This window comes from Caldisphaera sp. (genome assembly GCF_049974385.1).
Taxonomy (GTDB): Archaea; Thermoproteota; Thermoprotei_A; order Sulfolobales; family Acidilobaceae; genus Caldisphaera.
Genome location: NZ_JBMFIW010000005.1, coordinates 1 through 57,671, shown reverse-complemented (window position 1 = coordinate 57,671; position 57,671 = coordinate 1). Strand labels below are relative to the sequence as shown.

The following is a 57,671-nucleotide window of genomic DNA, read 5'->3' as shown; positions in this document are numbered from 1 at the left end:
CTTTATATTGAATAAAGAATTAGGTATTCCATATGAAAAGCTTAACGTTCATGGAGGTGCAATAGCTATAGGTCATCCATTAGGAATGAGCGGTGCCAGAATTACTTTGGAATTAATTAATGTGCTTAAGAAGCATGGAGGAAAAAGAGGGGTTGCATCAATTTGTCATGGATTAGGAGGGGCATCAGCTTTAGCTATTGAAATTGTTTAAATATTAAACAGCTAATCAATTTCTTGGGCCTTGTTTTTGATAAAATTACCGTTTCTTAAATCTAACAATGCTTCATTTATCTGATCCCATGTGTTCATAACTATAGGTCCATACCATGCTATTTGCTCTTTTAGAGGCCTGCCGGAAAGCAAGATAAACCTTATACCGTTTTCTGAATAAACTTTTAAGAAATCACCATCGCTGAAAATAGCAAGCTCTCCCGGTTTTATAATATTTCCATTGGGTTCAAAAATACCCTTTCCTTCCAAAACCAAAGCTAATACGTTGTATCCTCTCTTAGTTTTGTATTCAAATTCTCCCTCTTCCTCTAGTTTAACATCAAAATACGACGGATCTACATAATTGTTGGCATTTACCGGGCCCTGAACTCCATTATAAATCCCAGAAACTACCTTTACTTTGCCTTTATCTATTTCAACTGTTGGAGATCTATTTCCTTTAATATTTCTGTATAAAGGCATTGACATCTTTAAATGGCTTGGTAAGTTTATCCATAACTGAAATCCTTTAACTTCAGTTAAGGAAAATTTTTTGTCTAATTGATCCTTATATTCTAATGGTTTTGGCATTTCCTGGTGGAAAATTCCACTACCAGCTGTCATCCATTGTATATCATTAGGATATAAGACTCCTTTATTCCCTTCACTATCTTCATGCTCTACTTTTCCATTAATTAGATAAGTTATAGTTTCAATACCTCTATGAGGATGCCAGGGAAATCCTGCTATATAATCTTCTATTTTATTAGAACCAAAGAAATCTAATAGAAGAAATGGATCTGTTAAAGGAGCTGTATATTGAGAACCAAAGACTCTATATAGCTTAACTCCAGCACCATCAATAGCATATCTTCCTTTAATTATCTTAAAAATTCTCCTTTGCATTATTCCACCATTTAATTAACTCATATAAAATTATTAAGCAAAAGCATATATTTCTAAATAATTTTATATTTTAAAATATAAAATGATTTGTAGTTAAATAAAATTAGAATTTTTAAATGTTAAATTATAAAGTAACCTTTAAATTAGTTTTATAAACTTTTAATTTATATGAGCTTTAAATATTTTAAAGCTTTACTTTATAGATATAAAATATAGAGAAAGTGGGGTAGCCTCTTTGGAAATAAACAACAAAGAAGAAAGCAAAAAAATTAATGTGTTAGAAGAATATGGTGTTATAGGCTACCCCAAAGTATTTATAAGGATTTATGAAGATCAGGAAAAAAGAAGGCTTTACGATATAAAAGAACCGATATTAGATGATATTTCCATAAAAGTTTATAAAGAATTAATGGATATAGTGTCAAAAGATATAGATTTATCTAAAAAACTAGCAGAAAAAAAGATTTTGGAAGAGGGTATAGATATTTTAATTCCAATAGCAAAAAATTTAGCATCTAAAAAATTAATAAAAGGTTTTCATATAAGAAGAGATGGAAAATTTAAGGAGCTGCAAAAAAGAATAGATGATATTGCTCTTGTTTCTTCTTATTATGTTTCAAGAGATTTAATAGGCTATGGAAAGATTGAGCCGCTAATAAGAGATCCATATATAGAAGACATATCATGCAACGGTCTTCACATACCAGTATTTGTTTATCACACAAAATACGAATGGCTTACTACGAACGTTGTCTTTAATACCCAAGAAGAGCTTGATTCTATTATAGCTAAGCTAGGGGTTAGAAGTAGCAGGGAGCCTTCTATTGCTACCCCAATAATAGAAGGCCTATTAAAGCCTGAAGGGTATAGGGTAAACATTGTTTTGGATACAGTATCTAGAAGAGGACATAGCTTTACTATAAGGAAGTTTAGGGCAGAACCATTTACATTAATAGAACTTATGAGGTCTAAGACTTTAGATCCACTTGTTGCAGCATTTATTTGGCTTTCTGTAGAGAACAAACAAGGAATAATATTTTATGGTCCTACTGGAAGCGGTAAAACAACTCTATTAAATGCATCTACAACTCTTTTGCCAACCGAATATAAAATAGTAACTGTAGAAGATACTCCTGAAGTTTATTTACCATTTCATGAAAACTGGAGCGCAATGATGACTAGATTATCAACGGATCCAAGAGTTGAAAATGTAACAATGCAGTCCCAAATAGAGGCTGCATTGAGGCAGAGACCTGATGTTATAATAGTTGGAGAAATAAGATCTAGAGAGGCATATGCATTTTTCCAAGCATTAGCAACTGGTCATGGAGGTTTAACAACAGTTCACGCAGAGTCTGCTGATGTTTTAATCAAGAGGCTTGTTTCACCTCCAATGAACGTGCCTGCTAGCCTTATATCGGCGGCCAGGCTGTTTGTTAATATTTTGAGAATAGAAGAAGGAGGCAATGTATTTAGAAAAGTTATGAGAATAGATGAGTCTTGGGGATATGATGTTGAAACTAATAGTGTGTTGTTAAAAGAAAAAATATTATGGGATAGATATAAAAATTCTTGGTATATGAAAGGGAAGGAAAGCTATTTGTTAAAATCAGTTGCTTCTCTCAATTTAATAAGCTATGAGGAAGCATTTAATGATTTAAAAAGGAGAGCAACAATATTAAATTGGCTTATGAATAAAAATGCTGATAATGCTATGCTAAATGAGGTTCTTAGATTATATAGAAGAAATCCTAAAGATTTATATAATAAGGCTAAAGCAGAAACAGGGGAATTTAACATAGATATAAGGGGTGATTAAGATTAAATCATATAAAAATATTTTTTACAAAATTTTAATAAATTTGAACCATTTTTTCTATAATTTATTTTATAATTTAAAACCATGCAATCTCATAAAAAAACTAAGCCCTGAGATAGATTACATGATTTTGGGTTCCGGAATAAGTAAAGGATTTTATAATTATTGTAAAAGAGAAGTTACCTTAATTTTTCTTTTTTTACCTACATTATTATGGGAAGTTGTTTATATTTATTCAGGCCTATCGGGAAAATATGGCATTGAAAAAATTATAATAATTTCAATTCTAGCAGTTGTTTTAGGTTATTTATTATCTCTTGGCTTAAGTATTTTAATTCCATCTTTCAAATACTCATCAAGAAAAGATGACTTAGAGGCAAAGTTTCATATATTTGCCTCAACTCTAACTTCTTTGCTTGCAGGTGGAGAAGGTCTTTCTCAAGCTCTTTTAACATTTGTTAATAAATATTCTGATGAATTAAAAGAATTTAACGTAGAAATGAACTATATAAAGACATATGTAACCCTAAATGAAGATCCTGCTAAAATATTAGAAGGGTTATCTAAAATAACCCCTTCCCCAAGCCTTAAGCTTTTGGCTCAATCCCTTGCAAGAGGAGCTGTTGCTGGAGCTGATTTGGTTCAAATAGCTCAAGATTCTATATCTTCATATCTGAATTATTATTATTCTTTGGTTGAAAGAATATCCTCGTCTATTGGAACTCTATTGGAATCTTTTTTAGTTGTTGGTATTGTGGGTCCGGTCTTAATAGGAGTCATGGGAATGTTATTTACTGTTTATCCGGTTAGCACGATAAGCTTTACATCATTAATTATATTAGTTATATTTATACTAATACCTATAGTGTCTCTGATAACAGCTGTTCTAGCTGATAATCAAACATCAAAATTAAAGCTTTAGGTGAGGAAGATGAGAACTGTTGGCCCCCCAAGACCTTTAAGATATTTAATTTTTATTCCCGTATCTGGAATTTTATCTTTGTTTATTTTCTATTATATATTTAAAAAATTATTTCCAACTCAATTCCCTGTGTTTACAAGTTTTTCTAATATACCTGTTCCATCTACCATGATAACAATAATATATGTGGATTTATTTTTTGTTTTTTTATTGTTACCATATGCAATATATTCAAGGAAGTATAGCAATTATATGCTAGAGTTAAAAAGGCAGGCAAGATCATTTTTAGAAATTTATCCAAGCGTAGCTGCTTCATTACCTTCAGTTTCCCAAGCTATACTAGCTTCTGTAGAGCTGGTTGAGCCACCTTTAAAAGATTATTTAGCTGCTTTTGGCTCTCTGTATAAAATGACAGGTGATCTTGAAGGATCTTTTTTGAAAATCTTTTCTTCTTCACCAAGAGATGTAAGGTTATTGCTAACGTCTATATTAACAACTGCGAGAAGTGGAGGTAGAGCTAGTGATATTTTAAATGTCACAAGCAGGTATGCTGCAGAGCTTCAAAGGATGGAATTTTATTTGAAAAACAGATTGCAATCGTATTCTTCAGTAATAATTTTAGGCATAGCTGTTTATGGCTTCGCAGTAGGTATGACCATAGTTATGCTTGAGGTATTGAAGAAAAATGCAACATTTGGATTAACAGGAGTTATGACAGCAACCATAAATATACCAGGTATTTTAGGAATATTTTTCTATTCACTTTTAATAGTTTCTGCTACATCAGGTTATATTATAGCGAAGGTTATATCAGACTTTGCACCAAGAACAAGCGAATACTTCATTTATTTAATATTAATAGGCACATTCACTATGATAGTTGCTTTAAGTTTAGCATCACAAGTTGTGATTTGAATTAGGTTATACGTTAATAAACTTTAAATAAAAATAAAAAATATCGGGTCAGACATTGAGAAATAAAAGGTCTGTTAGCAATATAGTTGCAGAAATAATGATGATACTAATAACTTTGGCTGTTGGATTTACATTGATAGTTTATTTATCATCTGCTGCTGGAGGATTCGTTAGCTTAACCAATAGCAATAATAATCAAGCCCAGCTTGCATTACAGCAATACATTGTCCCCATGGGTTCCTATATAAGTAATGGAAACTTATACTTTATATTTAATAGTGGTCCCATGGGGGCCCAGATTAATAGTGTTTATATTAATAGCACATTGATCAATACCTGTTCCATTTTATTTAATAAAACTTCATATAGTTTATCTCATTACATACCTCCAGACGCAGTTGCTGTTATCAAATGTACAAACGTTAAATCAGTGACTTCATTAGTTACGGTATCATATAGCGGAGGAGAGGTATATGCCATGGCAAATCCATCGTAAAAAATCTCAGTCTGCAATAGTTGGAACTATAATATTTATTATAGCAGCATTTATTATAGCAGGAGTTATGTTTAGTCTTATAAATTACAATCAAAATGTTTTAACTACTCAAAAGAATTCTATACAGGTACAACAAATGGCAAGCTTAATGGAAAAGGATATATTTGCTTATTATAATTATACAAATAACAATATTTATATAAATGTTTCAGGTATGGTATATCCTTATAGCTATTACATATCAGGTATTTCAGTTATATTAAAAAATGGTAGTTATATAACTTTTGATTCATATTCTGGTGGTAGTAATTCTTTACAAATAATAGTTAAAGGAACTAATAATAAGATAACAACGTATAATTCGTTACCAGTTTCTCTTGCTCCAAATTCATCGGCTTTAATAATTATAAACAATGTTAAAAGTGATCCTATAGGTATTTCTGTAAGCGTTGCTAATGGGAAAGCCATAGCTTCGATACCTGTTGAGAATGTACAGCAAATTATTTCAGCACTAAGAGGAACAGGTGTTATATATGTTGTTCCACCAGTAAGTAAAATAATAACCAATAAATACTTTAATGTAAGCTTCAATATTATTTACGTTAATAATTTTAATCCAGGCCAAATTAAAAAATATTATAATTATAATTGGAGTGTTTCTTTTGATGAACAAACTAAAATTAATATGGGATATATATCTCCTTCTACAAATGAAAATTACATTAATTTTTCTAACAATACAAATATTACATTTATTTTTGTTCCTTCAGGTTACTATTATTATTATAATATATCTAACCTTTATTTTTATTATCAATATCAAACTAATAAAGGTGTTACAACAATTGTAGATTACATATGTTCACCTGATCCCTCTAGTGGGATTTTACTTGTTAATCAGAATATAAATGTAAGCATAATTTACAACTGCAATAGAGTTTCTTGAACTATTATAATAATGTCATAATTAGAATCGAATTATCTAATATCTAATTTTTTACCGCTTAAAAATTATTTTAAGTTATGTGAGATTTCTAGTTATCAAAAAGCAGGTTTTAGATTTACTAATAATCATTGTCTAATAATAAAATTCATTTTGAATTATTAGTAGTTTGAATAGAAATAAAACATAACAATGGGAACTTATCTTTATATATGATTAAATTAAGACTATATAAGTATTATTTTTATTAAACTATTTATTGCTCCTTAGCTCCCATCTCAATAAGTTTTTTCCTCAATTCTTGAGGTATTTCCATTGATTTGTTATTTATTTCATCATATACCACAGCAACAATTTTACATATTGCCGATAATTGATTGCTGCTTTCATTATATATCTCATATGTATACCTTATACTACTTTTTCCTAACAAAATTTCAGTTATATTAACGCTATATAAGTCTCCTGGCCTTAATGGGTTTTTGTAATCACATTCAGCATGAACTCTCGGCATTAGTAATCTTTTACCAACTTCTCCTTTCTGAGAAATATTTAATGATGCAAAGAAGTCTTCTTCAGTTCTTTCACATACTCTAAAGAAATTAGAAAAGTGCATCATTATAGCTGCATCCGTCTCACTCCAATAAACTCTGTATTTCGCTGAAAATATAGGCTCCAAACTTATCACCAATTTTGAAAAAAATTAAGGGAATTAAAAGTTTTCTATTAGATAGAAAAACCTAATATTTAGAGAAATATAGAAAAAGATAGGTGCAAGAAATGTCAGCGTCGCCAGAGCCAGCAAGGAGATTCGTTTCACGTTTAAATTCATTGCTAGACAGGAGCGTTACAATAAAGCTAACCAATGGTAGATATTATGTAGGAAAGTTAACAGGTTATGATCCTGCAACTTACAGCGTTATGCTAGAATCAGCTAAAGATAATGAAGGAAATTTATGGCCTGTTTCTATAATTTATGGGGGAAGTATAAGCGAGATTTTAATTGGGGAAAGCGAGATTTTTAATGCAAAGGAGTTTTCAGAGTTTTTAACTAGGTTTGGTAATATTGAAAAGCATTTAATAAAAGTTTATGATGATATAAATGTGGTTGAAATTGGTAAAAACATAAAGGTTTCTAAAGATGGTGTTGAAGGTTCAGGTCCTTTGGCCCAAAAGATATACAGCATATTTAGAGAATATTTGAGGACGAAAGGAATTAATCAATAACAACGGTGTTTTAATTAATGTTTATTATAAAGGATTTTGAATTAGCTGGTAGAATAGGAATTTTAAAAACAAATAGGGGGATTATAGAAACTCCTGCATTTTTCCCAGTTATAGATCCTTTGAAGCAAGATGTTGGAATAAAGGAAATCGAAGAGATGGGATTTAATCAAATTATAACAAATGCTTATTTATCATATAAGAGATTTGGGGAAAAAGTAATTAGTGAAGGAATTCATGAGGTATTAGGATTTGATAAAGTAATAATGACTGATTCGGGGGCATATCAGGTATTAAAATATGGGAGTATTGATGTCAACCAGGAAACAGTTATGAACTTTGAAAAAGCTATTGGAAGTGATATTGCTGTTATTTTAGATAAGCCAACAGGAGATACTGATTTAAAGGAAGCCGAAAAGAGTGTTGAAGAAACATTAAAAAATGCTTATGATGCAGTTAAATTAAAAGATGATAAAACTATTTGGGTCCTTCCTATACAAGGAGGAAAATATTTAAATTTAGTTGAAAAAAGTGCCAGAGAATCATCAAATCTCCCATTTGAGATGTTTGCTATTGGTAGTCCAACAGTTTTTCTTGAAAAGTATGGTTATAATCTTATAATAGATATGATAGCGACAGCAAAGAAATACTTACCTCCAGAAAAACCTTTACACCTTTTTGGAGGAGGTCATCCATTAATTTTTCCATTTGCTATAGCAATGGGTGTAGATACATTTGATTCTGCTTCATATGAATTATATGCAAAAGATGATAGATATATAACGGATTATGGAACTGAAAAGTTAGAGGATTTAGAGTATTTTCCTTGCAATTGCCCAGTTTGTTCTAAATATACCCCTAAGGATTTAATGGAAATGGATGTAAAAGAGAGAAGGAAGCTTTTATCAATACATAACTTATATGCAATTAAAAAATCAATAAATAGAACTAAACAAGCAATAAGAGAAGGGAGGCTTTGGGAATTTTTAGTTGAGATCTCTAGGTATAGGCCAGAAGCGCAAAGCGCCTTAAGATCATTAAGCAAACATATAAAGTATATGGATAGATTTAATCCTAAGTATAAAGGAAATCCTAGAGGGCTTAAGTTTTATGGAATAGAAAACACTTGGAATCCAAGAATTATTAACTATAAATCATGGGTTTTAACAAAATATGAAATAAAAGGAAAAGACGGAATTATAATGAAACCTTATAGAGGTTGCAAAAAAGAAGATATAAAAAATATGAATTTAATATACTATGCTCCTTACTTAGGTTTAATACCTTATGAAATTTGTGGTCTATATCCAACGGCTCAATTTCATTACGTTAATCCAATTCCAAAAGAAGTTGAAAATGAACTAGTTAATACTATTAGAGCGTTTATTATAAAGAATAGGCAAAATAAAATAATAAAGGTATTTGCAGATAAGAATATTTTATTTAGTTATAGTGTAGGAATTGAAGCTGAAAAATTAGGTGTAGAGGTTTTATGGAGTTAGATTTTTTGCATGAGCTGTCTAAACTTTTCTGCATTAGATTTGAATGATGATAGCATTTCAAGCCTTTCATTTCTTCTTTTTTCAGACTCAGCAATAATTTCTTTCTGCCAATCCTCTGTAACTTTAAATTCTGGTATTGGTTCGCTCCTACCCGTTGGTCCTACATGAACTAATGTGAAATAACTTGTTGTTGTGTGTTTTTCTTCTCCAGTAATTTCATCTCTTTTAACCACTTTTGCAATAACTTCCATGCTGCTCTTCCCTATGTTTGTTAATGTGCTATAAATGATTAAAGTCTCTCCAACCATTACTGGAGAATAAAAATCTGTTGTGTCTACAGATGCTGTAACAACAGGGCCTCTAGCGTACCTTGTTCCAACTAAAGCAGTTGATTCATCCAATAATCTCATAAGCTTGCCAGCAAATAAAGTGTTTAATGCCATAGCGTCTTCTGGCATAACAACTTTATAGTTCGTTATAGTAAACCTATCATCTAGACCTCTTGGAGGAGAAGAGTCTAAAGCCCTTTCTTTTCTATCCTTTATCCTGTTTTCCCTGTTTTTTCTCCTCTTTAAAGCATCTTGATATATTTCTTCCTCTTCCTTTGTTTTTGCTTCAATGCAAGCATCTAGCATTACAGGCCTTAAATCTTTACCTACAGCTACATACGTCATGTGGGCTAAAGTAGTTAGCCTCTTTTCATTAAGTATAGGATTTTCCGCTTCAACCAATAAGCTAACATCTATACTTGTATTTCCTATATAATCAACCCAAGCAGTTATGTTTGCATTTTCTCCAACTAATACGGGAGATATGAAAAATATGCTATCCATACCAGCTAATAAGGTTGGTCTCTTAGCTATCCTAGTTGCTTCCATGTTTGATACTTGTATCATCCAATCTTCTATAACTCCTCCAAATAACATGCCTAATGGGTTTGCATGCATAGGCATTACTTGAAATAATGTAGTTAACTTAGTTTCAAATGGACTTAATTTTCTTTTACATGGCATTACTTTCCCCATAGGAATAGTTGCAATAAAAATTAAATATATTTATTGCTAATAATTGTTGCATTTACCATCTATTAATATCTTTTTTACATCAACATTAATTCCATATTTGGATAAAACCTGTTTAATTTCTTCAATAGCTTGACCATCAACATCTATAATGCTATCTTTATTCCTGCAATAAATATTTATATGGGGGAATGTTTGGTCTATCCTCATTTTCCCGTCTATATCAAATGTATCTATTATTTTTAAAGACTCCAACATCTTTATTGTATTATAAACTGTTGATATACCCACCCTAGGTAAAACTTTTTGTGTTTCATCATATATTTCCTTTAATGATGAATGATTTTTAACCATAGCTAATATAGTTTTTGATATAAGTATTCTTTGAGGTGTCATTCTAAGTTCTTTTTCGCTAAGTTTTTCTAGCACGTCTTTCATTCGGTCGTCTATATCTTGTTCTTTCATTTTAATCATCCATAAGTATTATGCATAGAAAGTTTTTAACTTTTTCTTATAAAAAATAGTTTCTTTATAATAAAAAATAGTAGTTATTATTGTGTTTTACTTATATTCAGGAGGCAAAGCGCTTAACAAGTTTTTAACAGCTTCAATACTCTTCATAAATCCTTGGCGTTCTTCGTTATTGAGTGGGACTTCTAATACTTTCTCAACTCCATTCTTCCCTAATATAACTGGGACTTCTGCAACAACATCGTTAACTCCATATTCTCCTTGTAAAATAACGCTTGCAATTATTGCTCTCTTCTGATCGTTTTTAATTGCTTCTGCCATTAGTGTTAACCCAGCTGCTGGAGCCCAGTTGCTGCTATAGCCTCTTAATTTAATTACTTCAGCACCTGCTCCAACTGTCTTCTTAACTATTTCATCAATTTGATCCTTTGTCATTAGTTCGCTTAATGGAACTCCTCCAACCATAGATAGTCTTGGTACTGGGAACATGTTTTCTCCATGCATACCTAAAACAATTGGCAAAATTGAAGCTGGACTAATACCTAATTTTTGGGATGCATAATAAGATAATCTTGGAGCATCTAATAATCCACTAAAACCAATAACTTGGTTTCTTGGGGCTTTTAGCCTCTTATAAACTACGTATGTCATTGCATCGCTTGGGTTTGTTAAAACTAAAACCTTTGCTTTCGGCGAATATTCTTTAATAGCATCAGATACTTCTGCCATTACTTTTGCATTTATTGCTAACAGCTCTTCTCTCGTCTGTCCAGCTTTTCTTGGGAAGCCTGCTGTAATTATAACAATATCTGAACCTGCCATGTCTTTATAATCATTTGATCCTATAACTTTCCTGCTAGACCCTATGGCTGCAGCCATATGGCCTAAATCCAATGCTTCGCCTTGAGGCTTATCCTTTAAAATATCAATTAATACTACATCATCAACATCTCTCATTAAAAGAAAAGCACCAGTTGTTGCCCCAACCTTTCCTGCTCCACCTACTACTGTAATCAATTCTCCCAACCTCTACTAATTTTATAATTGTTAGAACCTGTAATTAGGTTTATATAAATGAGACGTATTGAATTTTTACTAAATCCCTTTTTAAACTTTAACGTAGTGTATTGGTCTATTCAATGCGAGTTCTGCAACTTCTTTTAATGCTTCAGACATAGTAGGGTGAGGAGGCATGCTAAATGACAGATCCTCAAGAGTTGCTTTTAACTTAACTGCAAGAGTTGCTGAAAGAGCTAGCTCAGATGCAAATGTTGATATTGCATGGACACCTATTATTCTATTAGAAGAATCATAGACTATTTTTATTAAACCTATCTCTTCTTTTTCTATAACAGACCTTGCAAGCCCACCTAATGGTAATTTAGTTTCTTTAGCTTGAATCCCTAAAGAATTAGCTTGAGTTAATGTGTAGCCAACTGAAAATATTTCAGGCTTTGAGAAAATAACGCTAGGTATAATGCTATAGTCTATTTCTTTAAGGTTTCCTGAAACGCCCTCTGCGGCAGCAACTCCTTGAGCAAATGCTTTGTGGGCAAGCATTGGATTCCCAGTTACATCTCCTGAAGAGAAAATATTTGGGTTAGAAGTTCTCAAATATTTATCAACTTTTACAAAACCCTTTTCATCAGTTTCAACTTTTATGTTTGGTAGTAAAGTTTTCCTTCCTACTGATATGAAAACAGAATCGAATTCCATGTTTTCATTATTTATATTTACTATAACATATTTTTCTCTTTTTTCTTTAATTTCTTTTATTGTTGTGTTTTTTAATATCTTAACCCCTTTACTCTTTAAAGCCCTTTCAGCAAGTCTTGATATATCAGCATCTATATTAGGAAGTATTTTAGGCATAACTTCTATTAGAGTTACTTGAGAGCCTAGAGAAGAAAAAGCATTTGCATACTCTACTCCAACATAGCCTGCTCCAACTATTAAAATGCGGGAAGGTAATTCTTTTAGGCTAAGAATTGTTCTATTATTATGAATTATTTGGCCATCAGCTTTTATATTAGGTAGATCTGAAGGCTCTGAGCCCGTTGCTATTATTAATTTTTTCGATCTTAATCCGTTGTTTTCCTCAATAAAGTTATCATAATTTTCTTTAATGTTCGCATGCGAATAAAAAACATCTATTTTATTGTTTTTTAAAAGATATGAAATGCCTTCTCTTACCTTATCAGAGGCATTTATAGCTTCTTCAATAGCTGATGAAAAGCTCTTACCTTCAAGAGATGATTTTATTAATGCCTTTGTAGGTATACATCCATAATTTGTGCATTCCCCTCCAAGCTTGTTCTTTTCTATTAAGGCTACCCTTAAGCCTAATTGTGAGGCCCTTATAGCTGCAGGATAACCTCCGGGACCTCCTCCAACAACTATTAAATCGTAGAGCTCCATTTACTTCACCTAAATCCCTATTAATTCTTATCCATGTAGAAATAGCTTGTTAGTATTTTATATTGTCTAATGAATTCGGGTGATCTTTAGCAATGAGTTTATCTTGTTAACAAATATAGCTTTTCTCCAATTTTTTCTCCTTCTGGATTTTTATTTATAATAAAATCTGTTTTGTGTAATGCCTTTAAATCGTTTATGAAATCTGATAAGCTTTCATCAAAAATAATTAATTTACCTTCAATTGGCTTGTTAAGGCTTATATTATGGGATTTCTTATAGGTCCAAACTTCCTTGTTTATTTCTATTATATCTAAAGCTTTTTTCATTAATTTTTCTTTTTCTTCTTTATTAAACATAGGTTCAGGAACTCTTTCTTCCATTATATCTTTATTATAAAGCATTTTGTAAGAGTAATACGTAACAAATGGCATTATAGGGGATAGCATAATTAATGATGATCTAAAGATTTCATGTAAGCCTTTCCAAGATGATTTCTGCTCTTCTTCATTAAATTCTTTCTCTCTATTATATGCTCTGTTCTTAACTAATTCAACATAATTTGATGCAAACACATCCCAAATTAATTCATACAATAGGCTAATAGGTTCGAACGTGTCTAAGGATTGGTAACCTTTATCAATTCTTTCTATATAATCTTGGGTTAGAGCAAAGAAAGCTCTTTCAGTTTCTGTATAATTAGTATAATTAGAATCTTCATATGGGAATGAAGAAATAAATCTAGATAAATTCCATATTTTCGTTGCAAAATTTCTCCCGGTTATAACTTTTTTCTCATCAAATCTATAGTCATAGCCAAGTCTTGCAGATATTGCAGCCCAATACCTAAAAGCATCAGCTCCATATTTGCTTACTATGGGATCGGGATCAATGACGTTGCCTAATGATTTATGCATCGGTCTTCCTTTAGGATCTAATCCCATTCCAGTTATCCTTATGTACTTGAAGGCAGGCCTATTGGTTAGTTGATAAACTCTTAATAATGAATAGTATAACCAAGATCTTATTATATCTTCTCCTTGTGGTCTTAGTGTGTTTTCTATGGCCTTTTCAAAAAATTCTTTGTTTTCATCCCATTTTGTTACATATAATACTGATATGCTTGAGTCAAACCAAGTGTCAAAAACTCTTTTTTCTCCAACTATTTTTTCTTTGGGAGCATTACAAACTGGGCATCTATCAAATGGAACATCATCTAACCATGGCCTATAGTATTTACCTGGCTCAGGTGTTAGAATTGAGTTACAATTCGTGCATCTCCAAGCAGGTATTTCTGTTCCATAATATCTATCCCTTGATATGGGCCAGTCCATAGATATGCTGTCTATCCAATCAAAAAGCTTTTTCTTATGCATTTCAGGTCTTATATCAATTTTGTTTATAATTTCTTTAAGTTCTCCTTTAAATGGAAGTTGTTTTAAGAAGAATTCTTTTCTGTTTATTATCTGCAATGGTGTTTTACATCTCCAACAAACCGGTATAGTATGTTTGATTTTTTCCTTTTTAACTAAAACTTTTTTCTTTTCAAGTTCTTCTACTATTTTCTTTCTTGCATCCATAACGGTTAGACCTGATAAGAAAGCTGAATTTTCTAGCATAGTTCCTATAGGGCTTATTAATACCTTAGGCTTTAAGTTAAGCTCTTTGAAAAGCCTTATATCATTTTCATCGCCATAAGAACAGACCATCATTAATCCAGTTCCAAAATCCATATCAACGCTCGGATGCTCAATTATTTCCATTTCTACATCATATAATGGCGATATAGCTTTCTTTCCTCTTAACTCTTTATACCTTTCATCCTTTGGGTTATAAATTAATGCAGCGCAAGATGCTAAAAGTTCAGGCCTTGTTGTTGCAACTGTAACATATTTTTCTTCTCCCTTTATTTTAAAGTTTATATAATAAAGGTAACCTTCTTCTTCCTGATATTCAATTTCAGCCTCAGCTAATGTAGTCCCACATCTAGGGCACCATCTTACAGGTCTTTCATCTTCATAAATTAAACCTTTTTTAAACAATTCTATAAAGGTCTTTTGGGTCATCTTTCTATATTTTTCGCTATCAGTTCCATCTTTCCAATAGTCGAAACTGCATCCAAGCCTCTTCCAAACGTTAACTATGTCTTTTTCTGCATTATCTAAATAGCCTTTACATAAATCCAAAAATTTTTTTCTCCCTTCAGGAGTAGATGCCATATCTCTTGCTCTTATGTTATAAATTTTTTCCACTTGAACTTCAACAGGTAAACCATTTCTATCAGCATAAAAAGGAGAAATTACTTGGAACCCTTTTAACCTATAATATCTTGAAATCATGTCTATTTGAGAGTAATGAGCAGCTCCTCCAACATGCCATTTTCCACTTGCATATGGAGGAGGTGTATCTATAACTATTATTTTGTTTGATGCTTCATCAATTTTATTATCTTTTTTCTTTTTCTCCCACTCATTTAATATTAATAGTTCTAAAGACGGATCCCACTTTGTTTCATTAATTTTAGCCTTATTCTCTTCCATCTCAGTTACCTGGATTACTAGGAAATCATTAAATTAAAAATTTATTTAAGTCAGAGTTCAACCTAAATTAAAAATTAATATAAAAATGTAAAAAGTCAAAGAACAGTATTGTTTAGAAAAAATAATAAGATTATAAAACACTTATAGGTATTTTAATTTATTAGTAATTGCTATAGCAATCTATTATTTTCTTGCCTAAAATTCAATTTTAAAACTTCTTAACAATTATTAAGTTGTTCTCATATTTTTTGTATTATTACGGAGTTAAGTTTAAATATATTATAGAAAAAATTAAAGAATAGAGAATAAAAGAGGTGTGTAAAAGAGGTGTTCGTATATCATGAAATATACGATTAAAGGTTTAAGTATGAAAAGAAGTAATAAGGCAATATCTGATATAGTAGCAGTTGTTATGCTTATTTTAATTGCTATAGCTGCTGCAGTATTGATTTATTTGTGGCTAAGCGGATTAGTTGGTTCAGTACATTCATCAAATCCTGCCTTAACTGAAAGAATTAGCATAGCATCTGTCGCATTTAATGTAGCACCAAAAATATCTAGTAATATAAAAGAAATTCCTAATATAACGGCATATGTACAAAATACAGGTTCTACGAGTGTTACAATATCATCTATTTATATTATAAATGCTACTAGTGGCTCAACATTAAATAATGGTACAGTTTTTTATTATAATAGCGGTATTCTATCGAAAGGTTCAGTAACTATACCACCCAATAGTATTGCTAATGTAACGGCAGTATTATTTGGGTTATCACAGAGTAGTCTACATGGTACTCCTATTATTGTTGAAGTCGTAACATCAAATGGAGTTCAGGCGACATATCAGACAACATGGCCGTAAAAACTTAAAATATCAATCCATTATTTTTATTTTGATTAATATCTTTTTATATTAAATAACTTAAATCACCAGGTATTTTAGGTATATTACCAGATATATTTAATACATCTTTTTCCAAATCATTAACAATCTTATCAATATTTTCATCTATTTTATCAATTTCAACTTTCTTTTCAACCCTTTTCCCATCATAAACAGATACAGTTATCTTTTTGCTTTCAACTTCTTTTTTACCAACATAAATTATTATTGGAGGCTTTGCAGTAGTCTCTATTTGTCTAACATCTCCTGATAAGCTAGTTCTGCTAGTCTCTTTATATCCAGATCTAAAGCCGTTTTTAATAAGCTCTTTATGTATACCTTTAGCTATATCTTCAACTTTTTCATCACTTTCATCTCCAGCCTTAATTGCTAATACTGCGAATTGTAGAGGTGATATGGAAAATGGCAACCTACCTTTATAGTTATCTAAATAAACTCCTAAGAATCTCTCAATAGATCCAAGCAAAGCTCTATGTATAACATAAACGTTTATATCTCCAAATACTTCTTTTACCATATCATAAATCTTAAATCTCCTAGCTAAGTTAAAATCAAACTGTATAGTTCCTAGTTGCCATTCCTTGTTATCTTCCATTTTTACTATAACATCAATTTTAGGTCCATAAAATGCTGCTTCCCCAATACCTTTTATAAATGAGATTCCATAATCTTTACCAATTTTTTCTGCAGCCTTTTCCAAAAATTCCTCAGCCTTTTCCCATTCATCTAGACTTCCCATAAATTCGGTTCCTATTTTGCTTCTATCAGATACGCTCAATCTTATTTTTATGGTCTCTGGTGAAACTTTTATCTTAAAAAGTTTGGAATATATGGTTATCATTTCATCAAACACATCAGTAACAACTTTTACAGCATCTTTTTCAGGGGTTATTATATGGGCATCATCTTGGGTAAAAGCCCTTGCCCTTAAAAGTCCAAAAACGCTCCCACTTGGCTCTAACCTATGAACCCTTCCTAACTCAAATACCTTAAAAGGTAGCTGTATTTTACCCCTATATTTGCCAAGTTCATTCAAGAATATCATTAAATGGAAAGGACAATTCATTGGTTTGACAGCATAATCTTTATCTTCTAGGTGAAAGACATACATGTTTTGCTTGTAATACCCCATGTGGCCTGATACTTCAAAAAGTGAAGTGCTGCTTATTAACGGGGTTTCAGCAATATAATAACCCCTCCTTGCATGGAAATTAGTTAGTATTTGATATAATGAAGACCTTAAATAACCGCCCCCTAAACTAAACAGAGGTATGCCAATGCCTATATAATAGCCAAATTCTCTCTCCAATTTGGGCACATTGGTTTCAGGCTTTATTGCTATGTCTAGGTCATATGCATAATCCATGTGGTTTTTTTCAACTTTTTCGCTCATAATTTTACACCTCTTAAATTTTTATTAGATTAAAATTTAAATCTTACATTATATTATGAGCTTTTATTTTGAAACGATTTTTTATATTTGGGAGAAGAAATGGAGGTAAAAATAATTCCGGTAATTCATAATATTAGCAGTGTACAAAAACTTATAGACATGGCTAGGCTTAGCTTTGGTTTTGGTTACAAAAACATAATCATAACAAAAGCATATGGAGGTGCAGCTCAAAACGGTGTTGCTGAGGTATTTAAGATATCCTTAAAGGAAAACAAAGGAGTTGTTGTTTTACCTGATTTAAAAGATGTAATAGATCTCTACAATCCAAAAAAGGTAATATTAATAGATAAAGAGAATTCAAAAGATGAGATAGATATTGTTAACCCCCCGGTTAACAATGATCTAATGCTTGTATTTAATGGATCAGACTCATCATTTTCTCCTTCTGAAATTTCTCTTGGAGAGCCGTATTATATAAAAGGGGTTAAAGGTAAGATCGGTAGTGTTGCCGAAGCTGCCCTCTTGCTTTATGCATATTCAAAATTCTTAGCTTAAATAGAAATAACATAAATTTTCCTTAAAGATTTCATTTAATAACAGTAGAGACCCTGCTTGCAAGGGCAGGGTAATTTACTATTTACGGCCAATTTGTTTGGTAAGTTGCTTTAACTCCGTTAGTAGTTATAACCTCTATAATCACAGGAGTGCCTGGATTAACATAAATTTTAGTATTGTTTGATGCATATACAAGCCCAACGCTTTTAGGGTTTATATTTAAGTCCCCAGATGGTGTATTATTAAAGAATATTAATGAGTTATTATAGTATAAAACTGCAACGCTGCTTATAGACGTTTGAGATCCTAGATTTTGCACATAAGCGTAAGCTATATAATTATTGTTTCTATGTGTTATGTTAGCTGAACTAATTTCAATTTTTACATATAGTGCTGGATCATTATAGTGCATTGACCCTATTAAGCCATTCAGCCAAACATATAACAGTAAAGAGGCTGATATAGCTACAATTATTAACATAACGACAGCAACTATTTCTGATATTGATCTCTTTTTGCTCATTTTTCCACCATATTTATTATTTAAATTTAAATTTAAAAACTTAAGCAATTTATTCCCTACGCATTCCCTACGCTTCCCAGAGGTTCCCTAATATAGCTTAAATTACATAATCTAAGATGGGTGATAAAAAGTGAAAGGATTTGGCATAAAGATTGCCTCTTTGCTATTGACTTTGATGGTAATAGGGGCTATAATCTTTCCCTTTGTAAATGCTCAGCCTTCAAGTAATAATGGAAATGCAGAAAACCAAAACTCAACATTAATTCTATTAAATATAACTAGTAAAGCAATTAACTTTGCTAAAAACAATGGTATAAATGTTACATTGGCTCAAAAATACTATCAATTAGCTCTATCATCATATAATGAAGGCAACTATACACAAGCACAAATATATTTACATTTAGCTATGAAGGTATTGGCAAAGCAAATGGAAAGTAAAAAAGAAACAGTAACGCCTGTTTTACAGGCTGAAGGTATTAAGGTACAATTAAAGCTAATAGAGAACTTTGTTAGCAAGAGCAAATTATTTAATGAAACATATAAAAACATGATATTATCTCAAATAAATCAATCTTTATTATATTTAAATGAAGGAAATGTAAGCCAAGCGGCTAAAACTCTTTCAGAGATAAAGCAAGAACTTATGCAGGCATCAGTAAAGATTTCAGATGTAGCCAAACAAAGAGTTTCCCACTTTATAAAGAACAAAATTAAAAACGAAATTAATAATATGAATAAAATGTTTGAGTCAGAGATGGGGAATGTTACATCAGAGTTCAGTTATAACGTTAATGTAACACCAGTTTTAAGTCTTGTTGAAAAAGAAATTAATTCAACTAATATAAGCGTTAACACATACGCCCACATACTAATTGCTTTAAACAATTTGGAAAACTTCATAGCAAATCAAAAGATTTCATTTGTTTTCAATTTATCTGGCAGAAATAAAGAGCTATGGGGAATTTTAATCAATCTAGAGGCTATAAACAGGTCTTTAAATATGGTGTCTGCTAGGACAAACAACCAAAACATAAATAATGCAATAAGTCTTATGGAAGAGTCAATAAATGAGACCAAATTCTCCATTAAGGAATGGTATATAGGTAATGATACTGGGGCATTAAAACTCATAAACGAATCAATTCAAAATGATATACAGGCTCAACAATACTTATCTAATACATCAGGTATGGCAAACATGCTCATACCAATTTCAAATAGAATATATAAACTGGACTATATGGTGCTTAAATTAATAAATAACACTATAATAATTGGTAAAAGCGTTGAAATAGAAGGCTTTGTTATTTGGAACCTATCATCAAACAGCTATTTAATAGTTGGTCATATAATATCAATAGGAAATAATATGATGTTTATGCCTGTAACCGAGCACATGTGGCAATTGATGATAATAAATGTTTCCAAGTCAACGCAAATAAATGGAACCATATATCCAAATGAAGTCGTAAAAATAAACGGTATTATAACTGGAAAATACTATGCTATATATGAGGTAAATGCAACCCAAATAACTGTTTTAAGCAATTCAACAAATACGGTTAATTCATAACGGTGTTAATAATGAATATTAAAGTACCAATACTTCTTTCATTAATTTTTATTATCTTTTTAATGCCTTTAGTTGGACATGCTTATCAATCATACCAATATAGCCAACTGTACATTGATGAGTATGGTGATCTAAGCGGCTATTTTATAGTAAATGTTACTAATGCCCCAACAGTTGTGACTATAAACATACCTGGAAATATATCTGCATATGAAGCTGTTAGCGGCAATACAAGCTTACCAGTTACAATTAATAGAAATAATGTTAGCGTTTTGGTTGAAAATAATAGTATAGTTAACTTGTCATTTATTTCTTTTAACGCTGCAATGCAAAAAGGTGAAACATTTTTCCTAGACATAGACTTGCCTTCATACACAAATCTGATTTTACCTAGCAACGCTGTTATAATTTACACAAATGCAACAATACAGGGCATTAATGGAAATACAATAAGTCTATATCCTGGAAACATTGAAATAGAATATTCAATTCAAAATATCACAACTACTTCTACTACAACTATTACCTCAACATCTACTATTACCTCAAATTCTTCTACATCGACCCCCTCTACAACGCCTCCCTCAACCTCAATATCGCCTACAACAAAAGGCATAATATTATATGGATTTATTGGCATTGTAGTAGTTATAATAGCAATAGCAGTTTTATTATTATTGAGAAGATCTAAATAAATATTATAAATATTTACAAAAGTTTTTATTTTCTATATATAAATTATTTATAGGTGGTTTAGGTGTACTCATGGAGAGAAGAATTTTGGGGAAGACATAATTTATTTGATAGCGATGAAATAGTTAAAGAAGTCTTAAATAAAATAAACTTAGCAAAAGGATTTTATGTTGCGGATTTAGGCTCAGGCACAGGTAGGTTTACTATACCCTTAGCAAAAGAAATAGGGGAAAATGGAAAGGTTTTTGCGGTTGATATATCAAAGGAATCATTAACGATATTGAAAGAAAATGCTGATAGAGAAAAATTAAATAATATTGAAATTGTATATGGAGATATTTCAAAAAAGATACCTCTTGACGATAATTCTATCGATGTTGCTTTTATGGCAAACGTTTTTCATGATATCCTTTATGAGGGTAATGAATCAATTGTATTAAGTGAAATAAAGAGGATTTTAAAAAATAATGGTAGGTTAATAATTTTAGAGTTTAAAAAGATAAGAGGTCCTCCAGGTCCACCAATTTTTATGAGAATTTCGCATGATGAGTTAATTAATATTTTAAATAAAAATGGTTTTTCAGCAAAATATTTGGGAGAAATAGGCAAATATCATTATTTAATTGAGGCAAGGATATAAATGCCTAAAAGAATTTAATTTAATAGGTGGTAGAGATTTTTAAAATTAGTAAAGGAGAGTTAATGAAAAGGATAAATTCTGTATTAGATAAAATAAAGGAAAGTAATTATGATGCTATCTATCTAACTAACCCAACTAACATTTTTTATTTAACAAATATTTCAATAATATCAACAGAAAGGCCATTCGCTCTAATAATTCCGGTTGATGGATCTCCAATAGCTTTTTCTCCATCTGTAGAAAAAAATCATTTAGAATACAGGAATTCAATTGCAGGAAATATAATAAATCAAATTTATTATTATTTTGATTATCCTGGTGAAGTTCATCCATTGAATAAAGTAGTTGATATAATAAAGGAATTCAAAATAAAAAGCCTTGCAACTGATAATTTAATAGGAGCAAATCCGATATGGGGCTATAAAGGACCAAAGCTTTCTGATTTGTTGCAGAAAGAAGGTATTAAAGTAGACAATTTAGGGGAAATAATAAATGAAATGAGACTAATTAAATCAAATGAAGAGATAGAACTAATAAAAGAAAGTGGAAAATGGGCCGCAAGATCAATAAAGATTGCTATGGATTTAATAGAAGAAAATAAATGGGATTGGGAAATAGCTCTAGATGCCAGTATGAAGGTACTTCATGAAATGAATAAACAATATTCCCCTTATTTACCTTTAAGAGAATCTGTTGGAATGGTTGTTGGTTTTAGAGGGCAAGTAGGAGAGTTCTCCTCTTATCCTCACGCATTAGTAAGTGAAAGACCTATAAGAAAAGGTGATATTCTGGGAATAGGTGCAGGACCGGAAATAGGAGGGTATTACTCTGAGCTTGAAAGAACCTTAATATTTGGAAAACCAAATGAAAGAATTCTAAATTATTTTGATAAAATGCTTGAGTTAAGAGAGGAAGCCTTTAACACATTGAGACCTAATATAAGTGCGTCTGAAGTTGATAAAGCAGTTATGGAAAAAGCTAAAAAGCTAAAAGTAGAAGAATTCTTAAGACATCATACAGGTCATGGTTTGGGTTTAGAAGGTCATGAACCTCCATTTTTAGATATCGGATATAATGTAGAATTAAAGCCAGGTATGGTGGTAAGCATAGAGCCTGGGATATACAATAATTACGGAGGATTTAGGCACAGCGATACAGTTTTAGTAACAAAAAATGGCAATGAATTGCTAACTAACTTCCCTGATGAGGAAGAGTTAATATTATAAATAAAATGGTATTTTTAGTATATAATCTATTGAATATATTCCGGGACCTGTTATTATTAGCACTAATGATATAATTAAATATATAACATCAATTTCCGATGCAGCCGGGTTATTTATCATTAGATATGGAGATTTCATTTTTATTCCTTTAACATATAAAACTATAGATAAAAACTGTAATAAAAACAATATAGCAGCTATCCTAGTTAGAAAACCGAATATTAATGCTATTCCTCCCACCAATTCAAGCAAAGCTGTTGCATAGGTTAAACCTTCAGGAACTCCAGCACCTTTCATGAACTTTGCTACTCCTTTCAGATCTTTAAGCTTGGGAAGTGAGTGTCCAATCATATTTATACCCATGAGTAATCTAATGATAAATATTCCAAGGGATGCGTCAAATAAGTAATTCATTTCTATCACCTAGCTCTTTTTATTATTTTATATTCAAAATACTAAATATATACTAGCAACTATTACTGTATGTAGTAGCTTTTCTGAAGCGAAGTGATAAAAATGGGGCAAGAGAAATGCGAGCTAACACAGAATTTATGGGAAAGACTTGCTAAGAAGTGGACTCTAGCAGTTGTTTACAATTTAGGTGTTTCTAAAGGTAGCGGTTTTAATGAACTAAGAAATAGAATAGGGAGTATTAGCCCTTCTAGCCTAGTTGAAAGGCTTACAGAGCTTGAAGGAATGGGCATAATAAAAAGGGAAGTAATCCCTAGTAAACCTCCAAAGGTACTATATAGATTAACCCAAAAAGGAGAAGAACTATATAAAATATTAGATCAATTGGCATCATGGTATCTGTCCAATGAGGAAACATTAGAAAAATCCCTTAAAGTATAAATTTTTATTTTCATCTAGTTCTGAACTCCTTGGAGCTAGAGTTGCAAAAAGAATTAAGGATGATGATGATAATATTAGTTGCGTTGGGTTTAATTACAGGGTTAATTTTAGGAATATCAGGTATACCTATGATAATTGGATTAACAATAACAATAGGCTTCCTTCTTTATATCATCTCAGCTTTAATATACTCCAATTCAAGGTTTATTTTCTTAGGATTAATGGTAGGAGGAGATATAGGGTCTATAATAACTTTATTTTCTCATCCCTTAGTTTTACCTTTTTTAATAATAGAAAGAGGTAATGGACATATCTCAATAGATATAGATTTTGTCCAAATCATAGTTTTTGCTGAAATAATATATCAAATAATAAAATATTTAAAAAGAAGGTGATAAATTGAGACAAGAGCTATCAATATATTTTTCTAGGACTATCTATGCTGCTCAATGGTACATATTAGCTCCTGCAACATTAGCCATAGCAGAAGCTGAAAATGTAAGCAAGGGATTAATAGGCTTCCTGCCATTTGCATTTATAATAGGTGCAGCAATAACCCAAATACCTGCTGCATATCTTTCATCTAAAATTTCACCTAAAAAGACATTTTTAATAGGTTTATTTATATTGTCATTATCTGACATTTTAGTGCCGTTTACAAACAAGTTTATTTATGCAATATTATTAAGAATCTTAGCAGGTCTTGGAGCAGGCCTATATTTTTCCCCTGCAGCAGCTGTTTTAGTATATTCAAATAAAGAAAGGTCAGCAACCTTAATGGGCTTATATAATGCAGCCTTTAGTATAGGAGGTCTAATAGGGTTATCCTGGGGTTTGGTAGATGCTCTTTTAGGTTGGAGGGAGGCAACATTTATAGGAGGTCTAATAGGGTTAGTAGCCTTTTTAGAAAACTTGTTTTTTGTTAAAGATATTAAGCTTTCATCTAAAAGCAAAATGGTTTTTGATAAAAAGCTAATAATTTTAGGAATAGCCACATCAGGGATTTGGGGAAGTAGCTATGCTGTTGGTACATTAATTCCTTCTTTTGCGTCAGAATTATATAAGATTAGCTCATATAGAGTAAGCCCATTAGTTTCCTTATATTTCCTTGGGAACATTATAGGAGGTTCTTTAACTTCATTATTTGAGAAGAGGAATAAGTTTAATTCAATTTTATTAATGGCGGCTTTAACAGGTATTACTTATCCTCTATATGGCATACTAGGAATATATTTTATGGCTTTTGCATCACTTTTAAATGGCATTTTTGTTAATGTTACGACAAGCATTTATTATGCGTTAGCAATTGATGAATTAAATTCAATAAACGAATCATTATCATTATCAATAATAAACTTGATAAACATGGTTATAGGGGTATGGGTTTCTCCAATATTTTCATTAGCCATGTCTATAAATCTAAAGTTATCTTTATATATATTGCTTGCCTCAACTATTATACCGGTAGTGTTAATTAAAAAATTATAAATTCAAAAAAAGGTTGTGGAAGTAATGGAAGGAAACGAAAAGATAGCAGTAATAGCAGACTGGGATGCTGATGGAGTAATAGCTGCTGCTGCCATAGTATATTCTCAAGAAAAACTTGGTATTTTTCCAGTTAAAGGAAAAAGGAAGGTAGAGTTAATACCATCAGGGCCTAGAGAGCTAGAGCATGCCTTTAAGGAAAAGTGTTGGGATATTTTAATCATACTAGACATACCATTTTCTCAAGAAGTAAGCAAGGCCCTAGACGATTTATATTCTAGGGGATGTAAGCCGAAGATATACTACTTTGACCACCATCCAGTAACTCTTGAAAATATGAACAATATAGAGACAAAATACAATGCATTAGCCATATTAGGTAAGAGCCCAACAGCTATATTGGTTAGGAGGTTCTTAGATGGGCTTAATGTTAAGCTTACGCCTAGACTATCAAATTTGGTAGATGCTATAGGTACATTGGAAGGAGGAGGTTGGCTTAGGAATAAACAACAAGTTCCTGAAGGTATAGTAAAGCTCGCAGCATCCATATCAAAGGCTTTGAACCAAAGCAAGGATAAGAGCATATGGGAAAAATACGTTGAATGGGCTTCAAATCCCTTACCCTTTGAACAGTCTTTATTAAAACAAAGTAGTGAAGATGATTTCAAAAATGTTATAGAGCTAGGGTTTGAGGTATCTAAAGAGAGTGATAGAGAAATTAAAGAAAAAGCTATGGAACTAGCTATGTCAGCAAAAAATTTAGGTTATATAAAGTTTATAGATGCAAGAGATAAATGGAATAAGAGTGGAGCATCCGCTTTAACTTCAGCTATTTTTAAAATATTAAAGGTAACAACCGCTCTACTAGCTGAAAAGAAAGAAGATAATGTTAGGCTTTTAATAATAAGGAGCGGTAAGGGGGAAGCATTAAAGATAATGAAGAATCTGTTCTCTATGGGTATAACAGAAGATGTTGGAGGTCATGGAAATATAGCTGTGGCTAAGGTCAAACCTGAAGTAACCATTAGGAATTTAGAGGAGGCATTGAGGAAGGCATCTATACAATCATTGCAAGAAGATAATTCATGAGGAATACTAGAGAAAAGCTTATATAGAAGCGATCTCACGAATACTCTACTGGAGCTAAAATTAGTTAGGGAATAGGTGATAAATATGGCAAGTGGTTCAGGAAGCAATATACCTGTATTAATACTTAAAGAAGGTACTCAAAGATCTTATGGTAGGGAAGCATTAAAAAACAATATATTAGCGGCTAAGGTTTTATCGGAACTATTAAAGACAAGTCTAGGTCCTCGCGGACTAGATAAGATGTTGATCGATTCTTTTGGAGATATAACTATTACAAATGATGGTGCTACAATAGTAAAAGAAATGGAAATACAGCACCCAGCAGCAAAGCTATTGGTGGAAATAGCAAAAGCCCAAGACAGTGAAGTAGGAGATGGAACTACAAGCGTTGTTGTATTAGCTGGTAGCTTGTTAGAGAAGGCAGAAAAACTATTAGATGATAATATACATCCATCAATAATTATTGATGGTTATACAAAGGCTATGAACAAGGCATTAGAGGTTTTAAACACTATAGGTAGAAATATAGACGTTGAGGATGAGAGCACTCTAAGGAAAATAGTTGATACTACAATATCTAGCAAATACACAGGTCAAGGGCCTGAAAAAGAAAAAATAATAAACATAGTTGTGGATGCAATTAAGACAGTTGCTGAAAAAAGAGAAGATGGATCATATTACGTTGATTTAGATAACGTTAAGATAGAGAAGAAGAAAGGAGAAAGCTTAATGGATACTTCTCTTATTAAAGGAATTGTTATAGATAAAGAAGTTGTTCATCCTGGCATGCCAAAGAGGATAGAAGATGCTAAGATAGCAGTATTAGATGCAGCATTAGAAATACAGAAACCAGATATATCAACAAAGATAAGGGTAACAGATGTTGACCAGCTTGATAATTTCTTAGAAGAAGAAACAAAAATACTAAGAGAAATGGTAGATCAAATAGCTGCAACTGGAGCAAATGTTATCATAACACAAAAAGGTATTGATGATGTTGCTCAACATTTCTTGGCAAAGAAGGGTATATTAGCAGCTAGGAGAGTAAAGAGAAGTGACATAGAAAAAATTGCTAAAGCAACAGGTGCAAAGATTGTAACAAGCATTAAAGACCTAAAGCCTGAGAGCTTAGGCTATGCAGCATTAGTTGAGGAAAGAAAAGTAGGGAACGATAAGATGATATTCATAGAAGGTGCAAAGAATCCAAAGAGCGTTACAATATTATTAAGAGGAGCTAATGATATGCTATTAGACGAGGCTGAGAGGAACTTAAACGATGCGTTGCATTCTCTTAGGAACATACTAAGGGAACCAAAGATAGTTGGAGGAGGAGGAGCTACTGAGACAGAAATAGCAATGGCTGTAAGGAGTTATGCAAGAACTATTGGAGGTAAGGAGCAACTAGCTATTGAGGCATTTGCAGACGCGCTAGAAGTCATACCTACAGTGCTTGCTGAAAGTAGTGGAATGGATCCATTAGATGCATTAATGGAGCTAAGGTCTCATCATGATAAGAATTTGAAGTTTGCTGGCATAAATGCGGTTGATGGAAAAGTTGTTGACGATGTAACAAAGTATAACATATATGAACCAATACTAGTTAAGAAACAAGTAATAAAGAGCGCATCAGAGGCTGCGATATCTTTAATGAAGATAGACGACTTAATTGCCGCTTCAGCACCAAAATCAGAATCTAAACCTGGTCAAGGAGGAGAAGGATCTTCAGGCATGCCTTCTGGAATGCCTGGCGGCATGGGTATGTAATCTAATTTTTTATTTTTATAAAATATTTTTGCTTTATCTTTTAATAAACTTTACAAAGCTTAATTATTTTTTGGTTGTATTGTATTTGTTTGAGCGATAAACTAGGATAAGGGGTTAGAACAAATAATGTCTATTGAACTGCTAAACCCAATGCTTAAAGACGTTATAAACAGCTTGGGTTATAAAAAGCTTTTACCAATACAGGAAAAAGCTATACCTGTTGTTTTAAGTGGTAGTCATGCATTAATAATATCTCCAACTGGTTCCGGAAAAACTGAGGCAGCATTTTTGCCTGTAATTTCTTCAATTTTAAGCAAGAAAAAAGAAGATGGAATAAAAGCAATATATATAACTCCTTTAAGGGCTTTGAATAGAGATATATCTTATAGAATAGAAAAAATAGTTTCTGGAGTAGGTTTGACAGTATTTTTAAGGCATGGAGATACTACGCAATCTCAAAGAAAAAAGTTTTTAGAAAGTCCTCCAGATTTAATGGTAACTACACCTGAGAGTTTAAACTTGCTTTTAACTATAAAAAATAAAAGAAGTATATGGGAAAATATTTCTTATGTTATTGTTGATGAACTCCAAGAGTTATTAGATAATAAAAGGGGGGTTGAATTATCATTAATTCTGGAAAGACTTGATGAAATCTCTAAAAACAGAATACAAAGGATAGGACTGTCAGCAACCTTGTCTGAAAAATCAAAAAAGGAGGCGGCTAATTTATTGGCTTATAATAGAAAAGTAGAAATTGTTGAAGACTATTCTACAAAGAAATATGATATATCAATAAGAGTTAATGGTAGTGAAGATCAATGGGATAACATAGTTGAAAGCATATCAAAAATAATAAAGGATAATAAAGGGTCTGTCTTAGTTTTTACAAATACAAGGTCTGTTGCAGAAAAGCTCTCAACAGAATTATCAAAAACCTTAGGAAATGTTGGAGTTCACCATGGAAGTCTTTCTAGAGATGTTAGGGAAAGGGCAGAAAAGATGTTTAGAGAAGGTGAAATAAAGGCTTTAGTCTCAACTGCATCAATGGAATTAGGAATAGATATAGGTAAAATAGATACGGTTATACAATTTATGTCACCCAGGCAAGTAATAGTTATGCTTCAAAGAACTGGTAGATCTGGTCATAGAATAGGCGATATAAGTAAAGGAATTATAATTACTATGGATAACCTATTTGAAATATTTGAATCAGGTGTAATAGCATTAAGGTCTGAAAAAGGTGAACTTGAGGATTTGATTCCACCAAAAAATTCAATTGATGCCTTAGCACATCAATTAGTGGCAATGGCTGTTGAGGGGACTTCTGATAACATAAATACGTCTTTAGAAATAGCTAAAAGAGCCTACCCATTTTCAAAAATAACATATGAAGATGTGCAAAGAGTGCTTAATCATTTAAATAATGTTAGAATAATAAAATTCGATGAAGAAACTGGAACAATTTATCAATCTAAAAGAACAAGGAAGTATTTATATAGCGTTTCCATGATACCTGATGAAGTAAGCTTTAAGGTATATGATATATCATCAAACTCAAGAGTTGGAGAAATAAGTGAGAGGTTTATAGAAACAGCTGTTTTAGAAGAAGGGAAAGAAAACTTCAGGTTTACATTAGCTGGTAAAGTGTGGGAAGTAGTTACGATAGATTATGAAGAAGAGAAAGTAGAGGCAAAACCGGTTGCAATAAATGAGGGTGCAATACCAGTATGGGAAGGAGAATTAATACCAGTCTCTTACAGCGTTTCTAGAGAAGTTTGCTCTTTAATTAGCCTAGGAATGATAGATGGGAAAGAATTAGAATATTTATTAAAAAAGAGGAAAGTACCTGAAGATGCTATTTTTAGGTTGATCGATGTTTTAAACAATACAAGAAATGTTTGGAATGCTGAATTAACTCCTCAAAACTTAGTTGTTGAGGAAGTAAATGGAAGTTCTATTTTATATACGTGTTTAGGAAGTAAGGGAAATTTTTTATTAGCATTAATTTTATCAAAGATTATTGAAAAGTATATTAAAGTTCAGATAGATTATATACCATATGCAATTATCTTTACCTCTCCAACTGGTGTTTCTGGGAATTTGGTAAAGGAGGCATTATATGAGCTCAAAAAAATGGATGCTCCAGAAATAATGATTTTGTCTCAAGATGCTGTTAAAAGCTCTATAGTTTACATATCAAGATTTTTGCAAGTAGCTAAAAGGCTTGGAGTGGTAGATGCTGATATAAAAATACCTTTAGAATTAGGTAAAAAAATGATAGAGGCTTATAGAAATACTGTTGTGGATGAGGAAACTATTAGAGAGATTATTTACGATAAGTTTGATATAGATTCTTTGATGAAATTTAAAGATGACTATAAAGATGTAAATGTTGTAAAACTTAAAGAACCAAGCCCATTAGCTAAGGAAGTTTTGTCTAACCCATATTTAAGAAAGGACTTGGCTACAAATCTAAAATCCCTCGCAATAGATTATATTATTCAAGGACTTAGAAAAAATGCTTTAAACAGGGAAGCAGCATTTGTTTGCATTACTTGCAGTGAAACTTGGGAAAGCAAGGTAAAAGACCTAGGCGATGTTATTAGATGCCCTAAGTGTAAAAGCATGATGGTAGCACCTATGCCAAGCACTGACTGGGGTAAAAATGCAATAAGTATTTTTAGGCAGTGGAAGAAGGGGGAAATAAAGAAATTAAACAAAGATCAAAAGAAAATTATAGATGAGATTAAAGACAGGGCGGCTCTTTATATAAATTATGCATCGCAAAATTTGGGAAGATATGTTATAGAAGCTTTAATGACTCAAGGTGTAGGACCTAGAGCCGCGAGAAGGGTTATAGAGGCATATATGAAAGGAGGAGATAAGGAGTTCTATAAGGCCTTGCTTAAAGCAAAAGAAGAATATATATCATATAAAAAATACTGGGATCAGTAATAGCTATAAGGCTCTCTGCTGTATTGGCAAAAGTAATATTTCAACTATTCTTAAGCACAACTTTATAAAACCTAATTTTATATATGATTTTGGTGCCGCGGTAGTATAGTCCGGTCCAGTATGCGGGCCTCTCGAGCCCGTGACCCGGGTTCAAATCCCGGCCGCGGCATAAAACTATTTGATTCGAATAAACGAATATTATAAATATAAATTATATCCAGATTGGAAAATTAAGAGATCAATTAAGTTATTATAGTTTTAATCATAATAGAAAATATAACTATGTGCTATTCAGTTCTTTATCTCTAGCTTTTTGAAATCAATATAAGTATTTCATTTGCATTTAAATATAGTATCCCACCATAATGTGAAAAATTTAAAAAAATCTAATAAGGCTCTTTCTAATCCTTTTGTAACTATTGCAATAGCGTTAATAGCATTAACAGCCTTAACTAATTTTTATATCTATTTTGAAAATCCAGGTAATAGAGTGAATCTAATTGTTGGTAATCCAAGGAAGCCCTATGATACGTCAGAAACCAAATCATTAAACTGGGCAGGCTATGCAATTCCTAATAAGTCTGGAAGCTTTAATTATGTTAATGCGGGTTAGGTAGTTCCAAGCATTTCTTGCACAAAACAAACAACCTATGTGGCTATATGGGTTGGATTAGATGGTTTTAACGACAACACTGTTGAACAAACAGGTATTATGGCAGAATGCGAGAATGGAAAGTCTGTATATAGTGCATGGTATGAATTTTACCCAAATCCCTCTGTTACTTTTGATAATATAAAAGTAGTTCCAGGAGATAAAATTGTTGCATGGGTGGTTTATTTACTAAATAAAACTTTTGTTACTGCATTAGAAGAATACAATAATAACGGACTAGTATTTAACAGATCATCACCTGCAACTTCAGTATCAGATGCGGAAAGGAGCTCAGCAGAATGGATAGTTGAAAGGCCTTCGCAATGTATAGGCTTATCATGCAACTTAACAACGTTGGCCAATTTTGGCAATGTCTCTTTTGGAGATTATTTCAGTGAAATAAACAGGGATTATGTAGTACTTTCAAATGGTACCTCATTACCTTTCGGCTATTTAAGCAAATACCTTTACAATATTACTATGGTAAACAACAATGGAGGAAGTCCATTAGCCTATGTCAGCTGGTTTAACGATATATCAAGCTTTAATGTTATTTATTTTACAACAGCATCTAAACAGGTAACTCATGGGCATAAGTAAATTTTATTTTTATTTTTGATAAACGAAAAGCAACCCTTGCCCTTTAGGACAAGGAGGAGGTCAGCAAGCTTATCATACAAATCAAACTTTTCTATTTGTAGTAAAATATCTCTCATTAAGATTCCCTAGTTAAAAGCTGAAAGATATGTTTTATCAATTAGTTTAATCTCTTGCATTTTTGTTATTAATGAATCATTTTAGTCATCGCATAGTTCTTGTTTTTTCAAATCATAATTTCATAACTATAGTTATTTTAAAACATATTAAATAATTTTTATACAATTTATAATTATTATTAAAAAGTAGGTCCAATTCTGAAGATGCCAAAATCATCTTGATTTAACATCTCTGCTTTGGTTAATTTTCCGCTAGCAGTTTTTGCTATAAGCTCTAGAAGTTCTTGCGTAGCATCATTAAATGTTTTGGTTCCATTAAATATAGGGCTTGCATCATAGTCTATAAATTCTTGCATAACTTTGTATGTGTCCGCATTAGCTGTTATTTTTATGACGGGGGCAATTGCATGTCCTGTGGGAGTACCTCTCCCAGTTGTAAATAAAATGATTTGCGCACCACCAGCAACCATACCGGTTACAGATTCTATATCATATCCCGGAGTAATCATAAGGTAATGGCCTTTTCTATCATCCAAACTTTCTGCATATTTAAGCACTCCAGACACAGGTGCAGAACCAGATTTTTTTATAGCACCTAAAGATTTTTCTTCAATCGTAGTTAATCCTCCAGCAATATTACCTGGTGATGGTTGTGCCCCTCTAAAGTCTACATTAGCCTCCTTTTTTAATCGTTCTTCAAATGATATAATAGAGTCTATAATTTGTTTCTTAATGCTCTCATTAATGGCTCTCTTTGCATAGATATGCTCTGCTCCAATGAATTCAGGAATTTCGCTTATAATTGTTGAGCCGCCTAACGAAATTATAGCATCTGAAACTTTGCCAACTAAAGGGTTTGAAATAATTCCACTTGTAAAATCTGAACCGCCACATTCAAGGCCAATAACTAATTGGCTAGCATCAAAGCTAGATCTTTTAACCAATGATGCTTCTGTTGAAAATTCTTTAGCTACTTTTTTTATCTTATCTAAAGCTTTTGAATAACCAAGATCTTGAATTCTTATTAATTCTGTTGGTTTTATTGTTGAAATTTTATCAGCAACTTTTTCAGCATCAACGCTTTCACATCCAAGGCTTACAACTATAGTTGCGTATACATTGGGATTTAAAGCAGTATTAATTAAAGTTCTTGTTGTTTGTTCCAAATCTTCTCCCACTTGTCCACAACCGTGCAAATTTTTAAGAAGTTTAACATTTTTCTCGCCTATCTCATCTGCTATTTTCTTTAGAGCGAATTCGCTAATTCCGAGGCTGCATGAAACCGTTGGCACTATTAATACATAATTTCTAACACCAGGCCTTCCATTATATCTTTCATAACCGTTAAACTCAAGATTAAGATTCATAATGGTTTCCCTCTTAGACTATCTAAGTTATGTATGTGCACATGTTGGCCTTTCTTTATTTCCTTTATTGCTATTCCTATAATTTCTCCATATTTAATTACATGTTCACCTTTTGGTATATCAAAAAGCGCTACTTTATGTCCTTTTGGTATGTCATCTATAGCTTTTAGTTCCCCTTTGATTGCACCATGAAGAATTATTATATCACCGTTTTTTATATTATCTAGAACTGTCGCTACATTATCACTTACATCAGTAACTATGGCAATGAAAATTTTTACCCCTAGTTTGATTTGGTTGCAGCAGTTTTTAAGTTTGATGTCTTCAAAAAACAAGTTAAAATTCGCTAGTTCTAAACACAAACATTACGTAATAATTTAGTTAAATTAGTGCAAAAAATATAACATAAATTAAACATAATCTAGAAGTTTTTATAGCATTTAAGATTTTTGTGGTTAACTAGAGTTTTTCCCCTTATCTATTTTGAACCTATTAGCCTATAAAGGGAAAAATAATGTGGTTCGCAATAGCGATGCTGTTCATGGCTTTACTATCGTCTCTAGACATAGGAATATACTCATATATTGGTTATAAGACCAATGTAACTCCTTTTCAATATGGATTAATAAGTGCTATGTGGAGTGCGGTATTTATTATATCAAACCTATTCTTGGGTAAAGTATCTGATAAAGGTAACAATAAGTTTTTAATTGTGATATCATTCCTTTCTATTATGGTAACGGGCGTTCTCTTTTCTTTTCATAATCTTACGTTTTTAGCTATTGCTTATATGTTTCATGCATTAGGTGTCGCATCATCAAATTTAGCCATTTCAACGACAATTTTTGAAATAAAAAGCAGCGATAAGTGGAAATATTACATAGAACTTCAAAAGTTTTCCTTCTATTTAATTAGAGGTCTTGGTCTATTATCTTTTTATTTTATATATGATGTTATTCCATTTGATTATATTATATATTTTTCAGTAGCAGTAGGTTTAATCACATTTCTGTCATTACCAAAGGTAAGCCTCAAAGTAGAAAGGATTTTGCATTCGTTTTCTCAAGATTTCAATTCGATAACAGATCATATAAAAATGCTTTCATATTTGGCATATGATAGCATAAATTCCTTACCAAACGCTGTAAAACAAGGTTTTATATCATATAAGAGAGTGTCAACAAAAATGATTTCGTTATCTATGTTCTTCGCCACCTTTACAGGAGACTATATTTTTACTATACTTCCGTTACTTATAAAATCAGATATAAGCTTAAGTTTATTATGGTTATCTTATGGAATAACAGCTATAATAATAAGCTTATCGTTAATTCTATTTTCAATGTTTTCAAATACGAACAATAAAAAGGTAGCATTGTTTTCGATAATTGCTAGAGGTATTTGGCTTGTCTCAATATTGTCCTTTGTAAATAATACTTTAAACTTAATAGCATATATAGCAATATCTTCTGTTTTATTTAGCGTAATTGATATTGCTTTGTATAATATATTTTCAGAAAACTCAAGTGGTTACGGATCTCATATTTACTATACTCTTAGGGAATTAGGTACATTAACAGGCTCTTTATTGGTAGGAATAGCTTTTACTTTAGGGAAAGAAGTTTTTATTACAATACCTATAATATCTACTATAATATCTGCTTTAATGCTGTTAATCGCGTAAATTTTTATCAAATTTTACAAGAAAAAGCTTTTTAGAGGTAATTTAAAAGATTTTTATAAGTTTAAAATGCGGATCTTTATTAAATGTAATAGAAATAAAAATGATGAGCTATCATGATAAATAATAAAAAATTATTAATCATTTCAACAGATATTGGCAATATAAAAATTGTTGACGATAAAAGAGTTTATATGCCATCAGATGATAGCTTTTTGATTATAAAAGCAATGCTTATCCTTAAGGATAAAGGATATTCGTTTAACAGAATCATAGATATTGGAACAGGGTCTGGAATCCTATCTGTAGCAGCACAAAGAATATTTAATCCTAGGATATTGATTTCAACAGATATATCTCCATATGCAGTTGTTGATGCCAAAAAAACAATGGAAGAAGAGGGGGTAAGTTCTCTTGTTATTAGATGTAATGGAACTTCTTGTTTGAAAGGAAAATACGATCTATCTATTGTAAATCCTCCTTACTTACCATCAAATGACAAAATAAAAAGAGATAGTTGGATTATAAAGACTTGGCAAGAAGGTAGAAATCATAAAAAAGTTTGTATCGCATCAACAATATCAGAAAACATACTGATTTTAAGATCTAGTTTATCAAGGTTCGATCAAAATAAATGCCTTAAAAGGTTCAATTATAATAGGATAAAATTAATTGAGGAAAATACTTTTATGGAAAGGCTTGAGGTAAATTTCTGGAGTAAAATCTAATTTTTTAATATTAGCTAAAGGCCTGTAATTTAAAAAACTAATGGAGGTTTTTCTCTATATATTTTAGAATTAACTCGATTCTGTATTGCAATTCTTTATTGATTTGTTTGTATTTGAAACTAACAATTTCATTGTATATAGAATTTAGTTGTTTATTTATTTCTGTGCTTGAATCAACTTTTTCTGCCTGTATTTTTGGTCCGCCTTCCATAAATCCCTCTGGATAATACCAATCCTTTAACCAAAAAAATCCTAAATTAAATAACTTAAAACCAAGCCGCGTTAAAACAGGTATTATACCTAAGCTTAATTCTTTTAAAGTTTTTTCATCATTTGTGTATTCAACAAACAGCTTATCGCCAGGCTCTAAATTTTCAGATAGAAATTCTAATATTTTACTTTCCATTTTGCTATCATAAAAATCTATATAGAGTCCTTCAACTTTTATTTTATTTGGTATATCAAAAACTTCCACCCAAGGTTTATAGTAAGGTGGCCTTCCTAGAAATATTTTCATTTTTAGTAAACTAATTTCTTCTTTATTATATTTAAATATCAATAATAGATTCTTTTCCTCTTTAAATCTACCATTCAAAATTTTGCCTGATCTTATCTCATAATCCTCAATTTTAAATCCTTCTTTTAGTTTGCTAATAAAATCTTTTTTCAATTTGATCTCGTACTTATCATAAAAAAGAGACTTTATAAAAAAGTGTTAATAAAAAGGATGGTAAGTTTTTCTGGAATATCAGGAAAAGACACCTTAAGTATAAATAATTTATATCTTTTGTATATAAATATGTGATAAGATCTATAAATAAAATATAATTTGTTTTAATAATAAATTAATTGTTAACCGGGGGGTTAACAATTAGTAATTTTTCTCAATAAAATATGCCTCATTTCTTAAACCAATTTTATTTCTTATTTATTAGGACACGAAAGTAAAGTTTATTATTATTTGTTTTTAATTTATTAATTTATTGTTAAATTTTTAAAATAACTTTTTTAATTATGAAAACTTAAAAGAAAATAGCATTTACAATACTTTTTATGTTACCTACTATAGAAAAGTTTATATAGAAGCTCGCTCACATAAGAATCTCGGCAGTTGATTAGATAGGGTGAAAGTATATGTCGATGCCTATTGAAAACATGGGAGTACCTGTTATAATATTAAAAGAAGGTACTGAGAGATCTTATGGTAAGGAAGCTGTTAGAAATAACTTAATGGCAGCAAGAGCTATTTCAGAAATTTTAAAGACAACTTATGGTCCTAAAGGAATGGATAAAATGCTTGTTGATAGTCTAGGAGATGTAACAATTACAAATGACGGTGCTACAATTTTAGATAAGATGGATTTACAGCACCCAGCTGGTAAAATGCTAGTTCAAGTAGCCAAAGGTCAAGATGAAGAAGCTGGAGATGGAACTAAAACTTCTGTTATTTTTGCAGGAGAACTTTTAAAGGAAGCAGAAAACCTATTAGAAAAGAATATACATCCAACAATAATTATTAATGGTTATAAGCAGGCATTACAAAAAGCTATTGAAATATTAGAAAAGATATCTGAACCAGTTAGCTTAGATGATAAAGAAAAATTGTTGTTAGTTGCTAAGACAAGTTTAAACAGTAAAGCGGTTTCTGAAGCCAGAGAGCACTTTGCGAACATAGCGGTAGAAGCTGTTAGGGCAATTACAGAACAAAGAGGAAACAAGTATGTTGCAGATATAAACAACATACAAATAGTTAAAAAATATGGAGGTAGTTTATTAGATACACAATTAATTTATGGTATAGTTATTGATAAAGAAGTCGTTCATCCAGATATGCCAAAGCGTGTTAAAAATGCAAAAATAGCGTTATTAGATGCGTCATTGGAAATTGAGAAACCTGAATTAGATATGGAAATTAGCTTATCATCGCCTGAATCGATGAAGAAACTATTGGATAAACAAGAAAAAATGCTATCAGAAAAAGTTGAGAAAATAGCTGCAACTGGAGCAAATGTTATCATAACACAAAAAGGTATTGATGATGTTGCTCAACATTTCTTGGCAAAGAAGGGGATATTAGCGGCTAGGAGAGTAAAGAGAAGTGACATAGAAAAGCTTGCTAAAGCAACTGGTGCAAGAATAGTTACTAACCTAGATGATTTAAAGCCAGAAGATTTAGGGTTTGCAGAGAATGTTGAAGAGAAGAAAATAGGAGAAGACAAGATGATATTTGTAGAGGGTGCAAAGAATCCAAAGAGCGTTACAATATTAATACGCGGTGGATTTGAAAGACTAGTTGAAGAAGCTGATAGAGCAATTCATGATGCATTAAGTGCAGTAGCTGATGCTATAGTTGATAATAAAATAGTTGCAGGAGGAGGAGCTGTTGAAGAAGAAATAGCAAAAGAGTTAAGAGAATGGTCTAAAGGCGTACCAGGTAAAACACAAATAGCTGTTGAATCATTTATAAAGTCATTAGAAGCATTACCACAAACTATAGCATTTAATGCCGGTCATGATCCAATAGATATATTAATGAAATTAAGAAGTGCTCATTCAGATGATTCAAAGAAATGGTATGGAATTGATATAGAAACAGGAAACATAGTAGATATGTGGAATAAAGGAGTTATTGAACCAATGAGAGTTAAGGCTAATGCATTAAAGGCAGGAACGGATGCTGCAAGCCTGATATTGAGGATAGACGACATGATTGCAGCTAAAAAGAGCGGGGGAGCTGGAGGAAAAGGACCCAGCGGTAAATCATCAGAAGAAGAATCTGGTAAAGAATCTAGCAGCGATTAGACCTAATTTTCTAATCTATTTTTTATTTCTGTGTTATATTTATTCTTTGGGTTAAAGGAATGATTAGTGGTCATCCAATAGATTTGCCTCAAAGAATTATTATCGGAGAAAATGTTTTAGACAATATTGGAAACCAAGTATTTGAGCTATTTAGTAAAGGAAAATCTGTTTTAATTTTCACAGGGCCAAACGTTTATAGAAAATATTATAGCAAAGTTAAGGAAAGTCTTGAAGATAAAGGATTTTCAGTATCATATATGATAACTAGTGCGCCAACTGTTGATTATGCTAAATCGTTATCTGATGAGGTCTCGAAGGATAATTTTGACATATTATTAGGTTTAGGTGGTGGGAGAAGTATAGATTTAACAAAATATGTTGCCATGAGCCTTGATAAAAACTTTATAAGCGTTCCAACAGCAGCGAGTCACGATGGTATAACTAGTCCTTTTGTCACTTTAAGAGGTTTTGACAGATTTCATTCTAAACCAGCTAAACCGCCAAAGCTAATATTAATAGATATAAATGTTATAATGGATGCTCCAAAAAGGCATAATGCTGCAGGATTTGGTGATTTGATAGGAAAATATACATCTGTATTAGATTGGCGTTTAGCCCACAAATTAAAAGGAGAATATTATGGAGAATACGCAGCAAGCTTAGCATTAATGAGTGCTAAACATGTGAGCATATATTCCAAAGAAATAGGTCTCGGGAATAAAGAGGGAATAAGAGTTCTATCTGAAGCATTGGTTAGTAGTGGAGTTGCTATGTGTATTGCAGGAAGCTCTAGACCTGCTAGTGGATCAGAACACCTTTTCGCGCATGCATTAGAAATGGTAAGTAAGAATCCACCATTACATGGAGAAGCAGTTGGCGTCGGTACAATAATGATGTCATATTTGTATGGAAAAGATTGGAAAAAAATTAGGGAGTTACTAAAAACTGTTGGGGCTCCTACTAATGCTAAAGAATTAGGTGTAACAGAAGATGAAATATTAAAAGCACTAACAAAAGCCGTGAGTATTAGACCTGAGAGATATACGATTTTGGGCGATAGCGGTTTAAATGAAAAAGCTGCAGAAGAACTTGCTAAGAGTACTCTCGTAATTAGATAACTTAGGATTTTTATAGGTAAAGCTTTTTATAATGTTTTGATTTAATAAAAATTATCTTTTAATATATTTGGAGATTAATACTCCTAGAAAATATAACCCACTTAACGTAAGTCCTATTATAGTTTCTATTATGCCTCCTGTCGCTCCAGGTGATATAATTAACGCTATTATAAAAGATAGAGCAACCGCATATCTCCAATATTTTAACCACGTTTTATAATCAGCAAACCCAATATATGTAAGTGTTATACCATAAAGGTGGATAGCCAAAAGGTCCTCCTCCTAACGAAAATACGCTAGAAAGATGATGGCTTGGCTTAGTAACATTCCATGTTAATAATACAAAAAGATATGTTCCATTCCATGCCGCTTTTACCATTATCTGAGATGTATGGCCTCCGCCAGGTACGTTTGCAGATAATGGAATAACAGTCCACGGTATTGAAGACCAAAAGCTTTCGCTTCCTGGATTTTTCAAGTTGGCAGATCCAGTTATTTTATATGCAATAATTTGAGGTAGAGCACTGCTTGATTGGGCCTTAGAAATATTTACATTTCCATGCATTATACCTATAGCAATTATAGATATAGAAAGCACAACAAAAATCAAGATAATCCTTTTTGCTTTTCCTCTCGAAAGCATAGTTCTCACTAGTAATTTAATTAATGAAAGATAGTTTAAAAATATAACTAATCGTTCTAAAAAATTAAAAAACTCCTATGGTTTATATAACACTTAATTAAAATGTATAATCTTTAAAATATACCTAATATATATTTTTATAATATTAAAGTTTATAAATAACTATTTAGTAATAGAAAGCATTTCTAAACATAATTTGAATTAATGTTCTTAAGATAATAATTAGTTGGTGTTTTATCTAACATAAAAATTAAAACTTGTACAAATTCTAAGATTTTTGGTGAAAATAATTTGATGCCCTTCGATAAAGAAAAATCGTTGAAGGCTTTCCATGGAACAACAACAGTAGGATTTATAACTAAGGATGCAGTAATTTTAGCTGCAGATAAAAGAGCCACCGCTGGTACTTTAATAGCTAGCAGAACTGTTAAGAAAATAGTTAAGATAACGGATTATGCAGCAATGACTATAGCAGGTTTAGTTGCAGATGCTCAAATGCTTGCAGATGCAATAAGAGAAGAAGCAAGATTATATGAAACAACTAATAAAAGGAAATTAACAATTAAAGGCATGGCAACTTTATTAGCTAATGTTTTATTTTCAACAAAATATTATCCATATTTGGTTCAATTAATAATTGGTGGCTATGATACGGAGCCTAGGCTATATAATTTAGACTACTTTGGAAGCATTACTGAAGAGAAGATGACTTCCACAGGCTCAGGCTCTCCAGTAGCTTTGGGAGTGCTTGAGAGGGATTATAGACAAGATATGAGCATAGATGAAGCTATGAATTTAGCCGCAAGAGCAGTTAAAGTAGCTATTATGAGAGATTCTGCTACTGGAGATGGTGTAGATGTAATTGCAATAACCTCTAAGGGAATAAGAGAAAGTTTTATACCTCTCCAGCAACTCCTTTCTTAAAAGGATAAGAAAAAGATTTTAACAAAATTTTATTTATCCCGGTGATTTAATTTGGAAGAATCTGGCCAAGAAAGATTAATATCAGGGCAAAAGCTTAGGTCGATGATAGTTAGTGAAATTTTAAAGAACGTAAGGGATGCGGAGATATCAAGTATAGATTTTGAAGGACCAGAAATCGCAGTTTATGTCAAAAATCCCCAATGGATTTTAGAAGGTGAAGAAAAGATAAGAGAATTAGCAAAACAGTTAAGGAAAAGAATGGTTATAAGAACTGACCCTAAAGCTAGAAAACCAAGAGAGGCAACAATTCAATACATAATGGAAAATACACCTGAAGAAGCAGGAATTACACCAAGTGATATACAATTTGATGAAGTTTTAGGGGAAGTTAGAGTATTTGCTGATAAACCCGGTAAGCTTCTTGGAAAAGGAAAACCTTTTAGAAACCAGGTATTGGCAAATACTGGTTGGAGATTAGAAGTTCAAAGAAAGTCTCCATTAGTTAGTAAAACTTTGGCATCAGTTTTGGAGTTATATATAAGGGCATCGTCAGAAAGGAGAAAAGCTTTAAGAGAAATAGGGGAGAGAATTTATAGAGAAATGATAGTAGGTCCTAAGAATATAAGGATTATAGGCCTAGGAAGTTTTGGAGAAGTGGGTAGATCATCAATATTGCTTGATACAGGTGAAAGCAAAATACTTTTGGATGCAGGATTTGCCCAAAGCGGTTATTCAACAGATGCATATCCTCACTTCGATGCACCTGAATTTAGATTAGAAGATTTAGACGCAATAGTTATATCTCATGCTCACATGGATCATATGGGGTTGCTTCCAATATTATACAAGTATGGGTATCGTGGACCTTCATATATGACTCCTCCTACAAGAGATATAACAGTTTTAATGTTAAAGGATTTTATAGATTTGTTTGTTAAAGAAGGAAAAGAACCTCCGTTTACTATGAAAGATATAAATACTATGTTAACAAGAACTATAACTGTTAATTATAATGTTGTAACAGATCTATCACCTGATGCAAAGCTAACATTTTCGGATGCAGGTCATATTTTAGGTTCCGCGTTGACTCACATACACATTGGACAAGGTCTTTTTAACATACTTTATACAGGTGATATAAAATATTATAAAGCCAAAGAGGAATTAAATACTACAAGGTTACAACCTCCTGCAAATACGGAATTTCATAGAGTAGAGGCCTTAATTATGGAAACTACTTACGGAGCTACAGAAACAGCAACAAGAGAAGAGGCAGAAACACAACTATTTGAATTAATTAAAAAAGTTTATGAGAGAAAGGGAAAAATTTTAATACCAGTTATGGCAGTAGGAAGAGCCCAAGATATGATGGTTTTAATAAATAAGGCATTACAAGATAAAAAGATCCCAGAAATGCCAATATACATTGATGGGTTAATATACGAAGTAACTGCTATTTATACTTCTTATCCGGAATTATTGGCCAAACCTATAAGAGATGAAATATTACATAACGATAATAATCCCTTTATAGGACCTAATATGATATTCGTTAACGATTCTAGTAAAAGAGACGAAGCTATATTTAGCCAAGGACCTGCAATAATAATTTCAACGAGCGGTATGATGACAGGCGGGCCAATCTTGGAATACTTTAAGAATTTAGCTGATAATCAAAACAATGCATTAGTATTTGTTAGTTATCAGGCATCAGGAACTCTTGGAAGGAAGATTGTAGAAGGGGAAAAGGAAATACAAATGATGGATGGGAACCAACTAAAAACAATTAAGGTGAATCTAGAAGTACAAAGAATTGAGGGATTTTCTGGACACGCTAATAGAAGTGAACTTCAAGGATTTTTAAGAGGGTTAACGCCTAAGCCTAGAGTGATAATTTTGAATCACGGAGAGCCAAGTCAAACAATATCTTTTGGAATTTTAATTAAACAGAAGTGGGATAAATTGGGATTCGAATCAATGCCAGAAGTTATTTACCCAGAAAACTTGGAGGCTGTAAGAGTATTTCCTAGGAATGTAAAACTTCATTCAATGCTAAATTACTTACAAACAGGAAGTTAAAATATAATATTTTAAATTTAAATTCTCTTAGATATGCTCTGTTCCTCTATTAGGATATATTTAAGGAATTACCTTAACGGCAAAAATAGTAAAAAGATCAACCTTGGTTAACGAGTTTTTTAAGTTCTGCTAATGATAGATCAGCATGTTTTTCCGCAGGTCTCACGTTTTGGAAAACCTTAACAATTACTCCATTAGGATCAATAATGAATGTGGTTCTTTCAGCAGTTAGATTAGATGATTCTTTCTTTTTAACGTCGTATAATTCTATAACTTCTCCATTACTATCGCTAAGTAATTTAAACTTAAAATCATATCTTTCTGCAAACTTCTTAATTTTTTCAACATTATCTGAAGAAATTCCTAAAACCTCTGCATTAAGCTTTTTTATATCATCTAGCAATTCATTGAATCTTAATCCCTCTCTTGTACAGCCTGCTGTCATAGCTCTTGGATAAAAATATAAAATAACAAACTTTCCTTTAAAATTTGATAGTTTTATCTTTTCACCATCATTTGATATTAGCTCGAAATCGGGAGCTTTTTCTCCTACTTTTAATACCATAAATTTTCACCTGCTATACATTTCTAAGTAAAAATTTAATTTTAGAGATTTTAAATATAGATATAAATAACAAAAACTAATAGCATTATAAAAATTTGAAATCGACTTTTCATATATTGTTTTTAAACTTTTATCTTAGCATAAATGGTTAGGGATAAATAATATGTCAGAAACAACATTAGAAAATATGCAACCCAACGTTAACATTGGTATTGTAGGTCATGTAGATCATGGGAAGACAACTCTTGTTCAGGCTTTAACAGGAACATGGACTATGAGACATAGTGAAGAAATTAAGAGAGGAATGACAATAAAACTAGGATTTGCAGATGGAGAAGTTTGGGAATGCTCAGATTGTGGATTTCCAGAAAAGTATTCCCCTGAGCCAGTATGTGAGTGCTCTCCTGGCTCAAAACCAAAGTTAGTGAGAAGAATATCATATGTTGATGCTCCCGGCCATGAAATATTAATGGCCACAATGCTATCAGGTGCGGCATTAATGGATGGCGCCTTGTTAGTTATAGCTGCAAATGAAAATGCACCTCAACCGCAAACATTAGAGCATTTTTTAGCACTTGATATTTTGGGTATAAGAAATCTTGTAGTAGTTCAAAATAAAATTGATGTCGTATCTCCAGAGAGAGCTAAAGAAAGCTATAATGAAATTAAAAAGTTTTTACATAATACATGGGCAGAAAATGCGCCAATAATTCCAGTAAGCTCTCTTAAGAGAGTTAACATTGATGCTTTGTTAGCAGCAATAGAAAAGTATATACCAACTCCGAAAAGGGATGAAAATAGTAATCCACTAATGTTTGTAGTAAGGAGCTTTGATGTTAATAGACCAGGCACGAAGCCAGAAGATTTAGTGGGAGGAATAATTGGGGGCTCAATAATACAAGGTAAATTTAAAGTAGGTGATGAAATAGAAATAAGCCCTGGTTTGCAATTGGGGAATGAAGGAAAATATGAGCCTATAACAACTGAAATTACAAGCCTAAGGTTTGGAAAGTATGAAGTAGAGGAAGCAAAACCAGGTGGTTTAGTTGCTATAGGTACAAAGCTTGATCCTACTTTAACTAAATCAGATAACCTAGTTGGTAATATAGTAGGCAAACCAGGTTTAATACCTCCAGCAATTAGTGATTTAGAGTTTGAGTATCATTTGTTTAAGAATGTTGTTGGATCAAAGGAGGAAATCAAGGTTGATCCTTTAACTAAAAATGAAGTCTTAATGCTGGCGGTTGGCGCAAGTTTAACCATAGGAACAGTTAGTTCTTTTAATAAAGAAACGGCTTCTGTTAAATTAAAAAGGCCTGTTGTTGCATGGAAAGGACTAAGAGTTGCAATAAGTAGAAGAATAGCTGGAAGGTGGAGATTAATAGGTTGGGGGCTAGTGAACAGGTGAACCCCAAGGTAATGCTGGATTCTAATATTATAATTATGCTTGGCCAAGGGATCATTACATTACCAATGTTCTATGATATATTAGAACAAAAAGTTGAAATGATTACAACAAGTAGTGTAGTAGAAGAACTTAAAAAAATAGCCGATTTAAACAAAAACAAAAAAATATATAAGGAAATTAATTTTGGGCTTAGCATAATTAATACTGGTAAAATTCAAATAATCAATACTACAGAAATTGATGCAGATGACTCTATTTTCCATGCTTCGTTAGAACTAAAAAATAAAGGAGAAACAGTTTACGTTGCAACAAATGATAAAGAGCTTAGGAGTAGGTTAAGAATTGTTGGGATACCTACTATATATTATAGAAATTCTAAATCGATACTTGAAGTAGAATGGAGAGAATCTTAGTTGTTATTTAGAATTCATTGTAATTGGTAATGTATAATTAGTTTAACAAAAAATGTAAAAGTTATGATTCTTCATTATTAAATATATCCTAATATAGGTAGGTGAGATATTTTTATATTTTCTAAATTGTTATAGGTAAAAGGGTGCCGCCGTAGCTCAGCGGGAGAGCGCCCGGCTGAAGACCGGGCGGTCCGGGGTTCAAATCCCCGCGGCGGCAAATTCTAGGTGAATAAAATGAGCCTTGCTTTAATATTAGCTGGTGGATATGGTAAGAGGTTAAGACCGCTCACTTTAGATAAACCTAAACCATTAGTTCCTATTAACGATAAACCTGTAATAGTTTATCAGCTAGAATGGCTAAAACATTATGGTATAGATGAAATAGCCCTTTTAGCAGGTTATCATAAAGAAAAACTTATAGAAGAGTTAGGAAGCGGTTCTAAATATGGAGTATCTATTTCCTATGTAGTTGAAGATGAACCCTTAGGTACTGGTGGTGCATTAAAAAAGGCAGGCCATATATATAAAAATCATGAAAAATTTTTAGTTACAAATGGAGATATCATTACAAACATAGATCCAAATATTTTATTGACATCATTAAAAGGAAAAATTATAGCAGCTATGGCAGTTGTTCCATTAAGGAGCCCCTATGGCGTATTAGATATAGATAGTAATGGATTTGTTAAAGGGTTTAAGGAAAAACCAATACTTTATGATTATTGGATTAATGCAGGGATTTATGCGTTCAAACCTGAAATAATGGAATATCTACCAGATAAAGGGGATATAGAGATGACAACCTTCCCAAAGCTTTCATCGGAAGGTAAAATGGTTGCAGTGAAATTTGAAATACCTAAGTATTATTGGAGAAGTATAGATACTCACAAGGATTTGGAGGAAGTATCTGATGAAATAACTCGTATGGGGGGTTTGTTTAAAATGTTATGAATATTAAAGTATAAATTATAGGAATTTTTGAAAGCTTTATATTTGATCTCCATATTCTCCCATTTGGTCTAAAACCAACTCATAATAATCTTCTTTAGCCTGTTCTAGTTCTTCTTTACTTTCTTCGCTATCTACATTTTGTTCTTGACCAATGGTCTTTGTTGTTAATACTTTCTCTTTTTCTGCCGTTTTTGATACTGTCTTATATTCATTTACAGTGTTTGATGGAGCTTCCATTTCATAACCACATTTTGTGCATCTTAATATTACCTTTCCATTCTTTTTTATGGGTATCATTACTCCTCCACATTTAGGACAGAACATCATATTCTACACACCAGTTTCCTCTGTTGCCCTATGATTTTTATCAAGCAGAGTTTATAATGATTTCCTTCAATCTAAATAAACTATAATTTATATTGAAAGCTTATTATGTTTAATAATTTCTCTGATAATTAAAAATCACTTTTAAAAATATAAATTATATAGTTTATCTATATTATAGAGAGTGAAAATGGGGATGAGTTTCTTTTTTTACCAATAATATCTATTTTTGTCCCACATTTAGGACATCTATTATCCTCTGTTAATCTCCAAGCAGTTATATAAAAACCATATCTTTCTATTAGTGGATATCCACACTTTGGACAATATGTATGCTCTAATTCGTGTCCTGGCACATTACCTATGTAAACGTATTTTAAACCTTCATTTTTTGCTATCTTTGCAAGTTTTTCAAGAGTCTTTACTGGCGTGTCTTCGCTGTCTAACATTTTATAATCTGGATGAAATCTTAAAAGATGGAAAGGTACATTATCTCCTAAGTTATCTATTATCCACCTTGCAAGCCTTTTTATGTCTTCTTCCTTATCTCCAACTTTAGGTACAACTAGATTCGTTATTTCAATCCAAATTTTCTTTTCTTTCATAGCTTTTAGCGTTTCTAATATTGGTTCAGGATTAGGTACTCCCATATATTTTCTGTAAAATTCTTTGTTACCTCCACCCTTGAAATCTACAGTTGCTGCATCAAAAAAATTTCCAATCTCATCAACGGCTTCTGGAGTCATGTAGCCATTTGTTACCATGGTATTAAATAAGTTGTTTTTCTTGGCCAAAACGGCTGTATCATACATAAATTCATACATTATAGTTGGTTCGTTATATGTATAAGAGATTCCATCTGCTTTAATCTTTATAGCATCATCTATTATTTCTTCCGGTGTCTTTTTTTCTCCATAAAGTCCTTTTTCTAATCTGCTTTGGCTAATTTCCCAATTTTGGCAGAAAGAGCAAAAGAAATCACAGCCGACTGTAGATATGCTTAACACTGAACTGCCTGGATTAAAATGCATTAAAGGCTTTTTTTCTATGGGATCAACATTTTCTGCTGTTAATAAGCCGTATACCATTGTATATAGCTTTCCATCGATGTTCTTTCTAACCCCACAAACTCCCCAGGCGTTAGGAGCTATTAAGCACCTTCTATGGCATAAGTTGCACTTAACCCATTTTTCCCTATCTGTAATAGGACTCCAAAACTTTGCCAGTCTTATATGATTTTTTAATGTATTTGAACTGCTCTCGGATCGTACCATATCGTATCACCCCTACTCATTTTAATTAATTTTTGATCTGACTTCTTAGAAATAATTTTTTTAAATGGCAACTCTGTATTACAATTCCAGCAACGATTGTTGTTTAGTTCCAATGCAAGTAACACTCCTTCTTCTCTATACGCTACCGGTTTATTACAATTAGAACAGTAAGTTATATATTCACCATATAAATTTGCATGTATATAAGTATAAGTATTAAGTTCTCTAATTTCATTATATAGTGTTTTAACTGGACCTCCTCCTTTATGATCTAATAGATATATATGTATTGGTATACCTTTTTCTCCAGTTATTCCGGCTAATGGAAAGAATTTTTCAATTAGGGGTTCTCTGTAGTAAAGTTGTAGCTCTATCCATGGATAAGATGTTTTATAATTCTTAAGGAATTTAATGACGTTTAAATTATCATTATATTCAATAAAGTGATCATATATTATAAAATCAGCTTTATATAAATCAAACGGTTGATAAATTCTAACCCCAATAGGTATATTTAATACATCTTTTATTTTGCTTATAAATTCGTTGCTGATTATATCTTCTACTCCATAACCTTCAAATATTATTCCATTAATATTCCATGTTTTAACTATTTTTTCTATTTCTGTTAAATTCAATTCTTTTAATGCATATAGATTTGGGTTATATATTTGGCAAATGTCGTAATCATGGCATTCAAGGCTCTTCATTTTTGAAGGTATCACAAGACGCAGTAAAGTCCCTCCAGATAGATAATGGTATAAAGATAAGTCTTCTGCTGTGCTTATTCCAATTGTTGAAATAGGTAACTTTAGCTGGATTTTATTTTCACTCATTTTTCCTCCAATGAAATATAGTGTAAGAAAGCCTTTAGCTTTAATTTTAGATTTTATTCTTCTATTTTTTTCAAGAATTCCGTTACATTCTTTTCTATATTATGTTTTTTAGAAAGCAAAAATATCTGTTCTTTTACATTATTTTTAATATCTTTTACATTATAGCCCTCTTTTTCATATTTTAAAGAAATTAAATATGTAGACAATAAATCTGAGATCTTAGCTATTATCCCTTCCAATGTATCTTCCGACTCATAAAGCATATAAAGTTGTTTTATATCTTTATTTAAATCAAGCTTTTCTATGGCTTCTTTTTCAGATTTAGATTTATCGATGTTTGCACTTTTGCTGATATCTCCAATAATAGATTCTCCTATGTCATGAATTAAAGCTATAGAGGCGGCTTTATATTTATCTGCATTATTTAAACTTGATGATAATTCTAGCGCTATTAATGCTGATGCAAAAAGGTGTTGAGAAACAGTTTCCGCCTTACACGGTTCTACTCCTTTAATCATCCATCCACTTCTAGCTATGCTGTTAAGTGAATATATTAGCTCATTTATTTTGTTCATTTTTTATCATCTATTTTGTTGAGAGACTTGTTTTTCAAGATATAGGGCAGGTCTCCCTGGTAAGGCTAGATCACTTCTTGGTAGTTTTGAGTTTTCTTCAAATTCAATTACAATTTCTTTCTTAAGTTCTTTGCTCAAGAATTCCTTTGACTCTTGGATTGATTTTATCTCTAATTCTCTAGGAATGTAGTTTTCTATTAGTTCTGGATATTTAGAAATCATGTTAACAACTTTTACTACTTTGCTTTTCTCTATCTTAAAATCATTTTCCAGTAATTTCTGCTTCAAATCAGTTATTGATTTATTGTTTTTAGCTATTTCTTTTGCTAAATCAAATAATTCATATTTCCATGGAGATGCTATAATGATGTAAACTTTATTAGTTTCTCCTATTAAATTAATTAGTTCTTTGGTATCCTTGATTATTCTTTCTATCAATTCCTCAGCTTTTTCAAACTTTTTGTTAATTTTATTTTCATCAAATAAAGGCCATTGATGAAGGGAAACCAAATCTTTATGACCCATAATATGCCAAGCTTCTTCTGCAATATGAGGTACTATTGGCGCTATCATTAATGTAACATTCTCTAAATAATCGTTTATAACCTCTTTATTTGGGATATTAGCTCTGGTGAGATACCATTTATATTTGTTTTTAAGATAATAATATGACTTAACTAAAGCTGTCTTAAACCTTGTTTGTTCCATATCTTCTGTAACCTCTTTTATTGTACTATTAATCACGCTCTCGAACCAATCATCCAAACTAAGCTTATAATCCCTACCTTTATTATAATTGTTTTTAACTAATTCCAGCCATGAATTTAGCTCATCTATAGCATTATCAACAATAGATGTCTCAAAGTTTGCATCATCATACCCTGGATCAGCTCCAGCCATTACTTCTGACCATCTTGTTACATCAGCACCCCACTTGTTTAATGCATCTCTTAATAACAAAAAGTTTCCTTTATTTTTAGACATTTTTTCTCCATTTAATAAAACCCACCCATTTATGCCTATTCCTTTAGGCCATTTGTCTTTATCAAAAATTGCTGCGTGGTGATATATGAAAAACAATAAATGGTTTTGCATGAGGTCTTTACCACTAATTCTAAGATCAACTGGATACCAATATAGAAACTCTTGTCTCATTTTTTCTATTAGATCTTTATTTAGTTGTGTTTTTTGAGATAGCTCATCTAAGTTGCCTATTCCTAAGAAAATATAATCAAAGAGTTCCGGAATTAATTTTGAAGGCTCTATTTTGTTCTGGATATAGTGTGCTATCGTATAATAAGCCATATATATAGTTGAATCGCTAAGGCTTTCTATAACCCATGTATTATCCCAAGGTAATGGTGTACCTAATTCATTCATATGTGTAAATGCCCAGTCGCTAAGCCAATCTATTAGTCTAAGAAAATCTTCTCTTGCAGATTCAGGATAAAAATTCATATTCTTTACTAGTTCTCTGGACTTGTTTTTCCAACTTTCGTTGCTATATAATAAAAACCATTGATTCTCAACAAATTTTACGTGAGTCCTGGCGCCACATCTACAATAAACCTTTGAAGGTAATGTGTATACTTTTAGTGCCTTATTTTTATCTTTTAGGTTTTCTATTATTTTTTCTCTGGCTTCATTAACTTTAATATTGCTATATTCACCAACATTATACATTATTCCGCTATAAAATTCTTTAGCATATAGCTCTTTTGTTGCCTTTTCTAATAATTCTACATCATTTTGGCTTTTTATGTTTAACTTTCTTACCATTTCTTTAGCTGGTATATCTTTAAAGTCAGAGCTCTTTATTATAACTAAGGGATTTAATTTCTTTATTTCTTCTTCGTTTAATCCAAATTCTTTTATAATTTCTTTGTTTCTCTTCAGATCTTCGAGTGCAATATAATCGTATGGAGCATGAGCAGGGACACTCATAACAATTCCTGTACCTTCATCATAAATAACGAAGCTTGCTGGTAATATAGGTATTTTTTTATTGTTTATAGGATTTAATGCATATTTACCTATTATTTCTTTTGCTTGTATTTTCTTTAAAACTTTGACTTCGTGTTTTTGGTCTGAAAGCTCATCTATCATATAATCGTTTATAATCCATTTCTCTCCATCAATCTCTGCAATATTATATGTAGAATCTTTATTTATCCATATGTTTGTAACTCCAAAAATTGTTTCAGGTCTATAGGTTAATGTAGGGATTATTAAATCGTCATTTTCTATCTTAAATTTAATTATAGTGGCATCAACTGGACCTATACCTGCATATTCATCAGGCCTGTCATGATCACCCACAACCTTCTTTTCTTTAGGACACCAAACAACTGGATGGCTACCTTTAGCAATATAATTTAGATCTCTTAGTTTATAGTATTGCCATTCCACAAATTTACTAAAATACGGATTTAGACTTGTTGTGTAAAATTTCCTTCTCCAATCAATGCTTAATCCATATCTTCTTAGATCCTTTTCCCATTCACTTGTAAAATGAAATACCCAATAAGTAGGATCTTCAAAATTACTTACAATATCATCTGATACTCCCATCTCTTTTAGTTCTTTTATTTTTTTAGGATCTTTTTCTTTAATTCTTTTTGCTGATGCTACAATCGGACCTCCTGTTGCATGCCATCCTTGAGGGAATAATACGTTGTATCCTCTCATTCTTTTATATCTAGCCATTATATCTACTCTAAGTATAGTAAAGGCCCCTCCCAAATGGGGAAGACCATTCATATATGGGAATGGAAATGTAATGAAAAATTTCTTTTTTTCATTGGGATTAGCTTCAAAAGCTTTATTTTCATCCCACAATTTTTGCCACTTGGTTTCAATCTCTTTAAAGTTATTAATAATTTCATCTCTTTTTTCTTGCATACCTTTTCCACTCGATGATTTCTAATGTTTATAATTCAGCCTAAAAATTTTTTATAATTAAATGAGAGTAATAAATTAAACATTAAGCATATTAAATTTGGATACAATAATTATTGCGGTGAATTAATGATGTCAGAAGGAGAAAAGAACATAGTAAACAAAGAATTTAAGGGAGAGGCAAGAGTTGGTAGGGTAATGAAAAATTTTGCTTCCATATCACTTAAACCTGAGGACTTATCAAGTCCTGTTGCATTTCAAATGGCAATATCTAGGCTTTATGAATCTTTAATGAAAGTTTTTGAATCAGGAGGTCCTGAGACAACATATATTGCTGAGGTAAAGATAACTGACGATACAGGAAATCAGGTATCTATAGCAATAGACTTAGGGAATTCAATACCACCATTCTCTTCAGATAAGGTTAAAGCTGATGTAAAGGTTACACTATATGAAGATTAATGCTTATATTATATTTTGCCTCTAAGGGTTGAGTATTTCGTTTATATTTTAATTTTTAATCAATAATAAATATAAGTGCTAAAAGCATTTAAAACTACCAAACAATGATTTTCAGAGGGAGTAAAAGGGTGTAAAAAATGCCAGCTGAAGAGAGACCACCATTAAGGGTAGTAATTTCGGATCCAAGAGCAGGTAACAAAGCTGTCAATGTAAAAGTTAAAGGCGTTGACGATGAAGAGCTTAAATTAAATGAATCCATGAAAAAAACAAAAGAGCAAGAAAGAAAAGAATTGCCTAAAGCCAAGGTCGGCAAAAAATTATTTGAAGAGCTTAAATTAAATGAAGTAGGTATTTTGACTTTAAGCATTAAAAAAGAAGGCGGGAAAGCAAACGTTCCATTAAAGGCAATTCAGTCAGATAATGTTCCAGAGAATGAGGTTTGGATTAGTAGTGAACTGTTAGGAGAATTGGCAGGATCAAATGAAGCGGAGGCAAAAGCTTTTAGAGCAAAAGCATGGCAATTAGCGGTTCCAGAAGATATAATGATTAGAATTTCGGGATTAGAAATTGGAGACGAATTTGATGGTAGTCTGCTTGGTTTTGATAATTTAAGATTTAAAATAAGAGGTGGAAGCGATGCAACAGGTTTTCCAATGCATCCAGGAGTACCTGGGGCTGTAAGAAAAAAAGTACTTTTATCAGAACCTCCCGGATTTCATCCAGAGAAAGACGGGGAAAGAAGGAAAAAAACTGTAAGAGGACGTATGATACCGGACCCAAGGGCCGAAAGAAGGAAAACTGCTCTAGCTCAACTCAACGTAGAGATAAGTTATTCATGATAGCTGTTTTATTAATACTATATCAAATTCTAACTTAAGTTAAGATTTAATATTTTTAAAAATTCAATATTATTGGGTATCTAAATTGACAATGAAGGCAAAAATAACAAGGAACGGAAGGCTAGCATATATTGAGACAGAAACAGGCCAAAAGGCAGTTGTACCCTGGGACAATATCTGTAATATAATTAAAAGATTCGGTTTTATAGCAGAAATTACAGGTAACGAAAAATTAGACTGCATTAATAATATTACTAAAGAAGGAGAGGTAGAGTTTGATGTTGAATCAGAAGAATACGATGAAGAAGAAGGCTGAAACAATAATATCACTTTTGAAACAAAAAGGGTTCAAGGTTTCTTCGCTGGAAGAAAAAGGAACATGTTTTAATTCTATAATAGATTATAATGGTAAAACTTTTGGTTTGTTTTTTTATCCATCAAAGTTTGATAATTATATTGTTTTAAAAATTACAAAAATTATTGGCGATTGTGAAGAAATTTTATATGCTGCTAATGGATTATTCATTATAGATTCGAATGAGATTAGAATAGTAGAGAAAATATTTGAAAAACTTAATTATATAGTTAATGTAAATTTCAGCTTTGATTTAAGTTAAAAATAAGAATTATGGATAGATATTATGTAACCTACTTTCTTGTTTAGATATTATTAGAATGAATTTTTTCATTAAAGGAGGAAGTTTACAAAAAAGGATTAGTGGTTGAAAAGCTTTTTTCAAGTGGGAAGAAGTTAGTTATTGTAAGAATAAGCATTTTTATATTAAACCTTTAAAAGTGTCTACAAATTGGGGGGATAATAAAATGAGCCAAATCCAATCTCAAGGGTCTCAAACTAAGAAATTAAGACAGCCAATAGTTGTTGTTTTGGGCCATGTAGATCATGGAAAAACATCATTGCTAGATAAAATTAGGAGTACTGCTATAGCAGCAAGAGAAGCGGGGGGAATAACTCAACACATTGGAGCCAGCATTGTACCTTCTGATGTAATTGAGAAAATATCAGAGCCTCTTAAAAAAATAGTTCCAATTAAGCTTACTATACCTGGATTGTTATTTATAGATACACCTGGTCATGAATTATTTTCAAATCTAAGAAAAAGAGGAGGAAGCATAGCTGATTTTGCAATATTAGTTATAGATATTACTAAAGGTCTTCAAGACCAAACATATGAAGCTATAGATTTATTAAAGTCAAGGAAGGTACCTTTCTTAGTTGCCGCAAATAAAATAGACAGGATTCCAGGATGGGAAAGTTTTTCAGATCAGCCTTTTGCTATTTCTTTCCAAAAGCAATCTAATAAGGCAAAAGAAGAATTAGAAAAAATAATTTATGGAACAATTGTAATAAAACTTTCTGAGCTAGGATTTCAATCGGATTTATATACAAAAATTAGAGATTTTACAAAAACAATAGCAATAGTTCCTTTGTCAGCTAAAACTGGGGAAGGAGTTCCAGATTTGTTAGCTGTATTAGCAGGTCTTGCTCAGCAATATTTAAAGAATAAACTTGTTTTTGCTGAAGGACCTGCTAAGGGATCAATACTTGAGGTTAAAGAAGTAGAAGGATTAGGTACCGTTTTAGATGCTATAATTTACGACGGTGTAATAAGAGTCGGGGATATAATAGTTCTTAATGGTAAAAATGGGCCCATAATAACTACAGTAAGATCACTCTTAATGCCATCTCCATTAAGTGATATGAGAGCTAGAGGAACAAGGTTTGTTGGTGTTCAAGAAGTTTACGCAGCTGCTGGGGTAAGAATTGCAGCCGCGAATTTAGAGAATGCTTTAGCAGGGTCTTCAATTCAAGTTGCAAACAATTATGAAGAAGCGGAAAAAATTAGTAAAATGTTGCAAAGCGAAGTAAAGGAGCTTATCTTTAAGGCAGAAAATAATGGTATCATAATAAAAGCTGATACTCTAGGAACTCTTGAAGCTTTAATAGAAGCTTTTAAAAGAATGAATATACCAATTAGGATTGCTGATATTGGAAACGTTAATAAATCAGATATACTTGAGGCATCTTTAACAGCTAAAAAAGATAGATCATTAGGGGCGATAATTGCTTTTAACGTAAAAATATTGCCAGAGGCTGAGGCAGAATTATCAAATAATAATATTAAGGTCTTCCAGAATAATATTATTTACCACTTGATAGAAGAGTATAACGAATGGAGAGAAAAACTAAAAGAAGAGGAGATACAAAAAGAATTGAATTCATTGATAAGACCTGGAAAATTTAAGATCTTACCAGGATATGTGTTTAGAAGGAGTGACCCTGCTATTGTAGGGGTTGAAGTAAGCGGGGGTATTATAAAGCCCGGATATCCATTAATTAACGAAAAGGGAAAAGATCTAGGTAGGATCATGGCAATAAAGGATAAAGATAAGAGTCTAGAATATGCTAAGGTAGGCTCTACAATTGCTGTTTCTATAGAAGGCAAAATTTTAATAGGTAGGCATGCTAATGAAGGTGACGTTATATATACTGATGTTCCTCAGGAGCATGCAATAAAATTGATTACACAATTTAAGAATTACATAAGTAATGACGAATTATTGACTTTAAAAGAAATTGCTGAAATTAAGAAAAATGCGGGTTTTAAAGAATATAACATAGTACTTTCGAAGATAAAAGAAATATTAGATAAAAAATCTAATAAGTAATTATTTCTTCGTCTTTAAATAAAACCTTATATTCTCTCTCAAAGCTTTCAGGAGAATCGCTAGCATGGACAACATTATCCTGTATAGATAATGCAAAATCTCCTCTTATAGTACCAGGTTGGGCTTTTCTGCCATCGGTACTACCTATCATTAACCTTACTACAGAGATCGCCGAATCTCCCTCTAGTATGATTGCAACTATTGGTCCGCTTGTTATAAATTCTACCAGATCTTTAAAGAAACTTTTATCTTTATGAACCGAATAAAACTCTTCGCCTTTACTTTTGTCGAGCTTTACCATTTTTAATGCCAAGATCTTCAATCCTTTCTTTTCGAACCTTGATATAACTTCTCCAATTAAACCTCTCTTAACCCCATCAGGTTTAACCAATACTAAGGTTTTTTCGGTCATTTCAGTCTTCACCAGGTTTTAGTTTATATTAGTGGTTTATAGATTTAAAGGGAAAATTAGAAAACTTCATTTAATAAAATAAAGATATTATTACGTAAAAATTTTAACTTTATGAGGTTAAGAGCTATGATGGAGCGTAATTTATAAGTTCAATAAAACTAATAAATTCTTTGATAGAAATAAAATTGGGGAGTGAAAACATATGCATAAGAATAGCAGAAGAGGTAAATCACACTCAATAAGACCTTCATCAGTTACAGCAAACTGGATAAC

At 31.7% G+C, this 57,671-nt stretch carries 58 protein-coding genes and 2 tRNA genes (1 of these 60 running past the window's edge); 38 read left to right on the top strand and 22 right to left on the bottom strand.

The window, feature by feature from the left end:
- Positions 1–211, top strand: partial view of a thiolase family protein gene (locus ACP5GV_RS02400; protein WP_428069510.1) — the 3' end only. Its footprint begins 980 nt before the window's first position; the window shows 211 of its 1,191 coding nt (coding positions 981–1,191); its start codon lies beyond the left edge, outside the window; it ends in the stop codon at positions 209–211.
- Between the two features lie 11 nt (positions 212–222).
- On the opposite strand, the gene ACP5GV_RS02395 is transcribed toward ACP5GV_RS02400, so the two are convergent.
- Positions 223–1,116 (bottom strand): pirin family protein, encoded by an 894-nt coding sequence (locus ACP5GV_RS02395; RefSeq protein WP_428102042.1) that lies wholly within the window; start codon positions 1,114–1,116, stop codon positions 223–225.
- Between the two features lie 235 nt (positions 1,117–1,351).
- On the opposite strand from ACP5GV_RS02395, the gene ACP5GV_RS02390 reads away from it, so the two are divergent.
- The 5 genes from ACP5GV_RS02390 to ACP5GV_RS02370 all read left to right on the top strand — a co-directional run bounded on the left by ACP5GV_RS02390 (position 1,352) and on the right by ACP5GV_RS02370 (position 6,214).
- Positions 1,352–2,935 (top strand): type II/IV secretion system ATPase subunit, encoded by a 1,584-nt coding sequence (locus tag ACP5GV_RS02390; protein WP_428102040.1) that lies wholly within the window; start codon positions 1,352–1,354, stop codon positions 2,933–2,935.
- 124 nt (positions 2,936–3,059) lie between these two features.
- Positions 3,060–3,857 carry a pilus assembly protein TadB gene (locus ACP5GV_RS02385; protein WP_428069505.1) on the top strand — a complete coding sequence of 266 codons (798 nt, stop codon included), beginning with the start codon at positions 3,060–3,062 and terminating at the stop codon, positions 3,855–3,857.
- A 9-nt stretch (positions 3,858–3,866) separates the two neighbouring features.
- Complete coding sequence (locus tag ACP5GV_RS02380) at positions 3,867–4,772, top strand: type II secretion system F family protein (protein WP_428102038.1); 906 nt, start codon at positions 3,867–3,869, stop codon at positions 4,770–4,772.
- 55 nt (positions 4,773–4,827) lie between these two features.
- Positions 4,828–5,268, top strand: coding sequence for a hypothetical protein (locus ACP5GV_RS02375; RefSeq protein WP_292319462.1), 441 nt, complete (start codon positions 4,828–4,830; stop codon positions 5,266–5,268).
- Complete coding sequence (locus ACP5GV_RS02370) at positions 5,246–6,214, top strand: hypothetical protein (RefSeq protein ID WP_428102036.1); 969 nt, start codon at positions 5,246–5,248, stop codon at positions 6,212–6,214. The genes ACP5GV_RS02375 and ACP5GV_RS02370 overlap by 23 nt, the downstream gene beginning before the upstream one ends.
- Before the next feature lie 253 nt (positions 6,215–6,467).
- Here the strand turns inward: ACP5GV_RS02370 and ACP5GV_RS02365 are convergent, their stop codons facing one another.
- Complete coding sequence (locus tag ACP5GV_RS02365; RefSeq protein ID WP_428069535.1) at positions 6,468–6,899, bottom strand: acyl-CoA thioesterase; 432 nt, start codon at positions 6,897–6,899, stop codon at positions 6,468–6,470.
- A gap of 92 nt (positions 6,900–6,991) precedes the next feature.
- Here ACP5GV_RS02365 and ACP5GV_RS02360 point away from each other — a divergent pair, with 92 nt between their 5' ends.
- Together ACP5GV_RS02360 and tgtA are read left to right on the top strand one after the other, a co-directional pair.
- Positions 6,992–7,438 carry an Lsm family RNA-binding protein gene (locus ACP5GV_RS02360; RefSeq protein ID WP_292319465.1) on the top strand — a complete coding sequence of 149 codons (447 nt, stop codon included), beginning with the start codon at positions 6,992–6,994 and terminating at the stop codon, positions 7,436–7,438.
- Positions 7,439–7,455: 17 nt separating this feature from the next.
- A complete protein-coding gene (gene tgtA / locus ACP5GV_RS02355) occupies positions 7,456–8,937 on the top strand; it encodes a tRNA guanosine(15) transglycosylase TgtA (protein WP_428102033.1) in 1,482 nt (493 codons plus the stop codon).
- On the opposite strand, the gene ACP5GV_RS02350 is transcribed toward tgtA, so the two are convergent.
- The 5 genes from ACP5GV_RS02350 to ACP5GV_RS02330 form a co-directional block, all read right to left on the bottom strand.
- On the bottom strand, positions 8,934–9,950 hold the full coding sequence (locus ACP5GV_RS02350; RefSeq protein WP_292319467.1) for an acyl-CoA thioesterase: 1,017 nt from the start codon (positions 9,948–9,950) through the stop codon (positions 8,934–8,936). The two genes, tgtA and ACP5GV_RS02350, sit on opposite strands and share 4 nt — an antisense overlap.
- A gap of 48 nt (positions 9,951–9,998) precedes the next feature.
- Positions 9,999–10,424, bottom strand: a complete 426-nt coding sequence (locus ACP5GV_RS02345) for a Fur family transcriptional regulator (protein WP_428102030.1) — start codon at positions 10,422–10,424, stop codon at positions 9,999–10,001.
- 96 nt (positions 10,425–10,520) lie between these two features.
- On the bottom strand, positions 10,521–11,447 hold the full coding sequence (locus ACP5GV_RS02340) for a malate dehydrogenase (protein WP_292319469.1): 927 nt from the start codon (positions 11,445–11,447) through the stop codon (positions 10,521–10,523).
- Positions 11,448–11,537: 90 nt separating this feature from the next.
- Complete coding sequence (gene lpdA, locus ACP5GV_RS02335; RefSeq protein ID WP_428069496.1) at positions 11,538–12,848, bottom strand: dihydrolipoyl dehydrogenase family protein; 1,311 nt, start codon at positions 12,846–12,848, stop codon at positions 11,538–11,540.
- A 98-nt stretch (positions 12,849–12,946) separates the two neighbouring features.
- On the bottom strand, positions 12,947–15,385 hold the full coding sequence (locus tag ACP5GV_RS02330) for a valine--tRNA ligase (RefSeq protein WP_428069494.1): 2,439 nt from the start codon (positions 15,383–15,385) through the stop codon (positions 12,947–12,949).
- A gap of 340 nt (positions 15,386–15,725) precedes the next feature.
- Between ACP5GV_RS02330 and ACP5GV_RS02325 the strand changes: the two genes are divergently transcribed.
- Positions 15,726–16,250 (top strand): archaellin/type IV pilin N-terminal domain-containing protein, encoded by a 525-nt coding sequence (locus tag ACP5GV_RS02325; RefSeq protein ID WP_428102028.1) that lies wholly within the window; start codon positions 15,726–15,728, stop codon positions 16,248–16,250.
- Positions 16,251–16,296: 46 nt separating this feature from the next.
- Here the strand turns inward: ACP5GV_RS02325 and ACP5GV_RS02320 are convergent, their stop codons facing one another.
- Positions 16,297–17,685: an aminoacyl--tRNA ligase-related protein gene (locus ACP5GV_RS02320; protein WP_428069207.1), complete on the bottom strand. Its 1,389-nt coding sequence runs from the start codon at positions 17,683–17,685 to the stop codon at positions 16,297–16,299.
- Between the two features lie 99 nt (positions 17,686–17,784).
- Between ACP5GV_RS02320 and ACP5GV_RS02315 the strand changes: the two genes are divergently transcribed.
- Positions 17,785–18,240 carry a RecB-family nuclease gene (locus ACP5GV_RS02315; RefSeq protein WP_428069209.1) on the top strand — a complete coding sequence of 152 codons (456 nt, stop codon included), beginning with the start codon at positions 17,785–17,787 and terminating at the stop codon, positions 18,238–18,240.
- Positions 18,241–18,322: 82 nt separating this feature from the next.
- Here ACP5GV_RS02315 and ACP5GV_RS02310 read toward each other — a convergent pair whose 3' ends face one another.
- Positions 18,323–18,763, bottom strand: a complete 441-nt coding sequence (locus ACP5GV_RS02310) for a hypothetical protein (protein ID WP_428102026.1) — start codon at positions 18,761–18,763, stop codon at positions 18,323–18,325.
- 130 nt (positions 18,764–18,893) lie between these two features.
- On the opposite strand from ACP5GV_RS02310, the gene ACP5GV_RS02305 reads away from it, so the two are divergent.
- The 4 genes from ACP5GV_RS02305 to ACP5GV_RS02290 all read left to right on the top strand — a co-directional run bounded on the left by ACP5GV_RS02305 (position 18,894) and on the right by ACP5GV_RS02290 (position 22,898).
- On the top strand, positions 18,894–20,339 hold the full coding sequence (locus ACP5GV_RS02305) for a hypothetical protein (protein ID WP_428069213.1): 1,446 nt from the start codon (positions 18,894–18,896) through the stop codon (positions 20,337–20,339).
- A gap of 11 nt (positions 20,340–20,350) precedes the next feature.
- Entirely contained in the window at positions 20,351–21,034 is a 684-nt protein-coding gene (locus ACP5GV_RS02300; protein WP_428069214.1) for a hypothetical protein, read from the top strand.
- A gap of 62 nt (positions 21,035–21,096) precedes the next feature.
- Positions 21,097–21,672, top strand: a complete 576-nt coding sequence (locus ACP5GV_RS02295) for a class I SAM-dependent methyltransferase (protein ID WP_428069216.1) — start codon at positions 21,097–21,099, stop codon at positions 21,670–21,672.
- Between the two features lie 26 nt (positions 21,673–21,698).
- Positions 21,699–22,898 (top strand): M24 family metallopeptidase, encoded by a 1,200-nt coding sequence (locus tag ACP5GV_RS02290; RefSeq protein WP_428089604.1) that lies wholly within the window; start codon positions 21,699–21,701, stop codon positions 22,896–22,898.
- On the opposite strand, the gene ACP5GV_RS02285 is transcribed toward ACP5GV_RS02290, so the two are convergent.
- Complete coding sequence (locus ACP5GV_RS02285) at positions 22,893–23,312, bottom strand: DoxX family protein (protein ID WP_428069220.1); 420 nt, start codon at positions 23,310–23,312, stop codon at positions 22,893–22,895. The genes ACP5GV_RS02290 and ACP5GV_RS02285 overlap by 6 nt on opposite strands.
- 102 nt (positions 23,313–23,414) lie before the next feature.
- On the opposite strand from ACP5GV_RS02285, the gene ACP5GV_RS02280 reads away from it, so the two are divergent.
- The 9 genes from ACP5GV_RS02280 (at position 23,415) to ACP5GV_RS02240 (ending at position 32,295) form a co-directional block, all read left to right on the top strand.
- Positions 23,415–23,750 carry a winged helix-turn-helix transcriptional regulator gene (locus ACP5GV_RS02280; RefSeq protein ID WP_292319481.1) on the top strand — a complete coding sequence of 112 codons (336 nt, stop codon included), beginning with the start codon at positions 23,415–23,417 and terminating at the stop codon, positions 23,748–23,750.
- Between the two features lie 29 nt (positions 23,751–23,779).
- Positions 23,780–24,145: a hypothetical protein gene (locus tag ACP5GV_RS02275; protein ID WP_428069223.1), complete on the top strand. Its 366-nt coding sequence runs from the start codon at positions 23,780–23,782 to the stop codon at positions 24,143–24,145.
- A gap of 4 nt (positions 24,146–24,149) precedes the next feature.
- On the top strand, positions 24,150–25,238 hold the full coding sequence (locus ACP5GV_RS02270; RefSeq protein WP_428069225.1) for an MFS transporter: 1,089 nt from the start codon (positions 24,150–24,152) through the stop codon (positions 25,236–25,238).
- Positions 25,239–25,262: 24 nt separating this feature from the next.
- Complete coding sequence (locus ACP5GV_RS02265; RefSeq protein WP_292319484.1) at positions 25,263–26,324, top strand: phosphoesterase; 1,062 nt, start codon at positions 25,263–25,265, stop codon at positions 26,322–26,324.
- A gap of 84 nt (positions 26,325–26,408) precedes the next feature.
- The gene (gene thsA / locus ACP5GV_RS02260; protein ID WP_428069227.1) at positions 26,409–28,088 is read left to right on the top strand and encodes a thermosome subunit alpha; all 1,680 of its coding nucleotides are present in this window, start codon (positions 26,409–26,411) and stop codon (positions 28,086–28,088) included.
- A gap of 126 nt (positions 28,089–28,214) precedes the next feature.
- Positions 28,215–31,043 carry a DEAD/DEAH box helicase gene (locus tag ACP5GV_RS02255; RefSeq protein ID WP_428102024.1) on the top strand — a complete coding sequence of 943 codons (2,829 nt, stop codon included), beginning with the start codon at positions 28,215–28,217 and terminating at the stop codon, positions 31,041–31,043.
- Between the two features lie 94 nt (positions 31,044–31,137).
- Positions 31,138–31,212, top strand: a tRNA-Glu gene (locus tag ACP5GV_RS02250).
- A 198-nt stretch (positions 31,213–31,410) separates the two neighbouring features.
- Positions 31,411–31,656, top strand: coding sequence for a hypothetical protein (locus ACP5GV_RS02245; RefSeq protein WP_428069231.1), 246 nt, complete (start codon positions 31,411–31,413; stop codon positions 31,654–31,656).
- Between the two features lie 12 nt (positions 31,657–31,668).
- Positions 31,669–32,295: a G1 family glutamic endopeptidase gene (locus ACP5GV_RS02240; protein WP_428102050.1), complete on the top strand. Its 627-nt coding sequence runs from the start codon at positions 31,669–31,671 to the stop codon at positions 32,293–32,295.
- A 295-nt stretch (positions 32,296–32,590) separates the two neighbouring features.
- Here ACP5GV_RS02240 and ACP5GV_RS02235 read toward each other — a convergent pair whose 3' ends face one another.
- Together ACP5GV_RS02235 and ACP5GV_RS02230 are read right to left on the bottom strand one after the other, a co-directional pair.
- On the bottom strand, positions 32,591–33,778 hold the full coding sequence (locus tag ACP5GV_RS02235) for a UxaA family hydrolase (RefSeq protein ID WP_428069233.1): 1,188 nt from the start codon (positions 33,776–33,778) through the stop codon (positions 32,591–32,593).
- On the bottom strand, positions 33,775–34,113 hold the full coding sequence (locus ACP5GV_RS02230) for a UxaA family hydrolase (RefSeq protein ID WP_428069235.1): 339 nt from the start codon (positions 34,111–34,113) through the stop codon (positions 33,775–33,777). Before ACP5GV_RS02230 ends, ACP5GV_RS02235 begins: the two co-directional genes overlap by 4 nt.
- Before the next feature lie 179 nt (positions 34,114–34,292).
- On the opposite strand from ACP5GV_RS02230, the gene ACP5GV_RS02225 reads away from it, so the two are divergent.
- Positions 34,293–35,462: an MFS transporter gene (locus ACP5GV_RS02225; RefSeq protein WP_428069236.1), complete on the top strand. Its 1,170-nt coding sequence runs from the start codon at positions 34,293–34,295 to the stop codon at positions 35,460–35,462.
- Positions 35,463–35,575: 113 nt separating this feature from the next.
- Complete coding sequence (locus ACP5GV_RS02220; protein ID WP_428069238.1) at positions 35,576–36,187, top strand: methyltransferase; 612 nt, start codon at positions 35,576–35,578, stop codon at positions 36,185–36,187.
- 37 nt (positions 36,188–36,224) lie between these two features.
- Here the strand turns inward: ACP5GV_RS02220 and ACP5GV_RS02215 are convergent, their stop codons facing one another.
- On the bottom strand, positions 36,225–36,857 hold the full coding sequence (locus ACP5GV_RS02215; protein ID WP_428102022.1) for a DUF1122 family protein: 633 nt from the start codon (positions 36,855–36,857) through the stop codon (positions 36,225–36,227).
- A gap of 470 nt (positions 36,858–37,327) precedes the next feature.
- Between ACP5GV_RS02215 and thsB the strand changes: the two genes are divergently transcribed.
- Both thsB and ACP5GV_RS02205 read left to right on the top strand, forming a co-directional pair.
- Complete coding sequence (gene thsB / locus ACP5GV_RS02210) at positions 37,328–38,989, top strand: thermosome subunit beta (protein ID WP_428102047.1); 1,662 nt, start codon at positions 37,328–37,330, stop codon at positions 38,987–38,989.
- Positions 38,990–39,048: 59 nt separating this feature from the next.
- A complete protein-coding gene (locus tag ACP5GV_RS02205; protein WP_428069241.1) occupies positions 39,049–40,107 on the top strand; it encodes a sn-glycerol-1-phosphate dehydrogenase in 1,059 nt (352 codons plus the stop codon).
- A gap of 51 nt (positions 40,108–40,158) precedes the next feature.
- Here ACP5GV_RS02205 and ACP5GV_RS02200 read toward each other — a convergent pair whose 3' ends face one another.
- Complete coding sequence (locus ACP5GV_RS02200) at positions 40,159–40,377, bottom strand: twin-arginine translocase subunit TatC (RefSeq protein ID WP_428069243.1); 219 nt, start codon at positions 40,375–40,377, stop codon at positions 40,159–40,161.
- Complete coding sequence (locus ACP5GV_RS02195; protein ID WP_428102019.1) at positions 40,328–40,750, bottom strand: hypothetical protein; 423 nt, start codon at positions 40,748–40,750, stop codon at positions 40,328–40,330. The genes ACP5GV_RS02200 and ACP5GV_RS02195 overlap by 50 nt, the downstream gene beginning before the upstream one ends.
- Positions 40,751–41,044: 294 nt before the next feature.
- Between ACP5GV_RS02195 and psmB the strand changes: the two genes are divergently transcribed.
- Positions 41,045–41,674, top strand: a complete 630-nt coding sequence (psmB, locus tag ACP5GV_RS02190) for an archaeal proteasome endopeptidase complex subunit beta (protein ID WP_292319500.1) — start codon at positions 41,045–41,047, stop codon at positions 41,672–41,674.
- Positions 41,675–41,725: 51 nt separating this feature from the next.
- Positions 41,726–43,753, top strand: a complete 2,028-nt coding sequence (locus tag ACP5GV_RS02185; protein WP_292319501.1) for a beta-CASP ribonuclease aCPSF1 — start codon at positions 41,726–41,728, stop codon at positions 43,751–43,753.
- A gap of 97 nt (positions 43,754–43,850) precedes the next feature.
- Here the strand turns inward: ACP5GV_RS02185 and ACP5GV_RS02180 are convergent, their stop codons facing one another.
- Positions 43,851–44,318, bottom strand: a complete 468-nt coding sequence (locus tag ACP5GV_RS02180) for a peroxiredoxin (RefSeq protein WP_428069248.1) — start codon at positions 44,316–44,318, stop codon at positions 43,851–43,853.
- A 163-nt stretch (positions 44,319–44,481) separates the two neighbouring features.
- Between ACP5GV_RS02180 and ACP5GV_RS02175 the strand changes: the two genes are divergently transcribed.
- From ACP5GV_RS02175 to ACP5GV_RS02160, 4 genes are all read left to right on the top strand, one after another.
- The gene (locus tag ACP5GV_RS02175) at positions 44,482–45,726 is read left to right on the top strand and encodes a translation initiation factor IF-2 subunit gamma (protein WP_292319503.1); all 1,245 of its coding nucleotides are present in this window, start codon (positions 44,482–44,484) and stop codon (positions 45,724–45,726) included.
- Complete coding sequence (locus ACP5GV_RS02170; RefSeq protein ID WP_428069250.1) at positions 45,723–46,139, top strand: PIN domain-containing protein; 417 nt, start codon at positions 45,723–45,725, stop codon at positions 46,137–46,139. Before ACP5GV_RS02175 ends, ACP5GV_RS02170 begins: the two co-directional genes overlap by 4 nt.
- A gap of 145 nt (positions 46,140–46,284) precedes the next feature.
- Positions 46,285–46,356 (top strand) — tRNA-Phe (locus ACP5GV_RS02165).
- A 17-nt stretch (positions 46,357–46,373) separates the two neighbouring features.
- Positions 46,374–47,090, top strand: coding sequence for a nucleotidyltransferase family protein (locus ACP5GV_RS02160; protein WP_428069252.1), 717 nt, complete (start codon positions 46,374–46,376; stop codon positions 47,088–47,090).
- A 36-nt stretch (positions 47,091–47,126) separates the two neighbouring features.
- Here the strand turns inward: ACP5GV_RS02160 and ACP5GV_RS02155 are convergent, their stop codons facing one another.
- The 5 genes from ACP5GV_RS02155 to leuS form a co-directional block, all read right to left on the bottom strand.
- Positions 47,127–47,417 (bottom strand): transcription elongation factor, encoded by a 291-nt coding sequence (locus ACP5GV_RS02155; protein ID WP_292319506.1) that lies wholly within the window; start codon positions 47,415–47,417, stop codon positions 47,127–47,129.
- A 167-nt stretch (positions 47,418–47,584) separates the two neighbouring features.
- Positions 47,585–48,688 (bottom strand): AmmeMemoRadiSam system radical SAM enzyme, encoded by a 1,104-nt coding sequence (amrS, locus tag ACP5GV_RS02150; protein WP_428069254.1) that lies wholly within the window; start codon positions 48,686–48,688, stop codon positions 47,585–47,587.
- A complete protein-coding gene (locus ACP5GV_RS02145) occupies positions 48,655–49,524 on the bottom strand; it encodes a hypothetical protein (protein WP_428102016.1) in 870 nt (289 codons plus the stop codon). The genes amrS and ACP5GV_RS02145 overlap by 34 nt, the downstream gene beginning before the upstream one ends.
- Positions 49,525–49,577: 53 nt before the next feature.
- Positions 49,578–50,099, bottom strand: a complete 522-nt coding sequence (locus tag ACP5GV_RS02140) for an HD domain-containing protein (RefSeq protein ID WP_428069258.1) — start codon at positions 50,097–50,099, stop codon at positions 49,578–49,580.
- 6 nt (positions 50,100–50,105) lie between these two features.
- On the bottom strand, positions 50,106–53,000 hold the full coding sequence (leuS, locus tag ACP5GV_RS02135) for a leucine--tRNA ligase (RefSeq protein ID WP_428102014.1): 2,895 nt from the start codon (positions 52,998–53,000) through the stop codon (positions 50,106–50,108).
- Between the two features lie 129 nt (positions 53,001–53,129).
- Between leuS and ACP5GV_RS02130 the strand changes: the two genes are divergently transcribed.
- The 5 genes from ACP5GV_RS02130 to infB all read left to right on the top strand — a co-directional run bounded on the left by ACP5GV_RS02130 (position 53,130) and on the right by infB (position 56,986).
- Positions 53,130–53,459: a hypothetical protein gene (locus ACP5GV_RS02130; RefSeq protein ID WP_292319511.1), complete on the top strand. Its 330-nt coding sequence runs from the start codon at positions 53,130–53,132 to the stop codon at positions 53,457–53,459.
- 137 nt (positions 53,460–53,596) lie between these two features.
- Positions 53,597–54,298 (top strand): 30S ribosomal protein S6e, encoded by a 702-nt coding sequence (locus ACP5GV_RS02125; RefSeq protein ID WP_428102011.1) that lies wholly within the window; start codon positions 53,597–53,599, stop codon positions 54,296–54,298.
- A 91-nt stretch (positions 54,299–54,389) separates the two neighbouring features.
- Entirely contained in the window at positions 54,390–54,614 is a 225-nt protein-coding gene (locus ACP5GV_RS02120; protein WP_428069271.1) for a hypothetical protein, read from the top strand.
- The gene (locus ACP5GV_RS02115) at positions 54,598–54,915 is read left to right on the top strand and encodes a hypothetical protein (RefSeq protein ID WP_428102008.1); all 318 of its coding nucleotides are present in this window, start codon (positions 54,598–54,600) and stop codon (positions 54,913–54,915) included. Before ACP5GV_RS02120 ends, ACP5GV_RS02115 begins: the two co-directional genes overlap by 17 nt.
- A gap of 205 nt (positions 54,916–55,120) precedes the next feature.
- Positions 55,121–56,986 carry a translation initiation factor IF-2 family protein gene (gene infB / locus ACP5GV_RS02110; RefSeq protein ID WP_428102005.1) on the top strand — a complete coding sequence of 622 codons (1,866 nt, stop codon included), beginning with the start codon at positions 55,121–55,123 and terminating at the stop codon, positions 56,984–56,986.
- Here the strand turns inward: infB and ndk are convergent.
- On the bottom strand, positions 56,976–57,398 hold the full coding sequence (gene ndk, locus ACP5GV_RS02105; protein ID WP_428102003.1) for a nucleoside-diphosphate kinase: 423 nt from the start codon (positions 57,396–57,398) through the stop codon (positions 56,976–56,978). The genes infB and ndk overlap by 11 nt on opposite strands.
- Positions 57,399–57,671 lie beyond the last annotated feature (273 nt).

Excerpts from the sequence above, each read along its gene's own strand:
- ACP5GV_RS02395 (WP_428102042.1), bottom strand. The coding sequence starts at position 1,116 with ATGCAAAGGAGAATTTTTAAGATAATTAAAGGAAGATATGCTATTGAT.
- ACP5GV_RS02385 (WP_428069505.1), top strand. The coding sequence starts at position 3,060 with ATGATTTTGGGTTCCGGAATAAGTAAAGGATTTTATAATTATTGTAAA.
- ACP5GV_RS02380 (WP_428102038.1), top strand. The coding sequence starts at position 3,867 with ATGAGAACTGTTGGCCCCCCAAGACCTTTAAGATATTTAATTTTTATT.
- ACP5GV_RS02370 (WP_428102036.1), top strand. The coding sequence starts at position 5,246 with ATGCCATGGCAAATCCATCGTAAAAAATCTCAGTCTGCAATAGTTGGA.
- ACP5GV_RS02360 (WP_292319465.1), top strand. The coding sequence starts at position 6,992 with ATGTCAGCGTCGCCAGAGCCAGCAAGGAGATTCGTTTCACGTTTAAAT.
- tgtA (WP_428102033.1), top strand. The coding sequence starts at position 7,456 with ATGTTTATTATAAAGGATTTTGAATTAGCTGGTAGAATAGGAATTTTA.
- ACP5GV_RS02350 (WP_292319467.1), bottom strand. The coding sequence starts at position 9,950 with ATGCCATGTAAAAGAAAATTAAGTCCATTTGAAACTAAGTTAACTACA.
- ACP5GV_RS02345 (WP_428102030.1), bottom strand. The coding sequence starts at position 10,424 with ATGAAAGAACAAGATATAGACGACCGAATGAAAGACGTGCTAGAAAAA.
- lpdA (WP_428069496.1), bottom strand. The coding sequence starts at position 12,848 with ATGGAGCTCTACGATTTAATAGTTGTTGGAGGAGGTCCCGGAGGTTAT.
- ACP5GV_RS02330 (WP_428069494.1), bottom strand. The coding sequence starts at position 15,385 with ATGGAAGAGAATAAGGCTAAAATTAATGAAACAAAGTGGGATCCGTCT.
- ACP5GV_RS02325 (WP_428102028.1), top strand. The coding sequence starts at position 15,726 with ATGAAATATACGATTAAAGGTTTAAGTATGAAAAGAAGTAATAAGGCA.
- ACP5GV_RS02320 (WP_428069207.1), bottom strand. The coding sequence starts at position 17,685 with ATGAGCGAAAAAGTTGAAAAAAACCACATGGATTATGCATATGACCTA.
- ACP5GV_RS02315 (WP_428069209.1), top strand. The coding sequence starts at position 17,785 with ATGGAGGTAAAAATAATTCCGGTAATTCATAATATTAGCAGTGTACAA.
- ACP5GV_RS02310 (WP_428102026.1), bottom strand. The coding sequence starts at position 18,763 with ATGAGCAAAAAGAGATCAATATCAGAAATAGTTGCTGTCGTTATGTTA.
- ACP5GV_RS02300 (WP_428069214.1), top strand. The coding sequence starts at position 20,351 with ATGAATATTAAAGTACCAATACTTCTTTCATTAATTTTTATTATCTTT.
- ACP5GV_RS02285 (WP_428069220.1), bottom strand. The coding sequence starts at position 23,312 with ATGAATTACTTATTTGACGCATCCCTTGGAATATTTATCATTAGATTA.
- ACP5GV_RS02280 (WP_292319481.1), top strand. The coding sequence starts at position 23,415 with ATGGGGCAAGAGAAATGCGAGCTAACACAGAATTTATGGGAAAGACTT.
- ACP5GV_RS02265 (WP_292319484.1), top strand. The coding sequence starts at position 25,263 with ATGGAAGGAAACGAAAAGATAGCAGTAATAGCAGACTGGGATGCTGAT.
- thsA (WP_428069227.1), top strand. The coding sequence starts at position 26,409 with ATGGCAAGTGGTTCAGGAAGCAATATACCTGTATTAATACTTAAAGAA.
- ACP5GV_RS02255 (WP_428102024.1), top strand. The coding sequence starts at position 28,215 with ATGTCTATTGAACTGCTAAACCCAATGCTTAAAGACGTTATAAACAGC.
- ACP5GV_RS02235 (WP_428069233.1), bottom strand. The coding sequence starts at position 33,778 with ATGAATCTTAATCTTGAGTTTAACGGTTATGAAAGATATAATGGAAGG.
- ACP5GV_RS02225 (WP_428069236.1), top strand. The coding sequence starts at position 34,293 with ATGTGGTTCGCAATAGCGATGCTGTTCATGGCTTTACTATCGTCTCTA.
- ACP5GV_RS02220 (WP_428069238.1), top strand. The coding sequence starts at position 35,576 with ATGATAAATAATAAAAAATTATTAATCATTTCAACAGATATTGGCAAT.
- thsB (WP_428102047.1), top strand. The coding sequence starts at position 37,328 with ATGCCTATTGAAAACATGGGAGTACCTGTTATAATATTAAAAGAAGGT.
- ACP5GV_RS02205 (WP_428069241.1), top strand. The coding sequence starts at position 39,049 with ATGATTAGTGGTCATCCAATAGATTTGCCTCAAAGAATTATTATCGGA.
- ACP5GV_RS02195 (WP_428102019.1), bottom strand. The coding sequence starts at position 40,750 with ATGCTTTCGAGAGGAAAAGCAAAAAGGATTATCTTGATTTTTGTTGTG.
- psmB (WP_292319500.1), top strand. The coding sequence starts at position 41,045 with ATGCCCTTCGATAAAGAAAAATCGTTGAAGGCTTTCCATGGAACAACA.
- ACP5GV_RS02180 (WP_428069248.1), bottom strand. The coding sequence starts at position 44,318 with ATGGTATTAAAAGTAGGAGAAAAAGCTCCCGATTTCGAGCTAATATCA.
- ACP5GV_RS02175 (WP_292319503.1), top strand. The coding sequence starts at position 44,482 with ATGTCAGAAACAACATTAGAAAATATGCAACCCAACGTTAACATTGGT.
- ACP5GV_RS02160 (WP_428069252.1), top strand. The coding sequence starts at position 46,374 with ATGAGCCTTGCTTTAATATTAGCTGGTGGATATGGTAAGAGGTTAAGA.
- ACP5GV_RS02155 (WP_292319506.1), bottom strand. The coding sequence starts at position 47,417 with ATGATGTTCTGTCCTAAATGTGGAGGAGTAATGATACCCATAAAAAAG.
- amrS (WP_428069254.1), bottom strand. The coding sequence starts at position 48,688 with ATGGTACGATCCGAGAGCAGTTCAAATACATTAAAAAATCATATAAGA.
- ACP5GV_RS02145 (WP_428102016.1), bottom strand. The coding sequence starts at position 49,524 with ATGAGTGAAAATAAAATCCAGCTAAAGTTACCTATTTCAACAATTGGA.
- ACP5GV_RS02140 (WP_428069258.1), bottom strand. The coding sequence starts at position 50,099 with ATGAACAAAATAAATGAGCTAATATATTCACTTAACAGCATAGCTAGA.
- leuS (WP_428102014.1), bottom strand. The coding sequence starts at position 53,000 with ATGCAAGAAAAAAGAGATGAAATTATTAATAACTTTAAAGAGATTGAA.
- ACP5GV_RS02130 (WP_292319511.1), top strand. The coding sequence starts at position 53,130 with ATGTCAGAAGGAGAAAAGAACATAGTAAACAAAGAATTTAAGGGAGAG.
- ACP5GV_RS02125 (WP_428102011.1), top strand. The coding sequence starts at position 53,597 with ATGCCAGCTGAAGAGAGACCACCATTAAGGGTAGTAATTTCGGATCCA.
- ACP5GV_RS02120 (WP_428069271.1), top strand. The coding sequence starts at position 54,390 with ATGAAGGCAAAAATAACAAGGAACGGAAGGCTAGCATATATTGAGACA.
- ACP5GV_RS02115 (WP_428102008.1), top strand. The coding sequence starts at position 54,598 with ATGAAGAAGAAGGCTGAAACAATAATATCACTTTTGAAACAAAAAGGG.
- infB (WP_428102005.1), top strand. The coding sequence starts at position 55,121 with ATGAGCCAAATCCAATCTCAAGGGTCTCAAACTAAGAAATTAAGACAG.
- ndk (WP_428102003.1), bottom strand. The coding sequence starts at position 57,398 with ATGACCGAAAAAACCTTAGTATTGGTTAAACCTGATGGGGTTAAGAGA.